The organism is Rhodococcus sp. T7 (assembly GCF_009872365.1).
GTDB lineage: Bacteria > Actinomycetota > Actinomycetes > Mycobacteriales > Mycobacteriaceae > Rhodococcus_F.
In genome coordinates, this window is the sequence record NZ_WXYH01000044.1 from 1 (window position 1) to 55,243 (window position 55,243).

Here is a 55,243-nt window from a genome sequence, read left to right on the forward strand (position 1 = left end):
GACGGTGGAGTGGACGGTGTCGATGGCCCAGGTTCCGGCGGTGAGGTTGGGGAGGGTGGCGGTGGCGGTGGTCATGAGAACTCCTCGGATCGTCGACACAAGTAATTGAATGTTCAAGTTCTTGCTGATTCAACTACTGCCGGCGGGGATTTCTTCCACCTTTGGCGTGTGGCCTCCGTCACACCCTGCAGGTGAGTAGCAAAGCGTGTCCGGGGACGCCTTCTCACTCACGTGGGGGAGGCAGGCGCGCGCGGCGGCGAGAACGGTGGCCCCGGCCGCGTCGAGCGGTTCGGTGCTGCGGAGCGCGCGGGCGAGGACGAACGCGCCCTCCAGGCTGGTGACGAACCCCAGGATCAGGCGCCTCGCATCGGCGTCGCCGAACCCGCGGGACCGTAGCAGCGCGCTGCCGGAGTCGATCCAGCTCGTGAACACGTCCGCCGTGGCGACGCGGAGCACCTCGTTGGTGCTCGCGACCTCGAGTGCGACCGTGGCGATGGGGCAGGCGTCCGCGTAATCGGTGGTCACCAGGGTCTCGCCCGCCAGCCGGAACGCGACCTCGATCCCCTCGAGAATGTCGGGATGCGCGTCGAGGATGGAGAACACCAGTCGCGCGTACTCCTCGCCCGACGTGCGGATGACCTCCTCGCCGAGCTGCTGCTTTCCGCCCGGGAAGAAGTGGTAGATCGACCCGAACGGGGCACGGGCCTCCGTCGCGACCTGCTTGAGTCCGGTCCCGGTGTAGCCGTTGCGGCGGAAGAGGTCGCTGCTGGTGCCGAGGATCCGGGCCTTGGTGTCGTTCACTTTTCGGCCTCCGACCGTTGTGCTCGGTGCGCACCTCATCGTAACGTGATTCTCAGTAGAACGATCTATCAAATGGAGTGAGCGCCATGAAGCAGATCGAACTCTCCGCAGGCACCGTCGAGTACGACGACACCGGAGGCGACGGCCCTGTTCTCGTGTTCATCTCCGGCCTGACGATCGACGGCACGGTGTGGCGGCACGTGGTGGAGCGACTCGTCCCGGACTTCCGCTGTGTTCTCCCCACCCTCCCGCTCGGCGCGCACCGCATCCCGATGCGCGCCGACGCCGACCTCTCGTTGCGCGGCCTCGGACTGCTCATCGGCGAGTTCCTCGAGAAACTCGACCTGACCGACGTCACGCTCGTGCAGAACGACTGGGGCGGCGCGCAGGTGCTGATCGCGCTCGGCGACACCAGCCGCGTCGGGGCCCTCGTCCTCACCCCGTGCGAGGCGTTCGACAACTATCCGCCGGGGATTCCCGGCCGTGCGATCGGCCTCGCGGCGGCGGTCCCCGGTGGCCTCGCCCTGACCATGCAGGCGCTGCGATTCCAGGTGATGCGCCGCGCTCCCGCGGCGTGGGGCTGGATGAGCAAGCGGCCCGTGCCGAAAGCGGTGATGGACGGCTGGTTCCGTCCCGCCACCACCGATCGCCGCATACGCCGGGACCTGCGCAAGTACACGACGTCGCTGCCGCCCAAGTCGACGCTGCTGGAATGGGCGGAAGCGAACCGGAACTTCGACCGGCCGGTCCTCGTGCTGTGGGCGGTCGAGGACAAGGTGATGCCCCGCGACCACGGTCGGCGGCTGGCCGAGCTGTACCCGAACGCCCGACTGCGGGAGGTCGAGGACAGCTACACGTTGATGCCCGAGGACCGGCCGGACGTGGTGGTCGAGGCTTTGCGGCTCCGCCACCCGTGAGTACTTGTTAACCGCCGGACGTTAATAAGTACTCACGGGCGCGCCAGCGCAACTAGTTCATGGATATACTAAAAGCGGAGGTGGCAGGCGCTGGGCCCGCCACCGGCTCGCGATAGGGTTCCCTCATGACCGATGACGTAGCGCCGGTGCCTGTCGAGGTGCCCGACAGCCTCGACTTCTGGTCGTTCATCGAACTGGCGAACAGGCGTCTGAGCACCGAATACGGTTCGACGCACGAACTCGCCACGCAGGTGCTCCTGACGTTGAACCGCGCGTCGAACGTGGTGACGTACGACCTGGAGTCGTCGATCCACCGGCCGCGCGGGTTGTCGTGGTCTGCGTTCCGGCTGATGTTCGTGACGTGGCTGGCGGGGCCGGTCGAGTCGAAGACCGCCGCCAAGCTCACCGGTATGAGCCGGGCCGCCGTGTCGAATCTGACGAAAACGCTGGTCAGCGGTGGTCTGATGGAGCGGGCTCCGGACGAGCGGGACGGCCGGTCGGTCCAGTTGTCGCTCACGGAGAAAGGGCGCAGCGAGATCGGTGAGATCTACCGCGAGCAGAACGAGCGCGAACACGCGTGGGCGAGTGTCCTCACCGAGCCGGAGCAGCGCATTCTCGTCATGCTGCTCGACAAGCTGATCACCAACCGCAGCCAGTTCGACGTCCGCGGCCGTAACTGACCCTGCTGTGCCTCCTCGAAAAACCTGTGCTTGCCATCACGCCCCCAATTTAGTTAATGTATTTACTACTACGGACACGCACTTCTAGGGAGGCCGGTCATGGCGTTCTATCGGCACGTGGGCAACATTCCGCCCAAGCGGCACACGCAGCACCGTGACGACAACGGTCAGCTCTACTTCGAGGAGTTGATGGGCGAAGAGGGCTTCTCCTCGGACTCCTCGCTGCTCTATCACCGCCACATCCCGTCGGCGATCGTCGACGCCACGGTGTGGGAGCTGCCCGATCAGAGCACCACCCCCAATCACCCGCTCAAGCCGCGCCACCTGAAGCTGCACGACCTCTTCCCGGAGACGGTCTGGGCCGACACCGACGTGGTCACCGGACGCCGGCTGATCCTCGGCAACGCCGACGTCCGCATCTCCTACGTGGTTGCAGCCAAGGAGTCGCCGCTGTACCGCAACGCGATCGGCGACGAGATGGTGTACGTCGAATCCGGTGCCGCCACCGTCGAAACCGTGTTCGGTGCCCTCGAAGCGAAGCAGGGCGACTACGTCCTGATTCCGATGTCGACCACGCACCGCTGGATTCCGCGGGGCCCGGAACCGTTGCGCGCCTACGCGATGGAAGCCAACAGTCACATCGTCCCGCCGAAGCGCTACCTGTCCCGGTTCGGCCAGCTGCTCGAGAATGCGCCCTACTGCGAGCGCGACCTGCACGGACCGTCCGACACGCTGCAGTCCGAGGCTACGGACGTCGAGGTGCTCGTCAAGCACCGGACGTCGCACGGCATCGTCGGCACGCGAATGGTGTACCCGCAGCATCCCTTCGATGTCGTGGGGTGGGACGGCTGCCTGTACCCGTATACGTTCAACATCTCCGACTACGAACCCATCACCGGGCGCGTGCACCAGCCGCCGCCGGCGCATCAGGCGTTCGAGGGCAACAACTTCGTCATCTGCAACTTCGTGCCCCGCAAGGTCGACTACCACCCGCTGTCGATTCCGGTGCCGTACTACCACTCGAACGTCGATTCCGACGAGATCATGTTCTACTGCGGCGGAGACTACGAGGCGCGCAAGGGTTCCGGCATCGGCCAGGGGTCCATCTCGATCCACCCCGGCGGCCACGCGCACGGACCGCAGCCGGGTGCGTACGAACGCAGCATCGGCGCCGAGTTCTTCGACGAACTGGCCGTCATGGTCGACACGTTCCGTCCGCTCGAACTCGGCGAGGGCGCACTCGCGTGCGAGGACTCGGGCTACGCCTGGACCTGGGCGGGACGGGGGCCGAAGCAGTGATCCCCGCTCTCTTCTCCGGTCTCTGCGACGACGCCGCCCTGTTTCCGCCCGGAAACACGCCGCTCCCCGACGCTCTGCCCGCGCACGCCAGGCATCTGTCGGCGACGTACGGGGATCTCGTCGGACCCTTCGTGTTCCCCGTCGCCCGGCTGGACGAACTGACAGCCGGTGCGATCGAGTTGAGCCTGACGCTGCCCGGTGGCCCGGCCACTCTCGAACCCGCACTCGACCGCCTCGCGCAGATCGACGGTGCCACCGCGGTGGCGCTCGAGATCGCGGCGCCCGTCGAACAGACGGCCGCGGAGTTCTTTGCCGCATTGGAGGCCGCGGCGGACCTGACCTCCGGTTGTGAGGTGTTCGTCGAGGTCCCGCGTGGCGAGCGCCGGGCCGGCTTCCTCGCCGCACTCGTCGGCGGCCCGTTCGCGGCGAAGTTCCGCACGGGAGGCGTTGTCGCCGAGGCCTACCCGGACGAGAGTGAACTCGCGTCCGCTGTGCGCGCCGCCGTCACGACACGCGTCCCGTTCAAGGCCACCGCCGGACTGCACCACGCCGTCCGCAACACCGATCCGCACACCGGTTTCGAGCAGCACGGATTCCTCAACGTGCTTCTCGCCACCCGGCACGCACTCGACGGCGCCGACACCGACCGGGTGGCCGCGACCCTCGCGGAGCGTGACGGCACCCGGATCGCCCGCGAACTGAGCGACCTCCCCGCCGACGTCGTCGGCGCCGTCCGCACCGCCTTCCGATCCTTCGGCACGTGCAGCATCCTCGAGCCCCTCGAAGATCTCGTCGCACTGCACCTCGTGCCGACGTCCGCCCTCGCCGATGAACACGCTTCCGCCGATGAAGGAGCCCACGCATGACCGTCCTCGACATTCCCGCCGATTCCCTGTTCGGGTTGGAGAACCTGCCGTACGGCGTGTTCTCGACCGCGGACTCGGCCCCCCGGGTCGGTGTGCGGGTGGGAGATTCCGTCGTGGATCTCGCCGCCACCCTGGGCGACGACGTCTTCGCGCAGCCCACCCTCAACGCATTCATGGCGCAGGGCCCGGACCGCTGGAGCGAGGTTCGCCGGCAGATCACCGAACTCGTCCGGGGCGACGTCGCCGACACCGCGGTGTTCGCGGTCGAGGACGTGACGATGCACCTGCCGGTGGCCGTCGCCGACTACGTCGACTTCTACGCGTCCGAGAATCACGCCACCAACCTCGGACGACTGTTCCGCCCCGACTCCGACCCGCTGATGCCCAACTGGAAGCACCTGCCGGTCGGGTACCACGGGCGCTCGAGCACCGTCATCGTGTCGGGCGTCGACGTGATCCGGCCGTGCGGGCAGCGGAAGGCCCCGAATCAGGACGCCCCCGACTTCGGGCCGTCCCGCCGCCTCGACATCGAGGCCGAGATGGGCTTCCTCGTCGGCGTCCCGACGAAGCTGGGGGAGACCATCACCCCGGATCGGTTCGCGGACCACGTGTTCGGCGCGGTCGTCGTGAACGACTGGTCGGCCCGCGACATCCAGGCCTGGGAGTACGTTCCGCTCGGCCCGTTCCTCGGGAAGAGTTTCGCGACGTCCATCTCCCCGTGGGTGGTGCCGCTGGCGGCCCTCGAGGCGGCCCGCATCGACACCCCGACGCAGGATCCGCAGCCGCTGCCGTACCTGCGCGGCGAAGAGAAGTGGGGTCTGGACATCGACCTGGCCGTCGAATGGAACGGGCACGTCGTGTCGCGGCCGCCGTACGCGCAGATGTACTGGTCGCCGGCGCAGATGCTCGCGCACACCACGGTCAACGGCGCCGCCGCCAGCACGGGTGATCTGTTCGCGTCGGGCACCATCTCCGGACCTGAGAAGGACCAGCGCGGGGCTTTCATCGAACTGACCTGGGGTGGGCAGGATCCGGTCGTCGTGGGGGACGAGAAGCGCACGTTCCTCGAGGACGGCGACGAGATCGCCATCTCCGCCACCGCACCGGGCCCGAACGGCACCCGCATCGGCTTCGGTGAGGTGCGGGCCCGCATTGCTCCCCCTGTGAGTACTTGTTAACCGCCGGCGGTTAACAAGTACTCACAGGTGGTAGGCAGTAGTCATGACCGAGAACTTCGTCGAGACCACTGCCTTGCCGGACACCGGCGTCGCGTTCCTCACCCTGAACCGCCCGGACCAGCGCAATCCGCTGTCGTCCGAGGCCATGCGGGATGTCACCGCAGCGCTTCGGAAGCTGGGCGACGACGACACCACCCGCGTCGTCGTCATCAGGGCTGCAGGACCGGTGTTCTCCGCGGGTCACGACCTGAAGGAGATGATCGGCCGCACACTCGAGGACGAGCAGGCCATCTTCGACACCTGCGTCGAGATGATGCAGGCCGTGCAGGATATTCCGCAGCCGGTCATCGCGTCCGTGCAGGGCGCGGCGGTCGCGGCGGGCTGTCAGCTCGCGGCGTCGTGCGACCTCGTGGTGGCGTCGTCGAACGCCGTGTTCGGAACGCCGGGAGTGAAGATCGGCCTGTTCTGCTCCACCCCGATGGTGGCGCTCAGCCGCGCGATCGGACGTAAGCGCGCACTGCAGATGCTGCTCACCGGCGAGACGATCGATGCCGAGACCGCGGCCGACTGGGGTCTGGTGAACCTGGTGGTCGCGCCGGAGGACCTCGACGCACAGACCCGGGCGCTCGCCGCGAAGATCACGAAGGCCAGCCCGCTCACCGTGAAGATCGGCAAGCAGGCGTTCTACCGCCAGATCGACCTGCCCCAGGACGAGGCGTACCGGGCGATGGCCGAGACGATGGCCACCAACGCCGTCACCTGCGACGCGCAGGAAGGCATGCAGGCGTTCGTCGAGAAGCGCACCCCGCAGTGGCAGGGAAAATAGCTCTCCGTGACAGGCCCTGCCTGCATTGCGTGGTGTAGCGAACCGGCGAAAGATCAGGGGTGCAGTGGCTGCGGCCGCGGGCCGTCGGCGCCCGCCGACGGTGGACCGCGACAGGCCGGCCACCGAGAATGTTCTCACTGCGGGGCGACTGTTCCGCGGGAGGTGACATCGATGTTCATTCAGATCATTCAAGGAAAGGTGTCGGACGAGGCCGGCCTCGTCCGGTGCATGGACCGCTGGACCGAGGACATCCGCCCGGGGGCGACGGGCTTCCTCGGATGCACCCAGGGATTGTGCGACGACGGAACGTTCATCGCACTGGCGCGATTCGAATCGGCCGAGGCGGCCCGGCTCAACAGTGAGCGTCCCGAGCAGGGCGCTTGGTGGGCGGAGACCGAGAGATGCTTCGACGGCCCGGTGTCCTTCATGGACTGCCCCGACGTGGCCGAGTGGATGGGTGGCGGTTCGGACGACGCGACGTTCGTGCAGGTCATGGAGGGTCACACGACGGACGCGCACCGGATGCGGGAGTTGCTGGACGAGTCCGCCGACCGGGTGCACGAGCTGCGACCGGAGATCCTCGGTGGGACGCTGTGCACGTACGGCGACGGGGGGTACGTCGAGGCGGTGTACTTCACGTCCGAAGCGGAGGCCCGTTCCCACGAGAAGTTGGAGATACCGGACGACCTGAGGTCGTTGTTCGAGGAGGAGGGCCGGCTGACCGACGACGTGACATACTACGACATGCATTCGCCGATGCTGGTGTCGGCTGGGCGGTAGCGAACCTCTAGCGAGGTAGTTGGACGTCCTATAACCTTCGTGCATGAGTCTGGATGCGCGCACCGATACCGTCGACGGAGTGCTGCGGCGCTCGGCCGCCAAGTTCCCCGACCGCAGGGCGCTGACGTTCGAGGACCGCACGTGGACGTACCGGGAACTCGACGACGCGGTCAGCCGCGCCGCCGCCTACCTGCAGTCGCTGGGACTGTCGGCCGGTGAGCGCGTCGCCGCGTACGGCACCAACTCGGACGCGTACACGATCGGGTTCCTGGCCTGCGCGCGTGCGGGTCTCGTGCACGTCCCCGTCAATTATGCGCTCAAGGGCGAAGAGCTGACCTACCTGGTCTCGCAGTCCGGGAGCGCCGCGGTGCTGGTCGATCCGGCGCTGCGGGGCCACCTCGACTCGATTCGGGACGGGCTGGACCTGCGCCACGTGGTGCCGTTGCGCGATGCCGAGGGTTCCCTGCTCGCCCACAGCGGCTCCGGCGACGTGCCCGCCGTGGCCGTGCCGGTCGCGTCCACCGACCTGGCGCAACTGCTGTACACGTCGGGGACGACGTCGAAGCCGAAGGGCGCCATGATGACTCACGGCGGACTCGTGCACGAGTACGTGTCCTCCGTGATCGCCCTCGCGTTGAGCGAGGGGGACAATCCGCTGATCTGCATGCCGCTGTACCACTCGGCGGGCATGCACGTGTTCATGCTGCCGTACCTGTCGGTGGGCGCCTCGGTGAATCTGATGCAGACCCCCGACATTCCGGAGATCCTGCGGCGCATCGAAACCGATCGCATCGGCTCGCTGTTCCTGGCCCCGACCGTGTGGGTACCGCTCGCCGGACATCCCGACCTCGAGACCCGCGACCTGTCGTCGCTGAAGAAGGCGCAGTACGGTGCGTCGATCATGCCGGTGACGGTGCTGAACCGGCTGCGCGAACGCTACCCCGACCTCGGCTTCTACAACTGTTTCGGACAGTCCGAGATCGGGCCGCTCGCCACGGTGCTGCAGCCCGCCGAGCACGAGGCGCGGCCGTCGTCGTGCGGCAAGGCCGTGTTCTTCGTCGAGACCCGGGTGGTGGATCCGGACGGCAACGACGTTCCGGACGGCACACCGGGCGAGGTGCTCTACCGTTCGCCTCAACTGTGCCTGGGGTACTGGGACAACCCCGGCGCCACCGCGGAGGCGTTCCGCGACGGCTGGTTCCACTCGGGAGATCTGGTGACTCGGGACCCGGAGGGGTACATCACCGTCGTCGACCGCATCAAGGACGTCATCAACACCGGCGGCATCCTGGTGGCATCGCGGGAGGTCGAGGACGCCGTCTACACGCACCCGGACGTCGCCGAGGTCGCCGTCATCGGGACGCCGGACGACAAGTGGATCGAGGCGATCACCGCGGTGGTGGTGCTGCGGGAGGACGCGTCCGACGTGACCCCGGACGCGTTGATCGCCCACGTCAAGGAGCGCATCGCGCCGTTCAAGGTGCCCAAGCAGGTGGTGTTCGTGGACGAATTGCCCCGCAACCAGAGCGGCAAGCTGCTCAAACGCGAACTGCGCGCCAAGCTCTGACTATTTCCGTGTCGACGCTCGCTCGATCAGTTCGACCGGAAGTTTCACCGATTCGACGTCGTTGCCGGCGATGATCGACAGGAGATGACGCACACCCGTCGCGCCGATCAGGCGGGCGGGTGACCGGACGGTGGTCAGCGGCACCGGAAGCTGGGCGACCACCGGAATGTCGTTGTACCCGACCAGTGCGAGGTCGTCGGGGATGCGCAGTCCGAGGTCGCGGGCGACGCCGAGGACGCCGATCGCAATGGTGTCGCTGACGGTGAAGATCGCCTCGGGGCGCGAATCCGACTCCAGGAGAACGGTGGCCGCGGCGACGCCGCCGGACACGTCGAAGTCGGAGCGGACGACGCGGTCCGCTCCCAGCTCGATGCCGTTCTCGGCCAGCGCGTCCCGGAATCCGGCGAGCCGGTCTCGGGAGGTGCTCGCGTGGTCGGGGCCGGCGATGGCGGCGATCTCGGTGAATCCGCGGTCGAGGAGGTGGCGTCCGGCGAGGTAGCCGCCCCGGTGGTCGTCGCCGGATACGAACGGCAGACCGACGTCGGCGTGCCGGTTGAGTTGCAGCATCGGCAGCGACCCCACCGACAGCGAGTCGACGAATTCGCGGCCGGGGCTGTGGAGGCTGCTGAGCAGGAGGCCGTCGACCTGCCTGCTGACGAGGAATTCGATGGCGCGGCGCTGGGCGTCGAGGTCGTCGGGTGGGCTCGACAGCAGCACCGAGTAGCCGGCCTGCGTGGCCGTCTCCTCGATGCCCAGGAACATGGTCGCGACGACCCCGTCGGTGAGTCGCGGCATGACGACGCCGAGGGTGGTGGTCTTGCGGGTACGAAGGCTCGCGGCCCACAGGTTCGGCTGGTAGCCGAGTTCCACCGCCACCTCGCGCACCCGTAGTGCGGCCTCGGACCAGCCGTCGGCGGGCTCGGGCTGCCGGAGCACCCGGGACGCCGTCGACACGTGGACACCGGCGCGTTCGGCGATCTCGCGGAGGGTCGGCGGACGCCCGGAGGTGCGGGTCGGGCGGTCCGGCAGGTTCACGGGCAATCCTCGCGCTCGGGGTCGGGGACCCGGCGGCCTCGTGGTTGACGTCCGCCGGAACGCGCCCTAGTCTACGTGACGAAATCGTTCGTGCAATCGTTCTCGCGAACGTTTGCACACCAGCCCCACCGGCCCCGTGGAGGAACAATGTCCGACTCGCAGTCCCTGTCCCAGCTGTTCGCCCTCGACTCGCTGCTCGACACCGAGGAGATCGCGATCCGCGACACCGTGCGCCGCTTCGCCGACGAGAAGATCCGGCCCCACATCGGCGAATGGTTCGAGGCGGCGGCACTGCCCGTGCGCGAACTCGCGGAGGGGCTGGGCGAACTCGGCGTCCTCGGCATGCACCTCGACGGCTACGGCTGCGCCGGCATGAGCGCCACGGCCTACGGCCTGGCCTGCCTGGAACTCGAGGCCGTCGACTCCGGAATCCGCAGCCTCGTGTCGGTGCAGGGCTCGCTGGCCATGTTCGCGATCCACCACTACGGCAGCGAGGACCAGAAGCAGGAGTGGCTGCCCCGCATGGCGGCAGGCAAGGCGATCGGCTGCTTCGGTCTGACCGAGCCCGACTTCGGCTCCAACCCCGCGGGCATGCGCACGGGCGCCAAGAGGGACGGCGACGACTGGATCCTCAACGGCACGAAGATGTGGATCACCAACGGATCCGTCGCCGACGTCGCCGTCGTGTGGGCGCGCACCGACGACGGCATCCGCGGATTCGTCGTGCCCACCGACACCCCCGGCTTCTCGGCGCCCGAGATCAAGCACAAGATGTCGCTGCGCGCGTCCGTCACCTCGGAACTCGTGCTCGAGGACGTCCGGCTGCCCGAATCCGCGATGCTGCCCGAGGCCAAGGGGCTGGGCGGCCCGCTGGGCTGCCTCAACGAGGCCCGGTTCGGCATCATCTTCGGTGCGATGGGCGCCGCCCGCGACTGCCTCGAGTCCGCGATCTCCTACGCGCAGGACCGTCAGGTGTTCGACAAGTCGCTCGCCGCCTACCAGATCACTCAGGTCAAGATCGCCGACATGGCCCTCGAGGTCGGCAAGGGGCACCTCCTCGCCTACCACCTCGGACGTCTGAAGGATCGCGGCGAGGCACGCCCCGAGCAGGTCAGCACGGGCAAGCTGAACAACGTGCGCGAGGCCATCGCCATCGCCCGCGAGTGCCGCACGATTCTCGGCGCCAACGGAATCACGTTGGAATACCCCGTGATCCGGCACGCCAACAACCTCGAGTCGGTGCTCACCTACGAGGGAACGTCCGAGGTGCACCAGCTGGTGATCGGCCGCGCGCTGACGGGCGAGGCAGCGTTCCGGTGACTGCTTCGCTGGAGGGCCTGCTGATCGCCGACTTCGGGCGGGTGCTCGCCGGGCCGTACGCCACGATGCTGCTCGCCGATCTCGGCGCCGAGGTCGTGAAGATCGAGCGCGCCGGCGTCGGCGACGACACGCGGCAGTGGGGTCCACCGTGGGTGGGCGACGAGTCCACCTATTTCCAGTCCGTCAACCGCAACAAGCGGTCCTTCGCCTGGGACCTGCGTGACCCCGTCGACCTGGACCAGGCGCGGGAACTGGCCGCCCGGGCCGACGTGGTGGTGGAGAACTTCCTGCCCGGCACGATGGACCGGCTCGGGCTCGGCTACGACGCCGTGCGGGAGATCAATCCGGACGTCGTCTACTGCTCGGTGACGGGTTTCGGCGGCCAGAACAACCTGCCCGGATACGACCTGCTCATCCAGGCCGTCGGCGGGTTGATGAGCATCACCGGTCCCGAACCCGGCGTCCCGACGAAGGTCGGGGTGGCCGTCGTCGACGTCATCACCGGACTGCACGCCGCGGTCGGGATACTGGCGGCGCTGCGGCACCGCGACCGGAGCGGGGAGGGGCAGCGCGTCGAGGTGAACCTGCTGTCGTCGCTGCTGTCCGCCCTCGCGAACCAGACGTCGGGGTACGTGGGCGCCGGTGTCGTCCCGCAGGCGATGGGCAACCGGCATCCCAGCATCGCGCCGTACGAGGTGTTCCGGACCGGCGACCGTCCGCTGGTGCTGGCGGTGGGGAACAACCGTCAGTTCGCCTCTCTCGTCGAGGTTCTCGGTGTGCCGGAACTCGCCGGCGACGAGCGGTACGCGACCAACACGCAACGGGTCGCGCACCGCGAGCAACTGGTCCGGGACATCACCGACGCACTGTCCGCGGACTCCGCGGACGTGTGGTTCGAGAAGCTGACCGAGCAGGGTGTCCCGTGCGGGCCGCTCAACGACATCGCCGACGCGGTGGCGCTCGCCGAGCGGCTCGGGCTGAACCCGGTGGTCGAGATCGACGATCCGCGCAGGGACCGGCCGGTGCGGCAGGTGGCGAACCCGATCCGGCTCAGCGCCACCCCGGCGAGTTATCGCAGCGCCCCGCCGCGGCTGGGCGAGGACACCCCAGCCGTGAGTACTTGTTAACGTCCCGCGGTTAACAAGTACTCACAGGGGGCTCTTTCCTAAGGGAGTGTTAGGAAGGCTCCGCGGCCCTTCCGAATCGATGTGACGTGACCCACTGTGGTGTGAACGCAGAGATCCAGGGCATCGAGAGGAGTCCCGCGTGAGCATCACATCGACGGGTGAGCGCCGAGTCATCGGCAATGTTTTGAAGGGTTCGGTCGGCAACCTGATCGAATGGTACGACTGGTACGTCTACGCGGCGTTCAGCGTGTACTTCGCGAAGGAGTTCTTCCCCGAGGGCGACACCACCGCGCAGTTGCTGTCCACGGCAGCCGTTTTCGCGGTCGGGTTCCTCATGCGGCCGATCGGCGGCTGGATCATGGGCCGGTACGCCGACCGCCGCGGTCGCCGGTCGGCGCTCACCCTGTCGGTGACGGTGATGGCGGCGGGTTCGCTCGTCATCGCCCTCACGCCGTCCTACGCGAGCATCGGGATCGTGGCACCGGTGCTGCTGGTGATCGCCCGGATGCTGCAGGGACTGTCGGTCGGCGGCGAGTACGCCACCAGCGCCACGTACCTGGCCGAGGTCGCGTCGCCCGGCCGGCGTGGGTTCTACTCGAGCTTCCAGTACGTCACGCTCGTCGCCGGCCAGCTGATCGCGCTGGGTGTGCAGATCGTCCTGCAGTTGACGCTGCCCGCGGAGGCCATGCAGTCGTGGGGCTGGCGGATCCCGTTCCTCATCGGCGCGGCCGGTGCCGTCGCGGTGATGTGGCTGCGTCGCACGATGGACGAGTCGGAGGCGTTCACCGAAGAGGTGGAGGCCAAGCGTGACGACGACGCGCCGGCGAATGGGCCGAAGGAGGGTTCGCTGCGAATGCTGCTGCAGTACCCCCGCGAATGCCTGCTGGTGTGCGCCCTGACGCTGGGTGGGTGCGTGGCGTTCTACACGTACACCACGTACATGCAGAAGTACATGATCAACACCTCCGGCATCTCCAAGGACACGGTGGCGTGGATCAACTTCGCGGCCCTGCTGGTGTTCATCGTGTTGCAGCCGATCGGCGGCGCACTGTCCGACCGCATCGGCCGCCGCAAGCTGCTCATCTTCTTCGGCGTGGGCGGAACCGTCCTGACCGTGCCGCTGATGACCGTGCTCGGGAAGACGACGAACCCGCTGGTCGCGTTCGCGCTGATGATGCTGGGACTGATCGTCGTCACCGGCTACACGTCGGTGAACGCGATCGTGAAGACGGAGCTGTTCCCGACGAAGGTCCGCGCGCTCGGCGTCGGGTTGCCGTACGCCCTCACGCTGGCGATCTTCGGCGGAACCGTCGAGACCGTCGCCCTCGCCCTGAAGCGGGCAGGCCACGAATCGCTATTCTTCTACTACGTGACCGGGTGTATCGCCATCTCGCTCGTCGTCTACGTCTTCATGCGTGAGACTTCGAACGGCTCGCCCCTCGACCGGCCGTCCGGCCGGGAGGACACCCCGGACGACGACGTCGAGCTGGTCGACTCGCGGAGCTGATCGAAGGGAAGTGACGTGCAGATCGCGGTGGTAGTAGACGACGACGGAGTCGGCGACGCACTCGTGGAGGCGCTGGGAACCCACGGCCACGAGGCGGTGCGCATGCGCCGCGGCTCCGATCTCCTTCTCGGCCATCGCGGTATGGACGCGGTGATCCTCGACCTCGGTCTCCCCGACGCGGACGGTCTGCAGGTGCTCCGGCAGCTGCGGGCCGTCAGCGACGTTCCGGTGGTGATCCTCACGGCCCGCGACGACGAACGGTCGGTGGTGCGTGGACTGCGCGGCGGGGCGGACGACTACCTCGTGAAACCGGCGCGGCTCGCGGAACTGCTGGCCAGACTCGACGTCGTGACCCAGCGCAGGCGCGCGACCGGACCTTCGGCCGGGCAGACGGTCACCGAGGGCGATGTGGTGGTCGATCTGGCGGCGCGTGAGGTGGAAGTCGGCGGTGCACCGGTTGCGTTGACGGCCAAAGAGTTCGAGCTTCTCGAGGTGCTGGTCACCCGTCCCGGCGCCGCGGTGAGCCGCCAGCAGTTGATGGACGCCGTCTGGGGCGACGCGTATGTGGCGATCTCCCGCACCCTCGACGTGCACATGACGGGGTTGCGCGCGAAACTGGGCCGTCCCGGGCTGATTTCGACCATCCGCGGGTACGGCTACCGCTGGGGCGCGTGACGTGCGCCGCCGGGTGCTCGCCGTCCTGCTGGTGTTCGCGGCCGTCGCGGTGGTGGCGTTCGCGGTCCCGCTGGCGCTGGCGACCAGTGCCGGGCGGACCCAGGCACTGCGGCTCAGCCGGGAGGCGGACGCGACGCATTTCGCGAGCCTCGCCGGGCAGACCCAGGCCCCCGGAAGTACCGCGCTGCTGCGCGAAGAGGTGGCCCGCTACCACGAGTTGTACGGCGAGGGCGTCCTCATCGTCGACGCCAGGGGCAACGTCCGCGCCGGGGCGGGACTGTCGCCGGACGACTCCGACGTCGCCGCGGCGATCACGGCGGGACTGCGCAACCAGAAGCAGGGCATCAGCGGTTCGCTCACCCCGTGGTCGGCGAACCGGGTGCTGTCGGCCGTGCCCGTCGGCACCGGGGCGCAGGTGGACGGCGCTGTCGTGCTGGACGTGTCCACTCGCGCCGCACGGGAATCCATCCGGACGTCGTGGCTGGTGATCGTCGCGGGGGCGCTCGGCGCGCTGGCAGCGGTCACGGCCGTCGCGATAGCGCTGTCCCGGTGGACGGTTCGCCCGCTCGGGGCGCTCACCGCCAGGGTCGGTGCCCTCACCGAGGCGGTCCCGTCCCCGCGTCCGCGGGCGGGTCGCACCTCCGGGGGGCCGTCCGGCCGGTACAGCGGACCGCCGGAGGTGCAGGAACTCGCGAAGGCGTTCGACACCATGTCGGGCGCCGTCCAGGCGTCGGGTCAGGCGCAGCGCCAGCTGATCGCCGACACCGCCCACCAGCTCCGAAACCCCCTCGCGGCCCTGCACATCCGGCTCGATTCCCTCGGCCCGCACGTCGCCGAGGCCGGTGCCGAAACCTACCGCCGGACGGGGATGGAGGTCGATCGGCTCGGCGGAATCCTGGACGGACTGCTGGCGCTCGCCGTCGCCGAATCACCCGCCGACACCGGTGAGGACGAGTCCGCGCGCGGCGGCTGCGACATCGGTGCCGTCCTCGCGGACCGTGCCGACGCCTGGACGGAGGCCCTCGGGGAATCGGGGATGACCCTCGCGTTCCGGCCACCGGCGGAGCCGCTGGTCGCCGACTTCCGGGACAGTCACCTGGCCCAGATCCTGGACGTCCTGCTCAGCAACGCCCACGCGTACGCCGGCCGCGGGTCGACGGTCCGGATCGACACCGGAAAGTCCGTCTCGGGAATCGAGATCCGGGTCAGCGACGACGGTGTCGGGGTGAGCGAGGACGAGATCGGCAAACTGTCTGCGCGGTTCTTCCGCGGGTCCGGGGCGGCGCAGCAGGGCACCGGCCTCGGACTGTCCATCGCGACCGCACTGGTCGAGGGCGGCGGCGGAACGCTGACGGTCGCTGCGGCCCGGCCGCACGGGCTGCAGGTCACGCTGACGCTTCCGGAACCGGCGGTGCCGGCGTGATCACGCGACGAACACTGCTGCGCGGCGTCCTCGCGGCGGGCGCGACCGCGGCCACGGGTGCGGTTCTCGCCGCATGCTCGGACAGCGGTGCCGATCCGCTGCGACTCGCCGCCGGTGAGGAGGGCGGATTCTTCTGGGAGTTCGCCCAGTTGACGGCCGCGGCCGCCGAACGTGCCGCACTGCCGGTGCGGATCGTCCCCGTCCGGACCGCCGGGTCGATGGAGAATCTGGCGGCGCTGGCGTCCGGCGACGCGGAACTGGCCCTGAGCCTCGCCGACGCCGCCGTGTCGGCGATGGAGGCCGGCGCCGCATTCACCGCCCTCGGCAAGGTGTACGAGAACTACATGCAACTCGCGGTGCGCGCCGATTCCGGGATCACGGACACCGCGCAGCTGCGGGGCGCCCGAATCAGTCTGGGCGCCACAGGCTCCGGTGCGGAATTGACGGGCGAACGCATCCTCGACGTCCTGGGCCTGGCGGGTCCGGGAGACGTGACGCGACTGCACCTGTCGATGACCGATGCGGGGCACGCCCTGCGGGACGGCACCGTCGATGCGGTGCTGTGGGCGGGCGGGGTGCCGACGCCGTCGTTCGCGGATCTCGGGATCCCGCTACGACTGCTCGACCTGTCCGCCGAACTGGAACTACTGCGGGTGCGGTTCGGCGCGCGCTACGAACCGGTGCTGATTCCGCCCGGCACCTACGGACAGCAGACGTCGGTCGCGACGATCGGTCTCGCGAACCTGCTCCTCGCCGACCCGGCCGTGTCCGACGACGCCGCGGGCGCGATCGTCGAGGTGCTCATCGACCACGCGGCGGAACTGGTGCCGGATCAGGCGACCGGCAGCCAGTTCCTGGACCGGCAGTCGCTGATCGTCACCGCCGGCGTGCCGCTGCACCCCGGAGCGGCCGCGGCGTACCGCAGGCACCACGGCTGACCGGTGTCTACGGCACTTGGGCGACGACAAAGATGCGCCGGAACGGGAAGAACGTGCTCCCGTCCGGTCGCCGGGGATACGCCTCGTCGAGGAGGGGGACGAGTTCCTCCCGGAAGCGGTCCCAGTCCGGCGCCGAGAGGGCATCCTTGACCGGGCGGAGCGCCGTTCCGGTGATCCACTCCAGCACCGGGTTCTCTCCGGTCAGCTGCTGGACGTACGTGGTTTCCCAGGCGTCGACGATGCACCCGGCGTCCGCGAGCAGGCCTGCGTACCCGACGGGATCGTCGACGACGTTGTCCGCCCGGAACGGCACGTCCGTCAACCACCGGGACCACCGCTCGGTCCCGGCGAGGTCCCGGACGATCGCGTGCGAGGGCGCGTCGAAGTTGCCGGGGACCTGCACCGCGATCCACGCCCCCGACGGCAGTTGTGCCGGCCAGCGGCGCAGCAACTCCCGGTGCTCGGGCACCCACTGCAGGGCGGCGTTGGAGACGACGACGTCGGTGTCGGGCTGCGGCGTCCAGTCGCGCACGTCCAGCCGGGCGGCGTCGAGTCCGCGGTCACGCGCGGCCCGGACCATCTCGGCTGAGCTGTCGGACGCCTCCAGGACGGCGTCCGGCCACCGCTGGGCGAGGCTGACGGTCAAATTTCCCGGGCCGCAGCCGAGGTCGACGACGCGGCGGGGTGACCGCGTGTCGACGCGCGACAGCAACTCGTAGAACGGGCGCCCGCGATGGTCCGCGAAGGCGAGGTACTTGTCCGGATCCCAGATGTCGTCCACGCCTCCAAACGGTACGCCCATACTGTTGGTGTGTGGGGTCAGAGGCCGAGATCCTTCGCGATGATCGTCTTCATGACCTCGCTCGTCCCGCCGTAGATGCGGGACACCCGGGTGTCCGCGTACAGGCGTGCGATGGGGTATTCGAGGATGTAGCCGTAACCGCCGTGCAGTTGCAGGCACTTGTCGATGACCCGGCCCGCGGCCTCGGTGCAGAACAGTTTCGCCTTCGCGGCGTCGGCGACCGTCAGTTCGCCCGCGTCGTGCAGTTCGAGTGCGCGGTCGGCCATCAGCTGGATCGCCTCGACCTCGGTGGCGCACTCGGCGAGCACGAACTTGGTGTTCTGGAACGCCGCGACGGGCTTGCCGAACACCTTGCGCTCCTTGACGTACGCGATCGCGTGCTGCAACGCCGCGGCCGAAGTCGCCGACCCGCCGAGCGCGATGGACAGACGCTCCTGCGCGAGGTTGTGGGTGAGGTAGCTGAACCCGGCCCCCTCCTCGCCGAGGCGGTCCGCCACCGGCACCTGCACGTCGGTGAAGGACAGTTCGGCGGTGTCCGACGCCTTCAGGCCGATCTTCTCGATCTTGCGGCCCACCGCGAAACCCTCGGCTGTGGTGTCGACGACGAGGATGGTCAGACCGGCCCGGCGGTCCTCCGGGGTGCTGGGCGCGGTGCGGCACACCACGAGGATCCGGTCGGCGAGCGCGCCGCCGGTGATGAACGTCTTCGCGCCGTTCAGGACGTAGTGCGACCCGTCCGCCGACAGCTTCGCCGACGTCGCGATGCTTGCCAGGTCGGAACCGGTGCCCGGCTCGGTCATCGCAATGGCGAACATGATGTCGCCGGAGGCGAATCCGGGGAGCCACCGCTGCTTCTGCTCGTCGCTGGCGTACTCGAGCAGGTACGGCAGGATCAGGTTGGTGTGCACGGAGTAGCTGCCGAACGTGACGCCTGCGGCCGCCGTCTCCTCGCCGACCACCGCGGCGAACTTGAAGCTCTTCTCACCGGCGCCGCCGAACTCCTCCGGCACCTGGATCCCGAGCACACCGAGCTCACCGAGGCGGCGGTAGAAGTCGCGCGGCGGATGCCCTTCGCCCTCCCAGTCGTGGTGGACGGGCGCGACTTCCTTGGCGATGAAATCGCGGATCGTCTTCCGGAACGCGTCGTGATCTTCGTTGAACACCGTACGCTGCACGGGTTGTCTCCTTCGGATTACAGTGCGTAACTGCGCAGTACGCCCTTGCTGATGATCATCTTCTGAATCTCGCTGGTGCCCTCGCCGATGAGGAGGAACGGTGCCTCGCGCATCAGGCGCTCGATCTCGTATTCCTTCGAGTAGCCGTAGCCGCCGTGGATGCGGAAGCTGGCCTGGGTCACCTCGGAGCAGTACTCGCTGGTGAGGTATTTGGCCATGCCCGCGGCGACGTCGTTGCGTTCCCCGGAGTCCTTCAGTCGGGCGGCGTTGACCATCATCAGATGCGCGGCTTCCACTTTCGTCGCCATCTCGGCGAGGCTGAACGCGACCGCCTGGTGTTCCGCGATCGGTTTGCCGAACGTGCTGCGTTGCTGCGCGTACCGGGCGGCGAGCTCGAACGCCCGGATCGCGACCCCGCACGCGCGGGCGGAGACGTTGACCCGGCCGACCTCGACGCCGTCCATCATCTGGGAGAACCCGCGGCCCGGGGTTCCGCCGAGGACGTCGCCGGCGGCCGCGTGGTAGTTGTCGAACAGCAACTCGGTGGTGTCGATGCCCTTGTAGCCCATCTTGTCGATCTTCCTCGGGATGGTGAGTCCGGGGAGGACCTCACCGAACCCGGCGGGCTTCTCGATCAGGAAGGTGGTCAGGTTGTCGTGCGGCTTGGCGGCACCCTCCTCGGTGCGCACCAGTGCGGCGACGAGCGTCGAGCTGCCACCGTTGGTGAGCCACATCTTCTGGCCGTTGATCACGTAGTTGCCGTCGGCGTCGCGCTTGGCCTTGGTGCGGATCGCGGCGACGTCGGAACCCAGCTCGGGCTCGGACATCGAGAACGCGCCGCGCACCTCACCGGTCGCCATCCGCGGCAGGTAGTAGTTCTCTGGGCGTCGGTGCCGTGCTGACGGATCATGTACGCGACGATGAAGTGGGTGTTGATCACACCCGACACGCTCATCCAGCCGCGGGCGAGTTCCTCCACGCACAGCGCGTACGTGAGCAGGGATTCGCCCAGCCCGCCGTACTCCTCGGGGATCATCAGCCCGAACAGGCCCATGTCGCGCATCTTGTCGACGATGGCCTGGGGGTAGGTGTCGGAGTGTTCGAGTTGCTGTGCGGCCGGGATGATGTCGCGATCGACGAAAGTGCGCACGGTGTCGACGATCTCGATCTGGAACTCGGTCAGACCGAGAGTGTGGGCGAGGCGGCTCATAGAACTCAGAATGCCCGATCTGCGGGTGCCCTTCTAGAGGTGTTCGGGCTATCTGTCGGATAGCGCAGTCCAATGCACCCGCAGCCCGGCGACCCATAGGCTGACGTAGCCGGTGCCTTCGCCGAGTACGTATTGATCGACGGCTTCCCGGTCCGTTCAATGAATCGAGACACTGTGACCCACGCCACGACATACTTCGAAGGGATCACCACGTGACCCGCTCCTCTGACACCCTCGACCGGGCCGTCGCCATCGGTTCCGAGTCCCGCAGCCGCGCTTGGGGCCTGACCGCGCTCCTCGTGCTGCTCTACGTCGTCAACTACGCCGACAAGGCCGTCCTCGGCATCATCGCCCAGCCCCTCGCCCACGAACTGGGGCTGAGCGCCTCGCAGATCGGGCTGGTGGGCAGCCTCTTCTTCCTGACCTTCACCGTCGGCGGCTTCTTCGCCGGCGCCCTGAACCGCTGGATGTCGCTGCGATGGGCGCTGCTGCTGCTCGCGATCGCCTGGTCCGTCGCGATTCTTCCGCTCGTGGTCGTCGCGAGTTTCGCGGTGCTGCTGGTCAGTCGCCTGCTGCTCGGGCTCGCGGAGGGCCCGAGTTCTGCTCTGCTCCACACGGGGGCGTACTCGTGGCACGCACCCGCCAAGCGCGGACTGCCGAGCGCACTGCTCGCCGGCGCCGCATCGATCGCGAAGATCGCCGTCGCGCCTGCTCTCGCGTTCGTGACCGTCACGTTCGGGTGGCGCTATGCACTGGTCGCGCTGGCCGCCATCGGAGTGCTGTGGTGCGTCGTCTGGCTGACCGTCTGGAGCGAAGGCCCGTACATCCGCAGCGGCAAGGGCGCCGATTCCGCGGTTGCCGGTGACGCCGGGGAACCGGCGGTGCCGTGGGGTCGCATCTTCCGGACCCGCACGTTCATCAGCGGTGCGCTTCTCGTCATGAGCGTGTACGCCCTGGTCGCCGTGGTTCTGACGTGGCTGCCGTCGTACTTCGAGGTGGGCCTCGGGTACAGCCGCTTGCAGGCCGGCTCCATGTTCGCGTTCCCGAGCATCGCCGGGCTGATCCTGATGCTGCTGTCGTCCGTGATCGGCGACCGTCTGCTCGCACGCGGCTCGACGTCCCGCGTCGTCCGCGTCGTCGTCCCCGCCGTCGGGGTGCTGATCTGCGGTGCGATCCTGCTGGCCCTCCCGTCCATCACGGCACCCGCGGTGGCCGTCCTCGTCGTCTCCGTCGGCTACGGCTTCGCCGCGTCGGTGTTCCCGCTGCTCAACGCGGCGATCTCGGAGATCTGCCCGCCCCGCCAGACCGCGGGCACCCTGGGTGTCTTCCTCGCCGTCATGGCGATCGGCGGACTCGTCGCCCCCTACGCGACGGGTCTGATCGTCGACGCGGCCGCCTCGCCCGCCGAGGGGTACGCCACCGCGTTCCAGGCCCTCGGACTCGTCGCCGCCGTGTGCGCCGTCGGTGCGCTGCTCTTCGCGAACCCCGAGCGCGACAAGAAGCTGGTCCGGGGCGACGCTGCGGTCATAGGCACGAACTAACGCTGTGATCGGCCGAAAGTCGTTGTGCTGACGACTTCGCCCGTGATTGATTCGAGTCACCCCCTCAGATCGAAGGAACACACCATGCGCGATGCAGTGATCGTCGACGCCGTCCGCACGCCCATCGGGCGGCGTGGCGGGTCCCTGTCCGGAATCCACCCCGCAAATCTGTCGGCGCACGTCCTCGAGGCCCTCGCGGCGCGCACCGGCGTCTCCCCGGATCAGGTCGGCGACGTCGTCTGGGGCTGCGTCAGCCAGGTGGGGGAGCAGGCGGGCAACGTCGCCCGCACCGCCGTGCTCGCCGCCGGCTGGCCCGAATCAGTGCCGGGCACCACCCTCACCCGGGCGTGCGGGTCGAGCCAGCAGGCCGTGAGCTTCGCCGCCGCCACCGTCATCGCGGGCCACGAGGACATCGTCGTCGCCGGTGGCGTGGAGTCGATGAGCCGGGTCCCCATGGGCAGCGCGAGCACGAACGGTGAGCACTTCCCGGCGGCCGTCCTCGACCGGTACGGCGTCGGCGGGTTCAGCCAGGGCACCGGCGCCGAGATGATGGCCGAGAAGTGGGGGCTCTCCCGACAGGCGCTCGACGAGTACGCACTGCGATCGCACGCACTCGCGGCCGCCGCCGCGGACCGGGGCGCATTCGACGGGCAACTCGCACCGCTGTCCGACGTCCTCGCCGGGGACGAGGGGATCCGCCGGGGCGGCACCCTCGAATCCCTCGGCAAGCTGAAGACCGTGTTCAAGGAGGACGGCGTGATCCACGCCGGCAACTCCTCGCAGATCTCCGACGGCGCCGGTGCGCTGCTCGTCACGACGAGCGAGAAGGCCGCCCAACTGGGCCTGACCCCGATGGCCCGCATCCACACGTGCGCCGTCGCGGGCGACGACCCGGTGATCATGCTGACCGGACCCATCGCCGCAACGGAGAAGGCACTGTCCCGCTCCGGACTGAAGATCGACGACATCGGCGCCTTCGAGGTGAACGAGGCGTTCGCCCCCGTCCCGATGGCGTGGCAGGCGGAGACCGGCGCCGCGACGGACCGGCTCAATCCGCTCGGCGGCGCCATCGCGGTCGGGCACCCGCTCGGCGGTTCCGGGGCGATCCTCACGACCAGGCTCGTCCACCACATGCGGGACAACGGCATTCGGTACGGACTGCAGACGATGTGTGAGGCGGGTGGCCTCGCCAACGCCACCATTCTCGAACTTCTCTGATCCGGCAACATCTTTCGAAGGGAACACACGCACGATGGAACTCAAGGGAATCTCGACCGCGGTCACGGGCGGCGCGTCCGGTCTCGGGCTGGCGACGGCCCGCCGGCTCGTCGACGCGGGCGCCCAGGTCACGCTCATCGACCTGCCGAACTCCGACGGTGAGGCGGCGGCGAAGGAATTGGGCAGCGCCGCCCGGTTCGCCCCCGCCGACGTGACCGATTCCGAGCAGTTCGCGGCCGCACTCGACGTCGCCGACGAGCGTGGCGGACTGCGCGGCCTCGTGCACTGCGCCGGTGCCGGACGCCGCATGCGCATCCTCGACTCCGACGGCAAGGCGGGCTCCGTCGAGGACTTCGAGTTCGTGATCCGGCTCAACCTGGTCGGCTCGTTCAACGCCCTGCGCCTGGGGGCGGAGCGGATGGCGCGGCAGGAGGAGATCGACGGCGAGCGCGGCGCGGTCGTGCTGACGGCGTCCGTCGCCGCATTCGAAGGTCAGATCGGCCAGATCAACTACACCGCGTCGAAGGCCGGCATCGTGGGCATGACGGTCACCGCGGCCCGGGACCTCGCCAGCCGCAACATCCGGGTGTGCACCATCGCCCCGGGGATCATGGACACCCCGCTCCTCGCCCGGCTGCGCGACGACGTGCGGGCGTCGCTGGAGAAGTCGGTGCCGAACCCGTCGCGTCTGGGCAAGCCGAGCGAGTTCGGGCAGCTCGCCTGCCAGATCCTCGAGAACGGCTACCTCAACGGCGAAACCATCCGCCTGGACGGTGCCATCCGCATGGCACCCCGCTGACGAGTAGGGGACCGAACGTGAACAATCCCGCACCGGCACTGCACTATCCGGAACTGACGATGGCGGCGTTCCCGTCGAGCATGGCACTCCTCTACGGCGACCGGCCCGCGGTGGTCGACGGCGACGCCGTGTGCACCTACCGCGAACTCGACCAGCGGTCGGGAGCGTTCGCCGCCGCGCTGCGCGATGCGGGGGTGACCGAGCGCGACGTGGTGCTTTTGCACCTCGGCAACTGCATCGAGTTCGTCGTGGCCTACTACGGCGCATTGCGGGCGGGCGCGACCGTCACCCTGGTCAACCCGCTGCAACCCGGACCCGGCCTGCGCTCGCAGATCCTCGACACCGCAGCGGTCGCCGCCGTCACCCAGCCAGGGCAGCTGGACACGCTCACTGAGGCGGCGCGGGGCACCACCGTCCGCACCATCGTGGTGGCCGGCCTCCCGGCGGGCGTCGGGCGCGGTCAATTCGGGTTCGAGGAGTTCGTCCGCGGGTATGCCACCGCGCCGTTCACCCCGGCGGTGTCCGGGGACGACGTCGCCCACCTTGCCTATACGGGCGGCACCACCGGGTTGTCCAAGGGGGTGCGGGTGCTGCACCGCAACGTTCTCGCCAACGTGACCCAGATGATCGCGTGGCGCGCGGGCCACGAGGTGCGGGCCACCGCCGACGGCGGTATCGAACTGCGTCCCATCGAGAGTCTCGGCGACCGCGGTGTGGTGCCCGGCGCCGGCGCGACCGTCGTCGTGTCGCCGCTGTTCCACGCGCACGCGCTGATCAACATGTCGTTCCTGCTGCTGTGCGGGGCGACGCAGGTGTTCGCCGGGCGCTTCGAGCCCGGCCGGATGCTGGAGTTGATCGAGACGAACCGCGCCACGTACATCACCGGGAGCCCGGCGATGTGGCACGCCGTCGCCACGCATCCCGACGCCGCCACCCGGGACACCGACTCGGTGCGGGTGGTCTCCTCGGGTGCCGCACCGATCGACCACGTGACCCTCGAGGCGCTGGGGCGGGCGTTCCCGTCGGCGAGCGTGGTCGAGGGATACGGGCTGACGGAGGGAACCTGCCTGGTCGCGTCCGCACCGCTGACCGGGGCCGTCGCCTACAAGCTCGGCAGCGTGGGGTTGCCGGTCTTCGACACCGAGGTGCAGATCCGCGCCCAGGACGACTCCGGTGCCGTACTGGAGGCCGGCGCCCGCGGCAAGCTGTGGGTCCGGGGACCGCAGGTCACGGACGGCTACCTGAACCATCCGGAGATCACGGCGCAGCAGTTCGTCGACGGCTGGCTCGACACCGGCGACATCGCCTACCTCGACGCGGACGGGTACCTGTTCATCTGCGATCGCACCAAGGACATGCTGATCTTCAAGGGCTACAACGTGTATCCGCGTGAGCTCGAGGAGATCCTGGTCTCGCACCCGGACGTGTCCTCCGCCGCCGTCGTCGGCCGGGAGGCAGGCAGCGTCGGCCAGGAGCCGGTGGCGTTCGTGGTGCCGATGCCCGGTGTGACGATCGACGGGGATGCGGTGTCCGCGTTCGTCGCCGAGCGGGTGCTGCCGTACAAGAAGGTACGCGACGTGGTGGTGGTCGAGCAGTTGCCGACCTCGGCGGCCGGGAAGATCCTCAAGACGAAGCTGCGCGAGCAACTCGCGACCGCGGCGACGTAGCTCCCGCTGGGTGGACGCAACCCTGTGACGCGCTCCCTCCGTCCCCTACCGTCCTGGTAGCGGGAAGGAGGGAGCGCTGATGGTTGAGGCGGAACCGGTCGTGTACATCGTCGACGAGATGGTGGTGACGCCCGGCCGGGCGCGCGCGTTTCTCGCCGCGTACCTGGAACGCTATGCGCCCGGCGCGATTGCGCGCGGCCTGACCCTCGACCGCGTGCTGGTCTCCCCGCCGGTATGGCTCGAGGACCAGTCCAACACCGTCAGTGTCAGCTGGACCCTGCGCGGCGCTCGCGCCTGGTGGCACCAGAGTCTTCTCGCACGCCACGACGCGGACGTGCTGCGCTGGTGGGAGGACGCCGACGAGCTCCTCACCACCCGGCGACGCACCATCGCCTGCTCGCCCGCGGACGTGGAGGTCGCGACCGATGTTTAAGGTGACCAAGCTGATTCACCTCGGCGCCGACTCCGACGGCACCACCGCTGCGTCGCTGGCAGGCAGGCTGCAGGACGTCGCGGCTCCCCGGGCCCGGCGCGTTCTCGTGGCACCGACCCTGCCCGGGGGCATCAACGGCGGCGATGTGATCGCGCACCTCCACTTCGACGACGAATCCGACTGGTGCGCCGTCGAACCCGACATCACCGCGCAGCTGTCCGCCCACGGGATCGGGCACGTCGACAGCGTCGGCTACGCAGGCGTGCCCACTCCCGCCCCGCGTGCTCTCGAACCGGCCGTGTACCGGACGCTCCTCGTCTCGGTCGAAAATTCGGCCGACCCGGCGGTGGTGGAGCAGTTCGAATCCGAGACGCGGGCGATGCCGAACTATATCCGCACCATCGGGGCGTCGCAGCTCAGCCGGGTGCACGAGTCGGCCGGTTCGGCTCGGTGGACCCACGTCTGGGAGCAGGAATACGCCGACCTCGACGGACTGTCCGGGCCGTACATGACGCACCCCTACCACTGGGCGCACATCGATCGGTGGTTCGATCCCGAACGCGGGCCGCGGATCGTCACCCGGCTCTGCCACAGCTTCTGCGTGATCGACGGGGCGATCATCTAGCTACGACGGTTGCGGGACTTGCCATTCCCCGCTGAAGGCGGGGGGACGCTTCTCCACGAAGGCGCGCAATGCCGCCGGTGCGTCGGTCGCGAAGTTGACCGCTTGCGAACGAGCCTCGTTCTCGAGTGCGTCCCGCAGCGACGACGTCGTACCATCCTCGATCAGTCGGGCCGACTGCATGACCGCCACGGTCGGCGACGCGGCGAGGCCGGCGGCGAACCGGGCGACCGTGGCGTCCAGTTCTTCCGGTTCGGCGACTTCGCTGACCAGTCCCAGCGCGTCCGCCTGCTCGGCGTCGATCATCTCGGCGAGCATGACCAAGCGTTTCGCGCGATGCAGTCCCACCATGCGCGGCAGGAGCCAGGAGCCGCCGAAGTCCACGGACAGGCCGCGTTTGGCGAAGATCTGGCTGAACTGCGCGTCGCGCGAGGCGATGAGCAGGTCGCACAGCAGCGCCAGGTTCCAGCCGGCTCCGACGGCGTAGCCGCGCACCTTCGCGATCAGCGGCTTGGGGAACTCCGCGACCGCCAGCGCTGTCGCGTTGATCTGCCGCATTCGGGTCAGCGGGTGCATCGGCGCGCGTTTGTCGAGGTCTGCGCCGGTGCAGAAGTCGCTGCCCGCACCGGTGAGGACCACGACGCGGGTGGCGTCGTCGAGAGCGAGTTCGGCGAGTGCCTCGCGCAACGCGATCCACGAGTCGAGGGTCATCGCATTACGCCGCGCGGGCCGGTTCAGCGTGATCGTCGCGACCGCGTCGTCCCGACTGATCAGGACGTCGGATTCTGCGGATGCGGCCCCTGCGGTGGAGGGGAGGGATTCGATGCTCATGCGCGGCTCCAGACGTGGGCGCGGTTCTCGGCGACACCCCGGGTGGCTGGCGCCGTGCCGCTCCCAGTCAGTCGATCACCCGGAGACGTGCCGCCGCAATGTCATTCTGGGACACACAGGATGAGGCGAAACCTATGAACTGTGTTCAGTGTTCGAGGTGTGCGCCCGCACCAGTTCGACGAACGCGTGCCCGACCGGGGAGAGCATGTCGGGGTCGAACGCGATCCCGAATGTGCGGGCGAACGTCGGCTCCGCCCGGCGGACCACGGCGCGATCCTGGGCCGCCTCCGCGATCGACCGTTCCAGCAGGGTTCCGCCGATCCCCGCGAGTACCAGGGGAAGTCGCGCCTCGCGATGGTCGGACAGCGCCGCGAGGTGCGGGCGGGCTCCGGCGTGACGGATCGATTCCTCGATCTCGTCCGCGACGGAATGACCGCGGGGAACGAACACCATCGGGACGTCGGGGAGGTCGGCGAGCGGAACGGGTCCCTCCGGCAGGTCGGTGCCCGGCGGGTATACGAGCCAGTACTCCTGTTCGCCGAGTTCGAGGACGTCCAGCCCGGCGTCGTCGAGCGGGAGGTGGGCAACCACGAATTCGCAGTGCCCGTCCTCGATCAGCGACCCGGCCTGGGCCTCGTCTTTCAATTCGCCCAAGCGCACCAGCACATTCGGGTGGGTCCGCCGGAATTCGGTGACGAGGTCGACGAGGGGCCCGATTGCCAGCGCCGGAAACGCCATGACGTCGAGTCGGCCGGCGAGGGCCCCGTCGGAGGTGGCGAGGAGGTCTTCGACGGCGGTGACGTCGCGCAGGATCTGCCTGCTCGGCCCGACCAGGCTGCGGCCTGCGGCGCTGAGCACCATGCCGCGGCCGATGCGGTGGAACAGTTGCACGCCCAGTTCCCGCTCGAGCCCGCGCAGTGCCTGCGAGATGGTGGGTTGTGCGACGCCGAGCGACGCCGCGGCCCCGTTGATGCCCTCGTGTTCCACAACGGCGAGAAAGTACTCGACCTGACGCAACTCCATGTGGTCAGTTCCCCTCTCGAGTTGCCGTGGCCTGCGCGATCGACACGAACGCCGAGGCCGCGGGCGATCCCGGGCCGGACCGCTGGACGAGACCGACGGGGCGGGTCAGTTTCGGCGTCATCGACCGGATCGCGACCCCGCGCAACTGTTCCTCGGCGACCAGTCGGGGCAGGACGGTGGCTCCCGCGCCGCGCATCACCAGTTCCCACGTGGCGCCAGGGTGGGTGCAGTCGACGACGACGTTCGTGGGATCGCCCACCAGTTCCGTGATCAGGGCCGCGTCGCTCTTGTTCCCGAGATCCTGGATCAGGGAAATGTCCCGCACTGCCGAGCGGGGCACCGGATCGGGGAGGGTGTCGGCGAGCGCGTTCGGCAGGGCCAGCACCAGTTCCTGATCGCCGATGGGGACCGAGTGCAGCGCACTGTGGTCGACGGACAGATCGATCACCCCGAGTTCGGCCTCGCCGCGGCGCAGGGCACCGAGGACGCCGGTGGGGCCGTCGGCGTCGATGACGCGGACCGTCACCCGGGGGTACTGCTCGCGGAACCGGCGCACCAGGTCGACGATCGGATCGATCGAGAACGCCGCGTACGTGACGACGTCGACGCGGCCGGACACGAGTTCGCGCACCGCGGCGACCTTGGCCTTGGCCCGCTCGACGTCGGCGAGGATGCGCCGGGCGGCGACGTCGAGCGTGCGGCCGTCCTCGGTCAGTTCGAGACGTCGCCCGGTGCGGTCGAACAGGGTGACACCGAGGCGGCGTTCGAGTGTGCGGATCGCCTGCGAAAGGGACGGTTGCGAGATGTAGAGGGACTGCGCGGCCCTGGTGATCCCGCCGTGATCGACTACCGCGACGAAGTAGGTGACGAGATGCAGGTCCACGCCGTCATCGTACGGAAGCTGTGACGCGGGCCGTGCCGGGCATGCGGCTATCGGCCACGCCACACCGGCGGGCGCTTCTCCGCGAACGCACGCGCACCCTCCTGGGCGTCCTCGGAGGCGAACACCGGATCGAGGAAGCGGACTTGCCCGGCGAACGCGTCGGGGTCGGTGTAGGCGGCCGACATCGCGACGACCTGTTTCGTGGCCCGGACGGCGAGCGGACCGTTGGCGGCGACCCGGGCCGCCAGTTCGCGCGCGGCGGCGAGGGCCTGCCCGGGCTCGGTGAGCCGGTTGACGAGTCCGTGCGCGTGTGCGACCTCGGCGGTGAGCGGATCGCCGGTGATCGCCATCTCCATCGCGATCGGGTACGGCAGCACCTTCGGCAGCCGCAGCAGACCGCCCGCGGCCGCGGCGAGTCCCCGCTTGACCTCGGGGATGCCGAATTTGGCGTCGCGGGCCGCGACTATCAGGTCGGCCGACAGCGCCAACTCGCAGCCGCCGGCGAGCGCCCATCCTTCGACTGCGGCGATCAGCGGCTTCGTCGGCGGTGCCTCGGTGAGTCCACCGAATCCGCGGCCGGGCAGCGACGGCCGTTCGCCGCGGCTGAACGCCTTCAGGTCCATGCCGGCGCAGAACGTTCCCCCGGCGCCGGTGAGGATCGCGATCGTCAGGTCGGGCCGTGCCTCGAATTCGTCGATCGCGGCGGCGAGCGCCTTCGCGACCTCGAGGTCGACGGCGTTCTTCGCCTCCGGGCGGTTCAGGGTGATGACGGCGACGCCGTCGGCGAATTCGGTGAGAACCACACTCATGGGGTGTCTTCCTTACGGGAGGTAGGGGTCCAGCGTTCGGGGTGGCCCCCGAGCGAGCGGATGCTTCCGCGGTCGGCGAGAACGAGCAGGTGGGCGTGGGTTTCGCGGACCGCGAGGCGGAGCAGGCGGTCGGACATGGAGTCGAACGGACGCGACCACGAAATGTGTTGCGAGATCTCCCACGCCGTCGATTCGGGGCGCACCTCCAGAGCGGCGACGATCTCGGTGAAGCGTTCCTCGTGATGACCCATCAGCTGCCGGGCGCGGTCGGCGATACCCCGGAACCGGTACTCGTGCGCAGGTAGCACCTCGCCGTCGGGCATCGAGGTGGTGGCGTGCAGCGACAGCAGGTACCGGTGCAGCGGATTTTCCAGTTCGCCGGGGACCGTCGAGATGTTGGGACTGATGCGCGGCAGCATGTGGTCGCCGCTGAACATGAGACCGTGGGTGCCGTCGACGAACGTCAGATGACCGGGCGTGTGCCCGGGTGTCCAGACCGCCCGCAGATCCCAGCCGGGCAGGTCCAGGGGAGTGCCGTCGCCGAGTACGACGTCCAGGGATTCGCTCGGCCCGAGCCGGACGAGGTCGACGCGGGCGGCGGCGAGGATGCCGGTGGGTGCCCCCAATTGGGCGAGTTGGGTGTTCCACGTGCGTTCGTCGGCTGCGGTGTCCGCCGGCGAATGGTGGCCGAGCAGTGCGGCATCCGCGCCGTGCATCGCGAGCGCCGCCCCGCTGACCTCCCGCAGCCGGGGTGCGAGACCGAAATGGTCGGGATGCAGGTGGGTGACGGCGGCGTACCGGACGTCGGTGACGTGGTGCCCGGTCTGCGCGATCCCGTCGACGAGCGCCCGCCACGACTCCTCGGAATCCCAGCCGACGTCGATCAGCGCGAGACCGTCGGGAATCGCGAGTGCGTAGATCAGGACGTACCGCAACGGGTTTCGCGGCATAGGAACCGGGATCGACCACAATCCGGGGCGCACCTGCTCGACGGGTGGCAGCACGCCGCGGGCCCAGGCCTCACGCTGGACGGTACCGACGTCTTCGGTGACGATCACGACGACACCTCCGTGTCGCGGAGTTCTTCGCGCAGGGCGCGTTTGAGGACCTTGCCGCTCGCTCCCCGCGGAAGTTCGGCGACGTAGACGATCTCGCGCGGCTTCTTGTACGACGCGAGCCGGTCGGCGGTGAACGCGATCAGGTCCTGCTCGTCCGGTGCGTTTGACGGATCGGCGAGCCGGACGACCGCGGTCACGGTTTCGCCCCAGGTCCGGTGCGGCACACCGATCACCGCGACCTCGGCCACCGCCGGATGCTCGGCGAGCACCGTTTCGACCTCGATCGGGTACACGTTCTCGCCTCCCGTGATGATAATGTCCTTCACCCGGTCGGTGACGAACAGATAGCCCTCCGCGTCGATGTGCCCGGCGTCGCCGGTGCGCAGGAAACCGTCGTGGGTGAGAAGGTTCGCCGTCTCGTCCGGCCGGTTCCAGTAGCCCGCGACGTTGTTGCGTGAGCGGCACACGATTTCGCCGGATTCGCCCACCGGTAGCCGGGCGCCGGTCACCACCTCCCGGATCTCGACCTCGACACCGGGCATGGGCCTGCCTGCGGACCGCAGCAGATGCGCGCGGTCCCCGGACGGGTCGTGGTCCCGGGCGGCGAGGGCGGTGACCGAGCCCGTCGTCTCCGTCATGCCGTAGCGCTGCACGAATCCGCAGCCGAGGCGATCGATCGCCCGCCGGAGCAGCGTGGTGGTGATCGGCGCCGAACCGTACGCGACCAACTCGAGGCTCGACACGTCGTAGCGTTCGAGGCCGGGCACGTCGAGGAACATCTGAATTGTCGAGGGAACCAGGAAGGCGTGGGTGATCCGGTGCCGTTCGATCAGTTCGGCGACCTGCCGGGCGTCGAACGCGCCGAGCAGCACCACGTGGACGCCCGCGGACAGGCAGGTGCTCAGCCAGCCGGCGCCCGCGATGTGGAACAGCGGCAAGGCGTCGAGTGCCACCGAGTCGGGTTTCCAGTGGTAGATCAGCAGGCCGTCGGGTTCGTTGTGCAGGTTACGATGCGTCGCGACCACACCCTTCGGACGCCCGGTCGTGCCCGAGGTGTAGAGCTGCAGCACCTCGGCGGCGGGGTCGTCCCCGAGCCCCGGGTCGGTGGCGGTGCCCGACGTGACCAGTCGTTCCCACGTCCAGGCGCCGGGCGGAAGGGGGTCGCCTTCGGCCGCATCGACGACCACCACGACCACCCGCGGGAGTGCATCGCGGACGGCGTCGGCGGTGGCCGCGAACTCGGATTCGACGATCAGCACCCCGAGCCCGGCATCGACCGCGACCGCGGCGGCCTCGGCTGCGGGGAGCCGCCAGTTCAGTGGGACGAACACGAGCCCCGACTTGGCGGCGGCCACGAACGTCTCGACGCCCTCGGTGCGCATCCGCAGCAGTGCCCCGACCCGGCCGCCCCGGGATGTCAACGCCGACAGCGCCGTTGCGATCCGGTTGGTCCGCCAGTCGAGCTCCGCGTACGTCAGTATGGTGTCACCGCACGTCACAGCGGGTGCTCCGGGCCGTTCCGCGGCATGGTGCCGCACGCGCTGGGGAAGATGCAGACCACTCACATCAGGCTCCTCGATCAGTCGTCGACGCCGCCGGTGGACCGGGTGACGTGTGGTGCCAGTCGACCACCGGTGTGAGTGCGGAAACAAAGTCACAGAGCCGAACGGACAGTGAGGAATCGCCTATGGATGCCCGGCCGGACGGGCGCACGGCGTTTGTAGACTGGCGTGATGGCCGCCACCCCCGCCCTGAACCCCGAGGACGTTCGGCGTGCGGCGGCGGCACTGCACACCCCCGACATCGACGGCTGGGCGGGCCGCTTCGAACTGCTGTCGGACGGCAACCGCCTCCGGCTGCTGCTGTGCCTGCACCACGCCCCCGACATCTGCGTCGGCGACCTGGCGGCGGCCCTCGACATGACCGGGACCGCCGTTTCGCATGCGCTGCGGCTGCTCCGCAACCAGGGGTGGGTGTCGGCGACGCGGGACGGCCGTTCGATGCGGTACCGGCTCACCGATGACACCGTGCACGAACTGCTGCACACCATCGGGGCCACGCACTATCACAATCACACGGGAGCCGAAGAAGAAAGGTGAATCCCGATATGGAGAACGACCCCGGACTGCTGCCGCTCGACGGCATCACCGTCGTGGCACTCGAGCAGGCCGTGGCCGCTCCGCTCGCCACCCGCCATCTCGCGGACATGGGCGCGCGGGTCATCAAGATCGAACGCGTGGGGGAGGGTGACTTCGCCCGCAACTACGACGACGCGGTGTTCGGGCAGGCCTCGCATTTCGTGTGGCTGAACCGGTCGAAGGAATCGATCGGCGTCGACCTGAAGTCCGAGGTCGGGCGGGACACCGTCGCGAAGCTGATCGCGAAGGCCGACGTCTTCATCCAGAATCTCGCACCCGACGCCGCCGACCGCCTCGGGTTCGGCGCCGACGCACTGCGCGCCGAGCATCCGGCACTGATCGTCGTGAACATGTCGGGCTACGGGTCGGCCGGGCCGCGGCGCGAACGCAAGGCGTACGACATGCTGGTCCAGGCGGAAACGGGCATGATCTCGGTGACCGGCACCCCGGACACCGCGACCAAGACGGGTGTCCCGGTGTCCGACATCGCCGCGGGAATGTATGCGATGACGTCGGTCCTCGGTGCCCTGTTCCGGCGGCAGCGCACCGGTGTGGGAGCGCGGATCGACGTGTCGATGTTCGACGCGACCGCCGAATGGCTGGGCCATCCGATGTACATGAAGATGTACGCCGACACGCAGATCCCGCGCGTCGGGCTCGGGCACGCGGCGATCGTCCCGTACGACTCGTATCCCACCCTGGACGGGCAGATCCTCATCGGCGTCCAGAACGACCGCGGCTGGCGGCAACTGGTGACGGACGTGTTCAAACGGCCCGACCTCGCCGACCATCCCCGGTTCGCGACCAACATGCTGCGGGTGCAGCACCGGGCGGAGGTGGACGCGCTGGTGGCCGAGGAGACGCAACGTTTCACCAGCGCCGCCCTCGACCAGGCGCTCGCGGACTCCGGGATCCCGGCGGCGGAACTGAACGACCTGGGCGGGCTGATCGAGCACCCGCAACTCGATCAGCGCGACCGCTGGCGTGACGTCGGCACCGAGGCCGGCCCGATCCGGGCGATGCTGCCGCCGATGACGTTCTCCGACGTGGAGATGCGGATGGGGGACGTGCCCGCCCTCGGCGCGCACACCGATCTGATCCTCGGTGAGCTGGGCTGGTCGGCGGAGGACATCGCGAACCGGCGCGCAGAGGGTGTCGTCGGCTGACCCCAGCAGTTCAGTGAGCGCATCAACTGGCCATGCCTCGATCAGTCGTGGGCGGACACGCCGCAGCCCCGGCCCGAGTGAGGCCGGGGCTGCAGCCCGCTCTTCGCTCAGGGTGTGGCGAAGAACTTCTCTACGGCAGGCTGGGCATTGGGGTTGCCCACACCGATACCGATGACGGCGCCGGCGATGGTGCCGACCACGGTGCCGACGATGCAGCCTGCGATGAAGTTGGGGAAGATCGACACGCACCCGATGGCCATGCCCACGTTGGAACCGATCGCCATGCCCTGCAGGCCCGCGTTGTTCCAGCCGGTATTGATCTCGTTGGTCATTGTGTCGAAGGCGTCCTGCTTGGTCTCGTTCTCCGGGAAGAACTGCTCGGCCACCTGGCTGCTACCGCCGTCGGCGGCCGGGGTCATGAGCGGCTGCGACCAGTCGATTCCCTGCGGTGCCGGATCGGCGTACGCCGTTCCCGCCCCGACGGCCATCGCGGACACGACGAATATGGACAATGCCAGAGTTCTCAAGAGTTTCATGGAAATTCCCACCATGTCGTAGGACGAACACGATCCCCACCTGAGTGCACCGAACATCGTTGTGCGTGGACCATATTCGCTGGAAAACCGGAACGGCTACATGCATATGTGGGTGCGCGGTGATGCTCCCCGTGTGCGAGCTAACCCATAATCCTCCCGAAATCGTCGCTCGAGGTCGGAACGGAAGCCCCGCTACAGGGTTCCGAGGAATTCGTAAACCGCCGGTGTCGCAGCGGGGTTCGCGTTGCTGATCCCGGTGACGGCGCCGATCGCTGCGCCTACCGCGGCACCGGGAAGACACCCGCCGAGGATGAGGAAGATGCACCCGGCGACGAATCCGATGCCCGCGCCGATCGCGGTCGCGGTCCCGCCGCCGTTCACCCAGCCGATCTCGAGCTGCGTCATCATGTTGGCGTACGCGGAATCCCTGTCGACCGGGGTGAGCGCGAGTGTTCCCGCGACGGGGGTCGTCGTGGGTGTCAGGCTCAGGAACCGGCCGCCGTCGGTGACGAGCGGATCGATCGCGAACTGCACACCGGCGATCGAGTAGCGCAGCGGGATCGTGCCCACCGGAGTTCCCGAATCGTTGACGATGTCGACGGCGGCGGCCGTCCGCGACAGCGTGAATTGTCCCGCGTCGAGTGCAGTGCCGACCGATCGGCCGTCGGCACTGAGACTGGTGTGCGAGATGACGGCCTGGTCGGCGGGAGTGGGGGCGGCGTACGCGGTACCCATTCCGACGCACAGGGTGGCGATCAGCAGCGCTGCGGGCGCTGTCACTCTATGCAGTTTCATGGTGTTTCCCATGCGTAGTAGCGGATGACAAACGACAAATCTGGTTCGACCTGGCGCTTCACAGTTGCCCCGACCGGCGAAAGCGTCCGTAACCTGCCTACTGCAAACATCTTCCCCCTTCGGACGCCCCAGTTTTCGGCCTTTCCGCAAAATACGTACGTATCGGGCTGCCGGTGCGAGGATTACACCGTCAGCCGGTAGAACCGGAAGAACCCGAAATCCTCGATCGGCAGGACGTCCATGGTGCCGAAACCGGCGGCCTCGGCGTAGCCGCGCAATGTGCTCGGGCGCATGACCGTTCCGGTGCCCACGCTCGGAGAATGGTTCATGCCGTCGGGCAGGCACACGGTGAGACTGAAGCCGTACATCAGCCGCTCGACGTCGCTTCCCGGCGCGGAGAATTCGTCCTCGACGGCCTCGTCCATCACGATCATCGCACCGCCGGGGGCCAGCGCCCTGCGGACCGCGGCCAGCACCTCGACCGGAGCGGGCATGTCGTGGATGCACTCGAACGCGAAGGCCGCGGTGCAACTACCCTCGGGAATTCCCGCGGCGTCCGATTCGGTGATCGTGATCCGATCGGCGACATCCGGCCGCTCACGGACGTTGGACCTCGCGAGTTCGACGGTCGCGGTGTCGATGTCGTAGCCGTGGAGCGTGGCGTCCGGGTAGGCGCCCGCGAGTGCGATCGTGGACCAGGCGCCGCCGCATCCGACGTCGGCGATGGTGGCGCCGGGCGTCCGGAGCAGCGCGTCCACGTCGGGGACCGATGCCAGCGCACCGGGAAGAACCTGCTCGTACCACGGCCGATTCATATCGGCCTGCGACTCACGGGCATCCGCACCGTACTGGGACCACCCCACCCCGCCGCCGGTCCGATACGCCTCGAGCAGTGCGGGCATCTGCGTGGTCGCCGCGACGAAGATCCGCGCGAGCGGTGCCAGATAGTTGAGACTCTGCTCGTCGGTGAGTACTTCGGCGGCGCCGGCCGGGAGCGTGAACCTCGGCGGGTCCGCGGCGTCCACCGTGAGCAGTCCCGACACGGCCTGCTGTTCGAGCCACTCACGCGCGTACCGCGGATGAGTGGACGTGCGTTCCGCCAGTTCGTCCGCCGTCGCCGGGCCTTCCGACGCGAGACTGCGGTACCAGCCGAGGCGATCTCCCAGGTGGACGGCCAGCAGGTCGATGGCCCCGAGCGACGCGTCGAAAATGCGCTGGGACACCGTCGCGGCATCGGCTTCGGGTGCGGACATCGCTGACCTCCGGTCGGAGTGCGGGCGAAGCTTCGTCACCCCATCGTGGGCTACCCGGTCGGCGGTGTCACGGATCGTTCGCCGGGCGAATGAGGCCCGGTCGTGGGAAGCCGGAAACCCCACGGCAACTCGAGGCGATGCCGGGCGAGCAACTCGGCGTCGCCGAGCAACTCCAGGATCGGACCGTCGGCCACCAGGCGCCCCTCGTCGAGGATCACGGCGCGCGTGCACAACTGGGCGGCGTACGGGAGGTCGTGCGTGACGAGCAGGTGCGTGGTGTCGATACCCAGCAGAACCTCGGCCAGTTCGCGCCGGGCGACGGGGTCGAGATTGCTCGACGGCTCGTCCAGCACGAGGACGTTCGGGGCACACGCAAGGACGGCCGCCAGCGCCACCCGGCGCCGCTGGCCCACCGAGAGGCGCGCGGGGTTGCGGCCGGAATGCGCCGTCATGTCCACGGCCGCCAGCGCGTCGCGCACCCGCTCGTCGAGCGCGGTCCCGGTGACCCCGAAATTGACCGGGCCGAACGCGACGTCCTGCGCGACGGTGGGCATGAACAACTGGTCGTCGGGATCCTGGAAGACGATGCCGACCCGACGCCGGACCTCGCGCAACGTGTCCCGCGACGCACCCCGCGCAAGAGCCAGCCCGCCCACCGTGACGCTGCCTTCGGTGGCTGTCAGAATGCCGTTGAGGTGCAGCATCAGCGTGGTCTTGCCCGCGCCGTTCGGACCGAGGACGGCCACCCGCTCGCCGGATTCCACGGTGAGGTCGATCCGGTGCAGCGCGGCCCGGCCGTCCGGATACGCGAACGAGACGCCCTCGAGGTGCACGGCCGCGGTCATCGGAGCACCCACGCCGTGAGACAGATCCCCACCGCGCACACCGCGGGCACGAGCCCCGCCCGCCACGCCGCAGCGGTCGCCGGGGGCGCTCCGATCGTGGGAACCGAACCCGTGAACCCGCGCGACAGCATCGCCAGGTGGACGCGCTCGCCGCGCTCGTAGGAACGCACGAACAACCCACCGACGCCCCGGGCGGTGGCTCCGATCTGCCGGAACGTGCGGGGGTCGTCGCCGCGGGACAGCCGGGCGGTGCGCATCCGCTCGACCTCGGCGGTGAGCAGGTCGAGGTAGCGCAGCATCAGAACGACGATCGTGGTGAGCATCGCGGGCACGCGTAGCCGCGCCAGACCCGGCGGCAGGTCGCGGGCGGGTGTCGTCGCGGCGAGTGTCAGCGAGACGAGGACGCCGAGAGTGCCCTTCACGAGAATGCCCCAGGCCGCGTAGAGGCCCGCGACGGACAGCGACAGTCCGGCGACGGTGACGCGGGCGCCGCCCTCGGCGAACGGCAACAGCACCGCGAGCGTCACGAACGGCAACTCGATCAGCATCCTCGGCCCGATCCACGTGAGCGCGATGCCGGCGATCCGCCAGATCACGATCAGGACGGCGAGATACCCGGCGAACGCCCAGAACGCTTCGCGTGGCGTCGCGACCACCGCGAAGACGAAGACCACGGCGTAGACGATCTTGACCTCGGCGGGCAGTCGGTGCAGGGGGGAGGCGCCGTCGAGGTAGAGCGGATGGGCGTGACCGGCACCCACGGTCAGGGGCTCGTTCGGTTGCGCCGCGCGCGGACGAGCAGCCAGAACAGGCCACCGGCGACGACGAACGTCGCGGTCGCGCCGATGACGCCCGCGACCCCGGTGAGATGCGCCCGGCCCGCCACCGTGTAGCCGGCGAGCGGCGAGTCCGACAGGTGATGCGCGGACGCGTTCCGGGCGATGCAGTCACCCACGAGCGCCTCCCCGGTGTCGGTCTCCACCGTCTCGCACCCGCGCATCGTCGCGGCATCGAGACCATCCGGACTCGAACTGGCGAGGTAGGAGACCGCGCCGGCGACGAGCAGCGCCACCAGCGCGAAGCCGATCAGGAAGCGGCGGAGGGAGATCACGCGCGCACCTCCACTCGCCGGGGTGCCGTCCGCAGCAGGTACACGAGGTCGGGGCGCGCCTTCGCGACGGCCGTCACCGTGACGGCGGTGATGATGCCCTCGCCGATGCCGATCAGCACGTGCGCCCCGAGCATGTAGGCGGCCACCGCGCCCAGCGACGTCGACTCCCCGGACGTGACGTGTCCGCCGATCGCGTACTCGAGCACGAAGCCCATCGACGCCGCCACCGTTCCGCACAGGGCCGCGGCGAACGAAATCCCGCCGAGGACGCGGAATCGCAGTCGCTCCTGCCGCACGACGAGCGGACGCAACGCCACCGCGACGCCGTAGCCGACGACCACCCCGATGATCGCCATGTTGGTGATGTTCGCTCCCAGTGCTGTCAGCCCACCGTCGGCGAACAGCAGGGCCTGCACGATCAGCACGATCGAGATGCAGAGCATGCCGGTGTACGGGCCGACCAGGATGGCGGCGAGCGCGCCGCCGAGGAGGTGGCCGCTCACACCGGGAAGGATCGGGAAGTTGACCATCTGGACCGCGAAGATGAATGCCGCGACGAGACCGGCCATCGGTGCCGTGCGTTCGTCGAGTTCCGAGCGCGCACGCCAGGCGGCGATCGACAGTCCCAGTGCGGCGACGACGACGAACAGCAGGGAGGTCGGTGCGTTGATCAGGCCGTCGCTCATGTGCATTGCCACGGTTTCCACGGCGTCTCCTCCGGCCGGCAGCTGATCCTTCGAAGTCTAGTTGTTCGTATGAACACTTGAACAGGTGTTCACAGGTAACGGAATACCGGTAGGTGGAGTGTGCGAATGACGGTCAGTGCCAGCTGTGGTCGACGAGCGCCGTACGGGGCCCGAACTTGGGTTTGACGGCCTGCCCGCTCACCTCGAGCAGTCGCACGGCGCGTTGGCGGTGCGGCTGCAGCGGGGCCAGATACTCCACCATCCCGGCGTCGTCGAGGGGCTTCCCGAGCAGCGACCACCCGACCATCGCGGCCAGGTGATAGTCGCCGACCGAGAGGGCATCCGGATCGCCGAGCGCGCGTTGTGACACCTCGGCCGCCGTCCAGATCCCGACGCCGGGAATGGACATCAGCCGGCGGTTCGCCTCCTCGCGGGGCAGGTCGACGATCTTCTCGAGCCGGTCGGCGACCTGCGCGCAGCGGACGATCGTGCGTGATCGGGCGGGGTCGACGTTGGCCCGGTGGAATTCCCACGACGGCACCCGCCGCCACACGTCCGCGGTCGGGGGAAGCCGCATCCCGTCCGGGGCCGGACCGGGGGCCGGCGCGCCGAACTTCCACACGAGACGCCGCCACGACGCGAATGCGGCGATACCGTGCACCCTCTGCTCGAGGATCGCGGGCACGAGGGCCTCCAGCACCCGGTCCGTCCGGCCGAGGCGCAGGTGCGGGAAACGCCGATGGGCCTCGACGAGGATCGGATGGTCGGGGGCGAAATCCGCGCACTCGTCGTGCTCGCCGACGAGGCGGCCAAGTCCCGCGGCCAGCTCGTGGGCACCCGCACCCCACGCCTGGCAGCGCACCGAGTGACGGTCGATCTGGGTGAGGCGATAGGTGACCGGGCCCGACTTCTGCACCGACGTCCGCCAGATCGCGCCGTCGGCAGTCCGGCGGTGGCAGGGGTCGCCCTTCCCGCGCTGCAGCGGCCGCAACGACATGGCGACGTCCAGGGGACGCCGCGCGGTCACGGTGGTCTCGACCACCTCCAGCGAAGCCGTCATCGAATGCAGCGTATCCACTGTGAAGGCGACCGCTACCGGCGGCTGTCGGAGCGCGCACGTAAAGTCCCAGCCATGATCATCGTGAGTACCGACGGATCCTGCCTCCGCAACCCCGGTGGGGCGATCGGCTGGGCATGGGTCAATCACGAGGGTCCCAGCCAATCGGGTGGCGAACCCTCCGGGACCAACCAGATCGCCGAGCTGCGGGCGCTGCTCGAAGCGATCACCGCGCATCCCGGCGCCGATCCGCTGCTGATCGAATCCGACTCCCAGTACGCCATCAAGTGCGCGTCGGAATGGCTGCCCGGGTGGAAACGCAAGGGCTGGAAGACGGCGGGCGGTGCTCCCGTCAAGAACCTCGGGCTGGTGCAGTCCATCGACAGGGCCATCAGCGAACGCCCCGGGCCGGTCCGTTTCCGCTGGGTCCGCGGCCACGTAGGCAACCACTACAACGAGATGGCCGACGTCCTCGCCGGCGAGGCGGCCCGTGCCGTCGCATCCGGCGCGGTCGCACCGGCGCCGGTCGCTGCCCCCGCACCGGCCCCTGCCCCTGCCCCTGCACCGGCGCCTGTCGCAGCCACCCCCGAGGCCGAGGACGCGTTCACGCTGTTCTGAGTCGGCCCCCGTTCCGATCCGCCGGGGTTCCGTGATCCGGCACTGTGTCGAGGAGAAGAGTGTTGTCCGAGGATCTGCGGGTGCAGGAGTTCTGGCGTGCGCTGGGGCTGCCCGGCATCATCGACGTCCACACCCACTTCATGCCCGCGAACGTGATGGAGAAGGTGTGGGGCTACTTCGACGCCGTCGGTCCCCTCACCGGACGTGAGTGGCCCATCCACTACCGGCACGAGGAGGACGTCCGCGTCGAGCACCTCCGCGGGTTCGGCGTGCGGCGGTTCACGTCGATGATCTACCCGCACAAGCCGGAGATGGCCGCGTGGCTGAACCAGTGGTCGGCCGAGTTCGCCGCGCAGACCCCCGACTGCCTGCGGACGTCCACGTTCTACCCGGAGGAGTCCGCGGCCGCGTATGTCGCGGAGGCGATCGAGTCGGGCACGCGCGTGTTCAAGTCCCACATCCAGGTGGGCGACTACTCGCCGAACGATCCGCTGCTCGACTCCGTGTGGGGTCTGCTGCAGGAGGCGGGTGTCCCCGTGGTCACCCATTGCGGGTCGGGGCCGGCGCCCGGCACCCACACGGGCCCGGGCCCGATCGCCGAGTTGCTGTCGCGGTACCCGCGGCTGCACCTGATCATCGCCCACATGGGGCTGCCGGAGTACCGGGAATTCCTGGACCTGGCCGATCAGTACTCCAACGTGTATCTCGATACCACGATGACGTTCACGGACTACACCGAAGCGGCCACACCGTTTCCGCGCGACCAGGTGCACCGTTTGTCGGATCTGCAGGAACGAATCGTGTTCGGCAGCGACTTCCCCAACATCCCGTACCCCTACCTCGACGCGCTCGAGGGCCTCACCCGATTCGACCTCGGCGAGCCGTGGCTGCGGGCGGTGTGCCACGACAACGCGGCGCGGCTCTTCGCGATCGACTGACCCCGTCGTGCGGTGCCGCGGCTATCGGATTCCGCGTCACCGTCATTCGCCGTCGGTGCCGACCCTGAGGTAGATACGGAGTCCGTGTCATGTCGGTCGGTGCGTCTACGCTGCGATTCCCACGCGACGAAGGCGGCCCCGATGGATGACTACCTCAACGACGGCGAGACGTTCGACGACTACATCATTCGGACTCAGCGGGAGATCGAGATCCACAAGCTGAACATGGACTATCACCTCTCTGGGATGGACCATGTCAGGCGGCAGGGCGGGAAGTTCCTGTATCTCCAGTTCGCCTTGGGTGCCCTCGCCCTGATCTGCCTGGCGCTCGGCTACACGCACGGCGGACACTGGTTACTGGCGTCAATTCCCTTCTCTCTCGGCTCGCTCAGCCCTGCTTTCGTGTACTGCACGTACATGAAGGAGTTCAGGGTCGAATCCCGGGCATTCGACGCGCTCGAGCTTCCGGCAGTCCTGAAGCAGACGCGGTACGAGATGGAGAAGGCAGAGAAGTCGAAGCGGAAGGATCGGTGGTGGCGGCGCCTTCGCCGAACCCGCTGACCGAGGTGCCTTGCGCTAGAAGGGGTTCCACCAGTTGATAAATGCAATGTACAGATTGGTCGGGAAGAAGAACTCCCAGTCCAATCCTATATACGGCAGGTCGGGCAGTACACCGATCATGGTTACTCCTAAAACTGATTCCACCAGGTTGCGAACGAGTTCCACCACGTCCACGGCCAGAACGTCACGTCCCCGATTTGATTCGGCAGGTCGAACAGAATTCCGGTCATGATCGCGTCCCGCCGTTCGTCAGGGCTGCCAACATATGTCGCAGATTTGCGATCGGAGGCGGGAAAATGTCTATGTCTACCCAGTGCATCAGGCTCTCCTCGGGTCGTCCCGACCTGCCCGAAATATCGGCCGCGACCTGACCCGCGTTACCGCGAGGTGGAGAAAGTGCCCTCGGCAGGATTCGAACCTGCGACCTACCCTTTAGGAGAGGGTTGCTCTATCCCCTGAGCTACGAAGGCGCGGTGCACGCTCGGGGCGCACACCGAGGTGAGTGTAGCGGGAATGGTGGTGCGCTCGCGATGGGGAGGGCATGGTTGTCGCAGATGTTCTGGAAGGGACGACGGAACGGGAGACGTACATGTCCGAGATCGACTTGACCGACCTCGCTGCGCGGCACGACGGTTCGCTGAACTTGCACGGCTATCTGGCGAGGCCGTCGGGGGAGGGGCCGTGGCCGGGTGTCGTGATGGTGCACGAGGCGTTCGGATTGGACGACGTGATGCGGCGTCAGGCGGACAGGCTGGCGTCGGCGGGGTTTCTGACTCTGGCGCCGGATCTGTTCAGTGCGGGCGGTGCGCGACGCTGCCTGGTGTCGACGATGCGGGCGATGCTCTCGGGGAAGGGCCGGGCGTACGGGGACATCGAGGCGGCACGTCAGTGGCTGGCCGGGTCTTCGGACTGCACGGGGAAGATCGGGGTCATCGGATTCTGTATGGGCGGCGGGTTCGCTCTGATGACGCTGCGCACCGGGTTCGACGCGGCGGCCCCGAACTACGGGGTCCTGCCGCGTGACCTGGACGCGGCGGTTGCGGGGGCGTGCCCGGTGGTCGCCAGTTACGGCGGGAAGGACTTCGCCCTGCCGAAAGCGGCAGCCAAGTTGGAGTCGGCGCTGACCCGGGCCGGTGTGGTCCACGATGTGAAGGAGTATCCGACGGCCGGCCATACGTTCCTGAACGACACACTGGCCGGACCGAAGGTGATGCGTCCCCTGATGAAGGTCACGGGGATGGTGCCCGACCCGGAAGCCGCCGCCGATGCGTGGACGAGGATTGACGGTTTCTTCGGGGAGCACCTGGGTTGATCAGATGTACTGGCGGGCGCTGGACGTGGCGTGCCGGTAGTCGAGTCCGCACGCCCGGACGACCTGGCCGAGGCTGAGGTATCCCTCGATGCTGGTGGCCTTCGCGAATTTGCCGTCGGCCCGTACCGTGACCGTGACGCTGGACGCGACCGAATCGACCCGAGCGAGTTCGTACTCGTCGACGCCGCCGGCGGCCTGAGCCACGCAGGTGACAGCGCCCTGGGCGTACGCGATTTCGATCAGGTCCTCGATCATGTGCAGGCTCCTTGCCTCGAAGTAACGAACTGAGGTTAGCCTTAGCTACTCGGCCTCTGTCAAGTCCCCGGCGTAACGTGACCCACGTTTTCGGACGGTGACGGCAAGGACTGAGAAGGGTTGCAGGTGTTCCATGGCTGACCGCACTTCCTCGACGGACTCGATCGGATCGGGCGGCGACCCGGGGACGGGGGCGGCGGGCGAACCGCATCTCTCCCGGCAACTCTCCAACCGGCACATCCAGCTGATCGCGATCGGCGGGGCAATCGGCACGGGCCTGTTCATGGGGTCCGGGAAGACGATCTCGCTGGCCGGACCGTCGGTGATCTTCGTCTACATGATCATCGGCTTCATGCTGTTCTTCGTGATGCGGGCGATGGGGGAGTTGCTGCTCTCCAACCTGCATTACAAGTCGTTCTCCGACTTCACGGCCGACCTGCTCGGCCCCTGGGCCGGGTTCTTCACGGGGTGGACGTACTGGTTCTGCTGGATTGTCACGGGTATCGCCGACATCATCGCGATCTCCGGTTACGTGCGGTACTGGTGGCCCGACCTCCAGCTGTGGATCCCGGCGCTGGTCGCCATCGCGGCGCTCCTGCTGCTGAATTTGCCGACCGTGCGGACATTCGGCGAGACCGAGTTCTGGTTCGCGCTGATCAAGATCATCGCCATCCTCAGCCTCATCGTCGTCGGACTCGTGATGGTGTTCACCCACTTCACGTCGCCGAACGGCTCGGAGGCCGGATTCGACAACCTGTGGAACGACGGCGGCATGTTCCCGACCGGCGCGATGGGCTTCGTGGCCGGATTCCAGATCGCGGTCTTCGCGTTCGTCGGTATCGAACTCGTCGGGACCACGGCGGCCGAGGCGAAGGATCCGGAGAAGAACCTGCCGAAGGCCATCAACTCCATCCCGATCCGCATCCTGCTGTTCTATGTGGTGTCGCTGATCGTGATCATCTCGGTCACGCCGTGGCGTGAGGTGGTTCCCGGGGTGAGCCCCTTCACTGCGATGTTCACGCTCGCCGGTCTGGGGATTGCGGCGGGAGTCATCCAGTTCGTGGTGCTGACGTCCGCGGCGTCCTCGGCCAACTCGGGGATCTATTCGACGTCCCGGATGGTCTACGGCCTCGCGCAGGAGGGTGACGCACCGTCCAGGCTCGGCAGGCTCAGTTCCCGCAAGGTTCCGGCCAACGCGCTGATGTTCTCGTGTGCCTTCCTGCTGTCGGCGATCGCGCTGCTGTTCTCCGGCGACTCGGTGATCGAGGCGTTCACGACTGTGACGACAATCTCTTCGGTGCTGTTCATCTTCGTGTGGACGATGATCCTGGCCAGTTACATCGTGTATCGGAAGCGCCGCCCCGAACTGCACGAGGCGTCGAAGTTCAAGATGCCCGGCGGGGTCGTGATGTGCTGGGTCGTCCTGGCCTTTTTCGTCTTCCTCATCTGGGCGCTGACACAGGAGGACGACACCCTCGAGGCGCTTCTCGTCACCCCGGTATGGTTCATCGTGCTCGGGATCGCGTGGGCGGTGATTCGCCGGCGTGCCCCGCACCGCGCTCGTTATGCCGCCTTCAAGGCGGAACTCGAGGAGCGCCGAACATAAACATTCGGTAACGGTGGCGCGGGCCTATATCGTTTTGTTACATTCGTCGCCAGACAGAGGAGCCCACCCCGGATGGGGAGAGCTGCAATCCGACGACTGACGAGGTATTTACTGTGGGTTCCCACCACCGGGCGAGCGGGTCTTCGATTCGCTTCGAGATCGATCCGGACGCGGCGCGCGGGCGCCATCGCAACCAGCAGGCCGGAGCGGGTGTGGGCATCAAGGCCGCGACTGTCGCGGCCGCCACCGGAGCCATCGTGGTCGGTGCAGCCCAGCTGGGTGCGGGAAACGCCGCTGCGGCTCCCGTCGACTCGCATGAGACGAGCGGCGCACAGACCCTGCCGGGCCTGCCGTTCGAGATCCCGGCTGGTGTCCTCCCCGCCGGATTCGAACTGCCCGCAGACCTCGGCACCGCCGCCCAGAATCTCGGCGGCCCGGACCTCGGCGCCCAGGCTCAGCAGTGGCTGTCCGCCGTCAACCCGGTCAAGCCCCACACGGTTCAGCCGGTGTCGGGCAAGCTGACCTCCGACTTCGGTTCCCGCTGGGGAGCCCACCACGGCGGCATCGACATCGCGGCGCCCATCGGCACCTCGGTGCTCGCGGCCGCCGACGGCCAGGTCATCGACGCCGGCGCGGCGTCCGGCTTCGGACTGTGGGTGCGTCTGCTGCACGACGACGGCACCGTCACCGTCTACGGACACGTCAACGACTACACCGTGAGCGTGGGGCAGCGCGTCACCGCAGGGCAGGAAATCGCCCACGTCGGCAACCGCGGCCAGTCCACCGGACCGCACCTGCACTTCGAGGTGCACGACGCGAGCGGAAACAAGATCGATCCCGGGCGCTGGCTGCAGGAGCGCGGCGTGTCCGTCACCTGGGGCAACGCGGGCGCCAACGCGTAAGGGCCTACTCGGGCTCGAGATCGTCGTCGTTGCGGAACACGAGTGGTCCGCTGTCGAGGGCGATCGCCCAGCGGCGTGACACGGCCCAGTCCCGGCCGTACGAATCGTTGCTGATGTCCTGGACGCCGGCGAAATCGTCGACGATGACGCCGGCCTCCAGGGGCCACTTCTTCTCGGCCAGTTCGTGATCGGCCGAGTGCCGCGTTTTCACGCGCGTGCCCACGGAGAACTCTGGTTTCTTCTTGGAGTCGGTGTCAGGCGTCATCTCCGGTCCTTCCGCTCACCAGCGTCTGGTTCGAGGTTAGCCCGCCATCCCTCATTCGCGCGGGCCGAACGGATATGCTCCCCCGTGAGCGCAGTTCGACGCGCAGTTGGGGAGTGGTATGGGTCGCGAAGTGACGTCTCGGACATTCACCCGAGAAGACCGGCGCCTGTTCCGGCAGAAGGTGCTCATGTGCGTCGACGCGCTCGAGAGGATGCTGCGGGAGGGAGCGTTCGTCGACGACGTCTCCCCGCCGCGGCCCATGCTGGGCATGGAGATCGAGTTCAATCTCGTCCACGCCGACATGACGCCCGCGATGTCGAATCTCGCGGTCCTCGAGTCGATCGACGACGACGCCGTGTTCCAGACCGAGCTCGGCCAGTTCAACGTCGAGATGAACGTCCGGCCGGGTCCCCTGATCGGTGAGGGCATGTTCGAGCTCGAACGCACCCTGCGGGCGTCGCTGCACGTCGCCGACGCCCGGATCCACGGGCACGACGCCCAGCTGGTGATGGTCGGCATGCTGCCGACGCTGGAACTCGAGCATCTCGGCCGCGAGTGGATCACCGCGAACCCCCGCTACGAGCAGCTCAACGACCAGATCTTTGCCGCCCGCGGTGAGGACATCGAACTCGACCTCGAGGGTGTGCCGCTCGAGGGGCGGGCCGCCGAACAGCTGAAGGTGGACGCCAATTCGGTGCTCCCGGAAGCCGCATGCACGTCGCTGCAACTGCACCTGCGCGTCGCGCCGGACGAATTCGCCGCTCACTGGAACGCCGCGCAGTGCCTGGCCGGTGCCCAGGTGGCGCTCGCGGCGAACGCACCGTTCATGGCGGGTAAGGCGTTGTGGCACGAGTCCCGCATCCCGATCTTCGCGCAGGCCACCGACACGCGTCCCCTGGAGTTGAAGAACCAGGGTGTGCGGCCCCGCGTGTGGTTCGGCGAGCGATGGATCACGTCGGTATTCGACCTGTTCGAGGAGAACTCCCGGTACTTCCCGGCGCTGCTGCCGGAGGTGTCCGACGTCGACCCGTCGGCCGAACTCGACGCGGGCCGGGTGCCGGACCTCAACGAACTGCAGATGCACAACGGCACCATCTACCGGTGGAACCGACCCGTGTACGACAGCGACGACGGCAAACCGCACCTGCGGATCGAGAACCGGGTGCTGCCCGCGGGCCCGACGGTGCTCGACACGATGGCGAACGCCGCGTTCTACTATGGTGCGCTGCGCGGGCTCGTCGAATCGGATCGGCCGGTCTGGTCGCGGATGTCGTTCAACGCGGCCGAGGAGAACCTGCACGCCGGCGCGAAGTTCGGTATGGATGCCGGGTTGTACTGGCCCGGTGTCGGGTTCGCGGGCGCCGACGAACTGGTCCTGCGGCGGCTGCTGCCGATCGCCGACGAAGGACTCGCCGCGTTCGGGTTGTCGGCGAAGGCCCGCGACCGGTACCTCAGCGTCATCGAGGGCCGGTGCGTCACCCGGCAGACGGGGGCGTCGTGGCAGCGTGCGCAGGTGGTCCGGCACGAGAACACCGGGCTGAGTCGCCGGGAAGCCCTGGCCGCCATGTTGCGTCAGTACGTGGAGAACATGCGGGAGGGCAGCCCCGTCCACACCTGGCCGGTGTGAACGGGGCCGCGCCCGTCTCACACGGTGGCCGACCAGCTGTCGGGGCCGAACACCTCGTAGTGGATGTTCTCGGCGGGCACGTCCTTGGCGAGGAGCGCCTCGCGTATTCCGAGCATGAACGGCAGCGGGCCGCACAGGTAGGCGCGGGTGCCGGGCGCGATCGTGACCTCGCCCAGGTCGGCCCGTCCCTCCCGCAGGCCACCCTCGGGACGTCGGGTGCCCAGGTCCTCGTACCAGCGGTGCATCACCGCGAACGGCAGTCGTTCCACCAGTTCGGTGAGCTCCGCGCGGTGCGCGTGACTGCTGGCGGACCGATCGGCGTGGAGCACCGAGATCGGGCGGCTGTCGTCGGTGTCGGCGAGGTGGCTGAGCATCCCGATCATCGGGGTGCACCCGATGCCCGCGGACACCAGGAGCAGCGGTGCGTCGTCGTCCTGCAGGACGAGATCGCCGAACGGCGTCGACACCGTCAGGACGTCGTCTTCGAAGACGTTGTGGTACAGGAAGTTCGACACCTCACCGGCGCGTTTCACCGAGATCCTCCAGTCGCCGCGCGACGGAGCTGACGACAAGCTGTACTGACGGATCTGGCGTGCCCCGTCCGGCAGGCGAACCGCGACGGAGAGGTACTGCCCCGGAGCGAACGACGGGAGCGGTGCGCCGTCGACGGAGGTGAGCACGAACGACACCGTGTCTGCGGACTCGTGCCTGCGCTCGCGGACCCGCACGTCGCGCCAAACTTCCCCGGCGGCCACACCCGCCGACGCGTACAGGCCGGCCTCCATCGCGATCAGGGTCTCCGCCATCAGCCAGTACACCTCGTCCCAGGCGGCCGCGACCTCGGGAGTCACGGCGTCGCCGAGGACCTCGACGATGGCTGCGAACAGGTGGGTGTGCACGATCGCGTACTGCGACGGTTCGATCCCCAGCGACGCGTGCTTGTTGGCGATCCGCGACAGGATGAGGTCGACGCGCGCCTGATCGGGTTCGAGTTGGAGAGCGGCGAACGCGGCGATGGCGCCGGCCAGCGCCTTCTGCTGTTCGCCCTGCTTCTGGTTCCCGCGGTTGAACAGGTCTCGTTCGAGTTCGGGATGAGCGTCGAACATCTTGCGGTAGAACAGCGTCGTGATGTCCGAGATCGCGGCACCGACCACGGGCAGGGTGGCGCGGATGACGTCCGTCGAGGTGGGCGAGAGCATGTCATTCTCCGATCGTTCGAGAAAATTGGGAAGTTGAGGTGGCCACCCGGGGGAGGGCGAGCAGCACGGTTCCGGTGGGTGACCCGGTGAGGTCTTCGACGGTGAGGCCGTCCAGCGACTCGAAGAACGCGTTCTGTGCGCGCCGGAGCGCCGACCGCAGCAGGCACCCCGATCGCAGCGGGCACGGCTGGGCGCCGTCGCAGTCGACGACCTCCGCATTCCCCTCGAGTCGGCGGGCGAGCCAACCGACGGACGCGGTGCGGCCGAGTTCGGTGATGGCCAGACCGCCGGAACGTCCGCGGCGTGCGTCGACGATGCCGAGTTCGCCGAGACGGGTGATCACCTTGGCGGCGTGGGTGTACGACACCGACAGTTCCTCGGCGATCGCCCGGCTACCCGGCCGTTCGCCCTCCCCGGCCACGGCCAGTCGCATGACCACCCGCAGTCCGAGGTCGGTGAACTGTGTGAGTTGCATGACCCGAACGTACTTTAATTCTCATCCCAGATACCAAATTTGTGACCGACATCGCTCGGGATTTTTTCTGGGTCGAAATAGGTAGTGGCACAGTCGTATTCAATCGAGGCGCACCACTCCACTTCTCATCATCGCCTAATCCGGCCGTTGCGGCTACGGCCGGAGAGCCCGAATCGGTGGGGACTTAAGTCCCCACGTCGAAACGTGAAGGGCGGCAGACGCGAAAAGCAGGCCGGGGATAGTGTGAAGCCATGAGCACACGGGACCGCAACAGCGTCGTCGTCGGCGTCGACGGATCGGACAGCTCGAAGTCCGCCGTCCGGATGGCTGCCGAACTCGCCACCGAGCGTGGACTGAACCTCAAGATCATCCACGCACTCGACTTCGCTCCGTACGGGTTCGGCGGCCCGTACATGGATTCGGGCGGCGTGTACGAGTGGGTGGAGGCGAGCGGCAAGGCGATTCTCGCCGAGGCGCAGGAGCAGGCGTTCGCGGTCAATCCCATCATCGAGGTCTGCACCGAACTGTCGATCGGGAGCAGCGCCCAGTGGCTCGTCGACCTGTCCGAGAACGCCCGGATCGTGGTGGTCGGCGCGTCCGGGTCCGGGGCGGCGGCCACCGCGCTGCTCGGAAACACGGCGATCAACGTCACCAGCCACGCGCACTGCCCGGTCGTCGTGGTCCGCGGTGACGCTCACGCGGGCGGGCCCGTCGTGGTCGGCGTCGACGGCAGCGCCACCAGTGAGCGAGCGATCTCGGTGGCCTTCCAGGAGGCATCGATGCGGAATGCTCCGCTCGTCGCCGTCCACGTGTGGAGCGACCTCGGGTCGAAGGCGTTCGAGGACCCGCGGGCCGCGGCGCTCGTTCCGCAGGGACTCGAGGAGGACGAACGCGCCGTCCTCGCCGAGAGCCTCGCCGGCTGGCAGGAGAAATACCCCGACGTGCAGGTCACCCGCGAGGTGTACATCGACAATCCGCGGGCACGGTTGCTCGACTGGTCGAAGAAGGCGCAACTGCTGGTCGTCGGCAGCCGGGGGCGCGGAGGATTCAAGGGGATGCTGCTCGGTTCGACCAGCAACAGCCTGGTCGGCGGGGCACAGTGCCCGGTAGTCGTGGTGAGGCCTGCACGCCCCTGAGGCCGTTGCGCGCAGTAGTGTTCTGGAACGAAGCAGGAACAGGTTGCAGGTAACGCCAGGATTGGGGAACGACGTGCGCATAGGTATGGGCTTGAACTACAGCGGCGGTTTCGCCGAGACGGTCGACGAGGTCGCCGACCTGGAGAAAGCCGGGCTCGACATCGCGTTCGTGCCCGAGGCCTACTCGTTCGACGCGGTTAGCCAGATCGGCTACCTCGCCGCCAAGACCACCACCCTGGAACTCGCTTCGGGCATCTTCCAGATCTACACCCGCACCCCGAGCCTGACGGCGATGACGGCCGCCGGCCTCGATTTCGTGTCGGACGGACGCTTCGTGATGGGCCTCGGCGCGTCCGGCCCGCAGGTGATCGAGGGTTTCCACGGCGTCAAGTACGACGCCCCGCTGGGACGCACCCGCGAGGTCGTCGAGATCTGCCGCAAGGTGTGGCGCCGCGAGAAGGTCGAGTTCCAGGGCAAGTACTACCAGATTCCGCTGCCCGCCGAGAAGGGCACCGGGCTGGGCAAGCCGCTGAAGATCATCAACCACCCTGTGCGTGATCGCATCCCGATCGTCATCGCCTCGCTCGGACCGAAGAACGTGGAGTTGACCGCCGAGATCGCCGAAGGCTGGGAACCCATCTTCTACCACCCGGAGAAGGCCGCGAGCGTGTGGGGCGAGCCGCTGGCCAAGGGCAAGGCGAAGCGCGACCCGAGCCTCGGCGACCTGCAGGTCTTCGCGTCGCCCGCCCTGGCCATCGGCGACGACGTCGACCACATGCTCGACTGGGTCCGCCCCGGTCTCGCCCTCTACATCGGCGGCATGGGTGCGAAGGGCAAGAACTTCTACAACGACCTCGCGGTCCGGTACGGCTACGAGAAGGAAGCCGAGACCATCCAGGACCTCTACCTGTCGGGTAAGAAGGACGAAGCCGCCGCCGCCGTGCCGGACGACCTGGTGCGGGCCGTGTCGCTGATCGGTCCGGAGAGCTATGTCGCGGAGCGGGTGGCCGCGTTCGCCGAATCCGGGGTCACCACGCTCACCGTCACACCGCTCGCCGCGGATCGTGCGGGACGTGTCGCGTTGGTCGAGAAGCTCCGCAACATCTGCGGGTAGCACCGCACACCTCAGCAGTGCACAGCCGGAAGAATCAGGAAAGGTGACCATGACCGGAATCAAACCGATCGTCGTGGGTGTGGACGGATCCGAGTCGGCATCGGCCGCCGTGGCGTGGGCCGCTCGGGCCGCCGCCGCACTGTCGCTCCCGCTGCACATCGTGACAGTGGTCCACATTCCTGCCTTCTATTACACCGAGCCGTATCTGGCCGAGAGCTTCAAGGAAGAACTCGAGGACACGGCGAAGGCCCGGCTGGGCAGTGCACGGGTGCACGCCAAGCAGACGGTGGACGCGCCGATCGACATCACCACCGAACAGTTCGAGGCCAAGGTGAGTCAGACCCTCATCGACCTGTCCGCGAACGCGCACATGGTGGTGCTCGGTTCGCGCGGGCACGGTGAGTTCACCGGCCTGCTGATCGGTTCCACGACGTCCGCGGTCGCCGCGCACGGCCACTGCCCGCTGGTGGTCGTGCGGGGGCGCACCATGGACGGGCAGCCGCCGACCGAGGGGCCGATCGTGGTCGGTGTCGACGGTTCGGAGAGCAGCAGGGCCGCGTTGGAAGTGGCGTTCGAGCAGGCCGCCGCGCGCGGTGCGAGCCTGGTCGCGGTCAACGTGTGGAGCGATGTGAGTGTGCAGCCGTCGCTCGGCGCCAGCCCGGACGACCCGCTGTGGAGCAGCATCCAGACGGGCGAGGAAGTGGTGCTGTCGGAGCGCCTCGCCGGGTACCAGGAGCGGTATCCGGACGTGACGGTCGAACGCGTCGTCGCGCGCGATCGCCCGGTGCGCGTGCTCAGCGAATTCGCCGAGAAGGCGCAGCTGATCGTCGTGGGCAGCCGCGGACGCGGTGGTTTCACGGGAATGCTGCTGGGCTCCACCAGCAACGCGTTGCTCCACACCGCGGACTGCCCGGTGATGATCGTCCGGCCGGAGAGCTAGCGCGAACTGTCAGTCGCTTGGAGGTGCACACATGACCACGCGAGTGTTCCTGGTCGACGACCACGAGATCGTGCGACGAGGCTTGGTCGATCTACTGGGCAGCGCGCCCGACCTCGAGGTGGTCGGGGAGGCCGCGTCGGTCGGTGAGGCGATGGCGCGGGTCCCGGGCAGTGGCGCCGACGTCGCCGTCCTCGACGTCCGGTTGCCGGACGGCAACGGCGTCGAACTGTGCCGGGACCTGCGCGCCGCGCTGCCCGGACTGCGGTGCCTGATGCTGACGTCGTTTTCCGACGACGAGGCGCTGTTCGACGCCATCATGGCCGGGGCGTCCGGATTCGTCCTCAAACAGATCCTCGGCACCGACCTCGTGGCGGCCGTGCGGACGGTGGGGGAGGGCGGTTCGCTCCTCGACAGCAGGGCGACGTCGGCGCTGATGAACCGGATCAGGTCGGCCCGCCGGGACGACCCGCTGGCGCAACTGTCCGAGCAGGAACGCGCCGTGTTCGACTTGATCGGCGAGGGGCTCACCAACCGGGAGATCGCCGAGCGGCTCTTCCTCGCCGAGAAGACGATCAAGAACTACGTGTCGAGGCTGTTGTCCAAACTGGGGATGCAGCGGCGCACGCAGGCGGCGGTGCTGGCCACCGAGTTACGCAAACAGCGCTGAAAGTTTCGTCACGCCAACGGGACCTGCCAGGTGACGACGGTCCCCCCGCCCCCGGAATGGACGGTGCAGGTGCCGCCGCAGTGCTCGGCGCGCCGATCGAGGTTGTCCAGTCCGCTGCGCCGGGCGCCGTCGGCGATCCCGATGCCGTCGTCCGCGACGGTGACGACGAGGTCGTCCCCGGCGGCCACCGAGATGTCGATGGTGGTGGCCCGCGCGTGCCGCAGCGCATTGCTCAGGGCCTCGCGCAACACCGCCTCCGCGTGCGGGTGGATGCGGCTGGGCACGAGAGTGTCGATGGCGCCGGTGAACTGGACGTTCGGCGCGACCGGCGAATGGGAGGTCAGGTCGCCGATCACGTCGAGCAGGCGGCGCCGCAGGCTGGTTGCCGACGCGATGCCGGTGGCCTGCAGATCGAAGATGGTGGTGCGGATCTCGCGCACCGTCCGGTCGAGTTGCTCGACCGCGGTGGCGACGATGGTGCGTACGCCGTCCGGAACGTCCCCGACCGCGTGAGTGCTCTGCAGGCTCATGCCGGTGGCGAACAATCGCTGAATCACGTTGTCGTGCAGGTCGCGCGCAATTCGGTCGCGGTCGGCGAGCACCGACAGCAGGCGTTGCTTGCTCTGCTGGTCGGCGAACTCCACCGCGACGGCAGCGAGGTCGGCCACCGATTCGAGTCGAGCCACCTCGTCCGGATCCCACGGAGTTGTGCCACGCGCGGTGACCACCAGAACCCCGCCGACCCCCGACGCCGTCGACAGCGGCAGTACCGCGGCCCGCCCCGCCTCGGCGGAGAACGGTGCGAGACCGTCGATGCCCGTCAGCAGTGCGGGGGTGCGGGAGCGCAGCACTTCGGCGAACGGCTCGGCCTGGGTGGCGGTTCGGAAGTTGGTGCGCAGCGGCCGCACCGCGCTGTCCGCCCCGACCACCGCGCCCTCGCCGAGCGTGACGACGATGAAGACCTCGTCGCCGCTGGACAGTTCGCGTACCTCGGCGGCGAGGGTGTGCAGCGTTTCGTCGAGTGATCCGCC

Annotated in this window: 57 protein-coding genes, 1 tRNA gene and 2 pseudogenes (1 of these 60 cut by a window edge); 33 read left to right on the forward strand and 27 right to left on the reverse strand. The window is 68.4% G+C overall.

Annotation, left to right across the window (positions count from 1 at the left end; genetic code table 11):
- Both MLGJGCBP_RS54210 and MLGJGCBP_RS06345 read right to left on the reverse strand, forming a co-directional pair.
- Window positions 1–75, reverse strand: a pseudogene (locus tag MLGJGCBP_RS54210) (YceI family protein); the annotation flags it as partial.
- A 54-nt stretch (window positions 76–129) separates the two neighbouring features.
- A complete protein-coding gene (locus MLGJGCBP_RS06345; protein WP_236580948.1) occupies window positions 130–801 on the reverse strand; it encodes a TetR/AcrR family transcriptional regulator in 672 nt (223 codons plus the stop codon).
- A gap of 86 nt (window positions 802–887) precedes the next feature.
- On the opposite strand from MLGJGCBP_RS06345, the gene MLGJGCBP_RS06350 reads away from it, so the two are divergent.
- The 8 genes from MLGJGCBP_RS06350 to MLGJGCBP_RS06385 all read left to right on the forward strand — a co-directional run bounded on the left by MLGJGCBP_RS06350 (window position 888) and on the right by MLGJGCBP_RS06385 (window position 8,914).
- On the forward strand, window positions 888–1,718 hold the full coding sequence (locus tag MLGJGCBP_RS06350) for an alpha/beta fold hydrolase (RefSeq protein ID WP_160094466.1): 831 nt from the start codon (window positions 888–890) through the stop codon (window positions 1,716–1,718).
- Between the two features lie 125 nt (window positions 1,719–1,843).
- A complete protein-coding gene (locus MLGJGCBP_RS06355) occupies window positions 1,844–2,398 on the forward strand; it encodes a MarR family winged helix-turn-helix transcriptional regulator (RefSeq protein WP_160094467.1) in 555 nt (184 codons plus the stop codon).
- A 99-nt stretch (window positions 2,399–2,497) separates the two neighbouring features.
- The gene (locus tag MLGJGCBP_RS06360; protein ID WP_160094468.1) at window positions 2,498–3,697 is read left to right on the forward strand and encodes a homogentisate 1,2-dioxygenase; all 1,200 of its coding nucleotides are present in this window, start codon (window positions 2,498–2,500) and stop codon (window positions 3,695–3,697) included.
- Window positions 3,694–4,563 carry a hypothetical protein gene (locus MLGJGCBP_RS06365; protein WP_160094469.1) on the forward strand — a complete coding sequence of 290 codons (870 nt, stop codon included), beginning with the start codon at window positions 3,694–3,696 and terminating at the stop codon, window positions 4,561–4,563. The genes MLGJGCBP_RS06360 and MLGJGCBP_RS06365 overlap by 4 nt, the downstream gene beginning before the upstream one ends.
- On the forward strand, window positions 4,560–5,741 hold the full coding sequence (gene fahA, locus MLGJGCBP_RS06370) for a fumarylacetoacetase (RefSeq protein WP_160094470.1): 1,182 nt from the start codon (window positions 4,560–4,562) through the stop codon (window positions 5,739–5,741). Before MLGJGCBP_RS06365 ends, fahA begins: the two co-directional genes overlap by 4 nt.
- A 43-nt stretch (window positions 5,742–5,784) precedes the next feature.
- Window positions 5,785–6,567 carry an enoyl-CoA hydratase gene (locus tag MLGJGCBP_RS06375; RefSeq protein ID WP_160094471.1) on the forward strand — a complete coding sequence of 261 codons (783 nt, stop codon included), beginning with the start codon at window positions 5,785–5,787 and terminating at the stop codon, window positions 6,565–6,567.
- A gap of 171 nt (window positions 6,568–6,738) precedes the next feature.
- Complete coding sequence (locus MLGJGCBP_RS06380; protein WP_087559104.1) at window positions 6,739–7,347, forward strand: hypothetical protein; 609 nt, start codon at window positions 6,739–6,741, stop codon at window positions 7,345–7,347.
- Window positions 7,348–7,390: 43 nt separating this feature from the next.
- On the forward strand, window positions 7,391–8,914 hold the full coding sequence (locus MLGJGCBP_RS06385) for an acyl-CoA synthetase (protein WP_160094472.1): 1,524 nt from the start codon (window positions 7,391–7,393) through the stop codon (window positions 8,912–8,914).
- Here MLGJGCBP_RS06385 and MLGJGCBP_RS06390 read toward each other — a convergent pair whose 3' ends face one another.
- On the reverse strand, window positions 8,915–9,949 hold the full coding sequence (locus MLGJGCBP_RS06390; protein ID WP_160094473.1) for a LacI family DNA-binding transcriptional regulator: 1,035 nt from the start codon (window positions 9,947–9,949) through the stop codon (window positions 8,915–8,917).
- A gap of 147 nt (window positions 9,950–10,096) precedes the next feature.
- Between MLGJGCBP_RS06390 and MLGJGCBP_RS06395 the strand changes: the two genes are divergently transcribed.
- The 6 genes from MLGJGCBP_RS06395 to MLGJGCBP_RS06420 all read left to right on the forward strand — a co-directional run bounded on the left by MLGJGCBP_RS06395 (window position 10,097) and on the right by MLGJGCBP_RS06420 (window position 16,939).
- Complete coding sequence (locus MLGJGCBP_RS06395) at window positions 10,097–11,269, forward strand: acyl-CoA dehydrogenase family protein (protein ID WP_087559101.1); 1,173 nt, start codon at window positions 10,097–10,099, stop codon at window positions 11,267–11,269.
- Window positions 11,266–12,396: a CaiB/BaiF CoA transferase family protein gene (locus MLGJGCBP_RS06400; protein WP_160094474.1), complete on the forward strand. Its 1,131-nt coding sequence runs from the start codon at window positions 11,266–11,268 to the stop codon at window positions 12,394–12,396. Before MLGJGCBP_RS06395 ends, MLGJGCBP_RS06400 begins: the two co-directional genes overlap by 4 nt.
- Window positions 12,397–12,535: 139 nt before the next feature.
- A complete protein-coding gene (locus MLGJGCBP_RS06405) occupies window positions 12,536–13,903 on the forward strand; it encodes an MFS transporter (RefSeq protein WP_160094475.1) in 1,368 nt (455 codons plus the stop codon).
- A 15-nt stretch (window positions 13,904–13,918) separates the two neighbouring features.
- Window positions 13,919–14,578: a response regulator transcription factor gene (locus tag MLGJGCBP_RS06410; protein WP_160094476.1), complete on the forward strand. Its 660-nt coding sequence runs from the start codon at window positions 13,919–13,921 to the stop codon at window positions 14,576–14,578.
- A 1-nt stretch (window position 14,579) separates the two neighbouring features.
- Entirely contained in the window at window positions 14,580–16,001 is a 1,422-nt protein-coding gene (locus MLGJGCBP_RS06415) for a sensor histidine kinase (protein WP_160094477.1), read from the forward strand.
- Window positions 15,998–16,939, forward strand: a complete 942-nt coding sequence (locus MLGJGCBP_RS06420; RefSeq protein ID WP_160094478.1) for a TAXI family TRAP transporter solute-binding subunit — start codon at window positions 15,998–16,000, stop codon at window positions 16,937–16,939. The genes MLGJGCBP_RS06415 and MLGJGCBP_RS06420 overlap by 4 nt, the downstream gene beginning before the upstream one ends.
- A gap of 7 nt (window positions 16,940–16,946) precedes the next feature.
- On the opposite strand, the gene MLGJGCBP_RS06425 is transcribed toward MLGJGCBP_RS06420, so the two are convergent.
- The 3 genes and pseudogenes from MLGJGCBP_RS06425 to MLGJGCBP_RS06435 form a co-directional block, all read right to left on the reverse strand.
- Window positions 16,947–17,711: a trans-aconitate 2-methyltransferase gene (locus MLGJGCBP_RS06425; RefSeq protein WP_160094547.1), complete on the reverse strand. Its 765-nt coding sequence runs from the start codon at window positions 17,709–17,711 to the stop codon at window positions 16,947–16,949.
- Between the two features lie 47 nt (window positions 17,712–17,758).
- Window positions 17,759–18,916 (reverse strand): acyl-CoA dehydrogenase family protein, encoded by a 1,158-nt coding sequence (locus MLGJGCBP_RS06430; protein ID WP_160094479.1) that lies wholly within the window; start codon window positions 18,914–18,916, stop codon window positions 17,759–17,761.
- 17 nt (window positions 18,917–18,933) lie between these two features.
- A pseudogene (locus MLGJGCBP_RS06435) lies at window positions 18,934–20,126 on the reverse strand (acyl-CoA dehydrogenase family protein).
- A 212-nt stretch (window positions 20,127–20,338) separates the two neighbouring features.
- On the opposite strand from MLGJGCBP_RS06435, the gene MLGJGCBP_RS06440 reads away from it, so the two are divergent.
- The 6 genes from MLGJGCBP_RS06440 (at window position 20,339) to MLGJGCBP_RS06465 (ending at window position 26,409) form a co-directional block, all read left to right on the forward strand.
- Window positions 20,339–21,667, forward strand: a complete 1,329-nt coding sequence (locus MLGJGCBP_RS06440; protein WP_160094480.1) for an MFS transporter — start codon at window positions 20,339–20,341, stop codon at window positions 21,665–21,667.
- A gap of 84 nt (window positions 21,668–21,751) precedes the next feature.
- A complete protein-coding gene (locus MLGJGCBP_RS06445) occupies window positions 21,752–22,885 on the forward strand; it encodes a thiolase family protein (protein ID WP_160094481.1) in 1,134 nt (377 codons plus the stop codon).
- Window positions 22,886–22,919: 34 nt separating this feature from the next.
- On the forward strand, window positions 22,920–23,684 hold the full coding sequence (locus MLGJGCBP_RS06450; RefSeq protein ID WP_160094482.1) for an SDR family NAD(P)-dependent oxidoreductase: 765 nt from the start codon (window positions 22,920–22,922) through the stop codon (window positions 23,682–23,684).
- A gap of 17 nt (window positions 23,685–23,701) precedes the next feature.
- Complete coding sequence (locus MLGJGCBP_RS06455) at window positions 23,702–25,351, forward strand: class I adenylate-forming enzyme family protein (RefSeq protein WP_160094483.1); 1,650 nt, start codon at window positions 23,702–23,704, stop codon at window positions 25,349–25,351.
- Window positions 25,352–25,430: 79 nt separating this feature from the next.
- The gene (locus MLGJGCBP_RS06460) at window positions 25,431–25,784 is read left to right on the forward strand and encodes a hypothetical protein (RefSeq protein ID WP_160094484.1); all 354 of its coding nucleotides are present in this window, start codon (window positions 25,431–25,433) and stop codon (window positions 25,782–25,784) included.
- On the forward strand, window positions 25,777–26,409 hold the full coding sequence (locus MLGJGCBP_RS06465; RefSeq protein ID WP_201452976.1) for a Dabb family protein: 633 nt from the start codon (window positions 25,777–25,779) through the stop codon (window positions 26,407–26,409). Before MLGJGCBP_RS06460 ends, MLGJGCBP_RS06465 begins: the two co-directional genes overlap by 8 nt.
- On the opposite strand, the gene MLGJGCBP_RS06470 is transcribed toward MLGJGCBP_RS06465, so the two are convergent.
- The 6 genes from MLGJGCBP_RS06470 to MLGJGCBP_RS06495 form a co-directional block, all read right to left on the reverse strand.
- The gene (locus tag MLGJGCBP_RS06470; protein WP_160094486.1) at window positions 26,410–27,237 is read right to left on the reverse strand and encodes an enoyl-CoA hydratase/isomerase family protein; all 828 of its coding nucleotides are present in this window, start codon (window positions 27,235–27,237) and stop codon (window positions 26,410–26,412) included.
- Between the two features lie 132 nt (window positions 27,238–27,369).
- Entirely contained in the window at window positions 27,370–28,260 is an 891-nt protein-coding gene (locus tag MLGJGCBP_RS06475; RefSeq protein WP_160094487.1) for a LysR family transcriptional regulator, read from the reverse strand.
- A gap of 4 nt (window positions 28,261–28,264) precedes the next feature.
- Window positions 28,265–29,143, reverse strand: coding sequence for a LysR family transcriptional regulator (locus MLGJGCBP_RS06480; protein ID WP_160094488.1), 879 nt, complete (start codon window positions 29,141–29,143; stop codon window positions 28,265–28,267).
- 47 nt (window positions 29,144–29,190) lie between these two features.
- Window positions 29,191–29,952, reverse strand: coding sequence for a crotonase/enoyl-CoA hydratase family protein (locus MLGJGCBP_RS06485; RefSeq protein ID WP_160094489.1), 762 nt, complete (start codon window positions 29,950–29,952; stop codon window positions 29,191–29,193).
- Window positions 29,949–31,010, reverse strand: a complete 1,062-nt coding sequence (locus MLGJGCBP_RS06490; RefSeq protein WP_160094490.1) for an MBL fold metallo-hydrolase — start codon at window positions 31,008–31,010, stop codon at window positions 29,949–29,951. Before MLGJGCBP_RS06490 ends, MLGJGCBP_RS06485 begins: the two co-directional genes overlap by 4 nt.
- On the reverse strand, window positions 31,007–32,575 hold the full coding sequence (locus MLGJGCBP_RS06495) for a long-chain-fatty-acid--CoA ligase (RefSeq protein WP_160094491.1): 1,569 nt from the start codon (window positions 32,573–32,575) through the stop codon (window positions 31,007–31,009). The genes MLGJGCBP_RS06490 and MLGJGCBP_RS06495 overlap by 4 nt, the downstream gene beginning before the upstream one ends.
- A gap of 168 nt (window positions 32,576–32,743) precedes the next feature.
- Between MLGJGCBP_RS06495 and MLGJGCBP_RS06500 the strand changes: the two genes are divergently transcribed.
- Complete coding sequence (locus MLGJGCBP_RS06500; protein ID WP_087559073.1) at window positions 32,744–33,109, forward strand: ArsR/SmtB family transcription factor; 366 nt, start codon at window positions 32,744–32,746, stop codon at window positions 33,107–33,109.
- Between the two features lie 8 nt (window positions 33,110–33,117).
- Window positions 33,118–34,314 (forward strand): CaiB/BaiF CoA transferase family protein, encoded by a 1,197-nt coding sequence (locus MLGJGCBP_RS06505; RefSeq protein ID WP_236580949.1) that lies wholly within the window; start codon window positions 33,118–33,120, stop codon window positions 34,312–34,314.
- Window positions 34,315–34,421: 107 nt separating this feature from the next.
- Here the strand turns inward: MLGJGCBP_RS06505 and MLGJGCBP_RS06510 are convergent, their stop codons facing one another.
- The 8 genes from MLGJGCBP_RS06510 to MLGJGCBP_RS06545 all read right to left on the reverse strand — a co-directional run bounded on the left by MLGJGCBP_RS06510 (window position 34,422) and on the right by MLGJGCBP_RS06545 (window position 40,600).
- Window positions 34,422–34,850 carry a hypothetical protein gene (locus tag MLGJGCBP_RS06510; protein WP_087559208.1) on the reverse strand — a complete coding sequence of 143 codons (429 nt, stop codon included), beginning with the start codon at window positions 34,848–34,850 and terminating at the stop codon, window positions 34,422–34,424.
- A gap of 192 nt (window positions 34,851–35,042) precedes the next feature.
- Window positions 35,043–35,645: a hypothetical protein gene (locus MLGJGCBP_RS06515; RefSeq protein ID WP_087559207.1), complete on the reverse strand. Its 603-nt coding sequence runs from the start codon at window positions 35,643–35,645 to the stop codon at window positions 35,043–35,045.
- Between the two features lie 182 nt (window positions 35,646–35,827).
- Window positions 35,828–36,898 carry a class I SAM-dependent methyltransferase gene (locus tag MLGJGCBP_RS06520; protein WP_160094493.1) on the reverse strand — a complete coding sequence of 357 codons (1,071 nt, stop codon included), beginning with the start codon at window positions 36,896–36,898 and terminating at the stop codon, window positions 35,828–35,830.
- A gap of 50 nt (window positions 36,899–36,948) precedes the next feature.
- On the reverse strand, window positions 36,949–37,743 hold the full coding sequence (locus MLGJGCBP_RS06525; RefSeq protein WP_160094494.1) for an energy-coupling factor ABC transporter ATP-binding protein: 795 nt from the start codon (window positions 37,741–37,743) through the stop codon (window positions 36,949–36,951).
- Window positions 37,740–38,504, reverse strand: coding sequence for a cobalt ECF transporter T component CbiQ (gene cbiQ, locus MLGJGCBP_RS06530; RefSeq protein WP_160094495.1), 765 nt, complete (start codon window positions 38,502–38,504; stop codon window positions 37,740–37,742). The genes MLGJGCBP_RS06525 and cbiQ overlap by 4 nt, the downstream gene beginning before the upstream one ends.
- 2 nt (window positions 38,505–38,506) lie before the next feature.
- The gene (locus tag MLGJGCBP_RS06535) at window positions 38,507–38,854 is read right to left on the reverse strand and encodes a PDGLE domain-containing protein (protein WP_201452977.1); all 348 of its coding nucleotides are present in this window, start codon (window positions 38,852–38,854) and stop codon (window positions 38,507–38,509) included.
- The gene (locus MLGJGCBP_RS06540) at window positions 38,851–39,546 is read right to left on the reverse strand and encodes an energy-coupling factor ABC transporter permease (protein ID WP_160094548.1); all 696 of its coding nucleotides are present in this window, start codon (window positions 39,544–39,546) and stop codon (window positions 38,851–38,853) included. The genes MLGJGCBP_RS06535 and MLGJGCBP_RS06540 overlap by 4 nt, the downstream gene beginning before the upstream one ends.
- Window positions 39,547–39,673: 127 nt before the next feature.
- A complete protein-coding gene (locus tag MLGJGCBP_RS06545) occupies window positions 39,674–40,600 on the reverse strand; it encodes a DNA-3-methyladenine glycosylase family protein (RefSeq protein ID WP_160094496.1) in 927 nt (308 codons plus the stop codon).
- Between the two features lie 72 nt (window positions 40,601–40,672).
- On the opposite strand from MLGJGCBP_RS06545, the gene MLGJGCBP_RS06550 reads away from it, so the two are divergent.
- The 3 genes from MLGJGCBP_RS06550 (at window position 40,673) to MLGJGCBP_RS06560 (ending at window position 42,714) form a co-directional block, all read left to right on the forward strand.
- The gene (locus MLGJGCBP_RS06550) at window positions 40,673–41,215 is read left to right on the forward strand and encodes a ribonuclease H family protein (RefSeq protein ID WP_160094497.1); all 543 of its coding nucleotides are present in this window, start codon (window positions 40,673–40,675) and stop codon (window positions 41,213–41,215) included.
- 62 nt (window positions 41,216–41,277) lie between these two features.
- Window positions 41,278–42,153: an amidohydrolase family protein gene (locus MLGJGCBP_RS06555; RefSeq protein ID WP_160094498.1), complete on the forward strand. Its 876-nt coding sequence runs from the start codon at window positions 41,278–41,280 to the stop codon at window positions 42,151–42,153.
- 141 nt (window positions 42,154–42,294) lie between these two features.
- Window positions 42,295–42,714, forward strand: a complete 420-nt coding sequence (locus tag MLGJGCBP_RS06560; RefSeq protein WP_160094499.1) for a hypothetical protein — start codon at window positions 42,295–42,297, stop codon at window positions 42,712–42,714.
- Window positions 42,715–42,729: 15 nt separating this feature from the next.
- Here MLGJGCBP_RS06560 and MLGJGCBP_RS06565 read toward each other — a convergent pair whose 3' ends face one another.
- Window positions 42,730–42,888, reverse strand: a complete 159-nt coding sequence (locus MLGJGCBP_RS06565; RefSeq protein WP_160094500.1) for a hypothetical protein — start codon at window positions 42,886–42,888, stop codon at window positions 42,730–42,732.
- Window positions 42,889–43,111: 223 nt separating this feature from the next.
- A tRNA-Arg gene (locus tag MLGJGCBP_RS06570) sits at window positions 43,112–43,184 on the reverse strand.
- Window positions 43,185–43,255: 71 nt separating this feature from the next.
- On the opposite strand from MLGJGCBP_RS06570, the gene MLGJGCBP_RS06575 reads away from it, so the two are divergent.
- The gene (locus MLGJGCBP_RS06575) at window positions 43,256–44,026 is read left to right on the forward strand and encodes a dienelactone hydrolase family protein (protein ID WP_160094501.1); all 771 of its coding nucleotides are present in this window, start codon (window positions 43,256–43,258) and stop codon (window positions 44,024–44,026) included.
- Here MLGJGCBP_RS06575 and MLGJGCBP_RS06580 read toward each other — a convergent pair whose 3' ends face one another.
- Window positions 44,027–44,281 carry a hypothetical protein gene (locus MLGJGCBP_RS06580; protein ID WP_160094502.1) on the reverse strand — a complete coding sequence of 85 codons (255 nt, stop codon included), beginning with the start codon at window positions 44,279–44,281 and terminating at the stop codon, window positions 44,027–44,029.
- A 133-nt stretch (window positions 44,282–44,414) separates the two neighbouring features.
- On the opposite strand from MLGJGCBP_RS06580, the gene cycA reads away from it, so the two are divergent.
- Complete coding sequence (gene cycA / locus MLGJGCBP_RS06585; protein ID WP_201452978.1) at window positions 44,415–45,887, forward strand: D-serine/D-alanine/glycine transporter; 1,473 nt, start codon at window positions 44,415–44,417, stop codon at window positions 45,885–45,887.
- Between the two features lie 113 nt (window positions 45,888–46,000).
- Window positions 46,001–46,789: a M23 family metallopeptidase gene (locus tag MLGJGCBP_RS06590; RefSeq protein WP_160094503.1), complete on the forward strand. Its 789-nt coding sequence runs from the start codon at window positions 46,001–46,003 to the stop codon at window positions 46,787–46,789.
- A gap of 4 nt (window positions 46,790–46,793) precedes the next feature.
- Here MLGJGCBP_RS06590 and MLGJGCBP_RS06595 read toward each other — a convergent pair whose 3' ends face one another.
- Window positions 46,794–47,054, reverse strand: coding sequence for a hypothetical protein (locus tag MLGJGCBP_RS06595; protein WP_005251602.1), 261 nt, complete (start codon window positions 47,052–47,054; stop codon window positions 46,794–46,796).
- A 118-nt stretch (window positions 47,055–47,172) separates the two neighbouring features.
- Here MLGJGCBP_RS06595 and MLGJGCBP_RS06600 point away from each other — a divergent pair, with 118 nt between their 5' ends.
- Complete coding sequence (locus MLGJGCBP_RS06600; RefSeq protein WP_160094504.1) at window positions 47,173–48,681, forward strand: glutamate--cysteine ligase; 1,509 nt, start codon at window positions 47,173–47,175, stop codon at window positions 48,679–48,681.
- A 17-nt stretch (window positions 48,682–48,698) separates the two neighbouring features.
- On the opposite strand, the gene MLGJGCBP_RS06605 is transcribed toward MLGJGCBP_RS06600, so the two are convergent.
- Both MLGJGCBP_RS06605 and MLGJGCBP_RS06610 read right to left on the reverse strand, forming a co-directional pair.
- Window positions 48,699–49,880, reverse strand: a complete 1,182-nt coding sequence (locus MLGJGCBP_RS06605; RefSeq protein ID WP_160094505.1) for a globin domain-containing protein — start codon at window positions 49,878–49,880, stop codon at window positions 48,699–48,701.
- 1 nt (window position 49,881) lies between these two features.
- Complete coding sequence (locus tag MLGJGCBP_RS06610; RefSeq protein ID WP_160094506.1) at window positions 49,882–50,355, reverse strand: RrF2 family transcriptional regulator; 474 nt, start codon at window positions 50,353–50,355, stop codon at window positions 49,882–49,884.
- Window positions 50,356–50,606: 251 nt separating this feature from the next.
- Here MLGJGCBP_RS06610 and MLGJGCBP_RS06615 point away from each other — a divergent pair, with 251 nt between their 5' ends.
- The 4 genes from MLGJGCBP_RS06615 (at window position 50,607) to MLGJGCBP_RS06630 (ending at window position 54,212) form a co-directional block, all read left to right on the forward strand.
- Complete coding sequence (locus MLGJGCBP_RS06615; protein WP_160094507.1) at window positions 50,607–51,491, forward strand: universal stress protein; 885 nt, start codon at window positions 50,607–50,609, stop codon at window positions 51,489–51,491.
- Between the two features lie 73 nt (window positions 51,492–51,564).
- On the forward strand, window positions 51,565–52,605 hold the full coding sequence (locus MLGJGCBP_RS06620; RefSeq protein WP_087559201.1) for an LLM class F420-dependent oxidoreductase: 1,041 nt from the start codon (window positions 51,565–51,567) through the stop codon (window positions 52,603–52,605).
- 49 nt (window positions 52,606–52,654) lie between these two features.
- Entirely contained in the window at window positions 52,655–53,545 is an 891-nt protein-coding gene (locus tag MLGJGCBP_RS06625; protein ID WP_087559056.1) for a universal stress protein, read from the forward strand.
- A gap of 31 nt (window positions 53,546–53,576) precedes the next feature.
- Window positions 53,577–54,212: a response regulator transcription factor gene (locus MLGJGCBP_RS06630; RefSeq protein WP_087559055.1), complete on the forward strand. Its 636-nt coding sequence runs from the start codon at window positions 53,577–53,579 to the stop codon at window positions 54,210–54,212.
- A gap of 8 nt (window positions 54,213–54,220) precedes the next feature.
- Here MLGJGCBP_RS06630 and MLGJGCBP_RS06635 read toward each other — a convergent pair whose 3' ends face one another.
- Window positions 54,221–55,243: the 3' portion of a sensor histidine kinase gene (locus MLGJGCBP_RS06635; protein WP_160094508.1), read on the reverse strand. 624 nt of this gene lie beyond the right edge of the window; 1,023 of the gene's 1,647 nt are visible here — the last part of the coding sequence; its start codon lies beyond the right edge, outside the window — the gene reads right to left on this strand; the stop codon is at window positions 54,221–54,223.

Excerpts from the sequence above, each read along its gene's own strand:
- MLGJGCBP_RS06500 (WP_087559073.1), top strand. The coding sequence starts at position 32,744 with ATGGCCGCCACCCCCGCCCTGAACCCCGAGGACGTTCGGCGTGCGGCG.
- MLGJGCBP_RS06375 (WP_160094471.1), top strand. The coding sequence starts at position 5,785 with ATGACCGAGAACTTCGTCGAGACCACTGCCTTGCCGGACACCGGCGTC.
- MLGJGCBP_RS06580 (WP_160094502.1), bottom strand. The coding sequence starts at position 44,281 with ATGATCGAGGACCTGATCGAAATCGCGTACGCCCAGGGCGCTGTCACC.
- MLGJGCBP_RS06515 (WP_087559207.1), bottom strand. The coding sequence starts at position 35,645 with ATGAAACTGCATAGAGTGACAGCGCCCGCAGCGCTGCTGATCGCCACC.
- MLGJGCBP_RS06625 (WP_087559056.1), top strand. The coding sequence starts at position 52,655 with ATGACCGGAATCAAACCGATCGTCGTGGGTGTGGACGGATCCGAGTCG.
- fahA (WP_160094470.1), top strand. The coding sequence starts at position 4,560 with ATGACCGTCCTCGACATTCCCGCCGATTCCCTGTTCGGGTTGGAGAAC.
- MLGJGCBP_RS06600 (WP_160094504.1), top strand. The coding sequence starts at position 47,173 with ATGGGTCGCGAAGTGACGTCTCGGACATTCACCCGAGAAGACCGGCGC.
- cycA (WP_201452978.1), top strand. The coding sequence starts at position 44,415 with ATGGCTGACCGCACTTCCTCGACGGACTCGATCGGATCGGGCGGCGAC.
- MLGJGCBP_RS06450 (WP_160094482.1), top strand. The coding sequence starts at position 22,920 with ATGGAACTCAAGGGAATCTCGACCGCGGTCACGGGCGGCGCGTCCGGT.
- MLGJGCBP_RS06510 (WP_087559208.1), bottom strand. The coding sequence starts at position 34,850 with ATGAAACTCTTGAGAACTCTGGCATTGTCCATATTCGTCGTGTCCGCG.
- MLGJGCBP_RS06545 (WP_160094496.1), bottom strand. The coding sequence starts at position 40,600 with ATGACGGCTTCGCTGGAGGTGGTCGAGACCACCGTGACCGCGCGGCGT.
- MLGJGCBP_RS06475 (WP_160094487.1), bottom strand. The coding sequence starts at position 28,260 with ATGGAGTTGCGTCAGGTCGAGTACTTTCTCGCCGTTGTGGAACACGAG.
- MLGJGCBP_RS06560 (WP_160094499.1), top strand. The coding sequence starts at position 42,295 with ATGGATGACTACCTCAACGACGGCGAGACGTTCGACGACTACATCATT.
- MLGJGCBP_RS06485 (WP_160094489.1), bottom strand. The coding sequence starts at position 29,952 with ATGAGTGTGGTTCTCACCGAATTCGCCGACGGCGTCGCCGTCATCACC.
- MLGJGCBP_RS06380 (WP_087559104.1), top strand. The coding sequence starts at position 6,739 with ATGTTCATTCAGATCATTCAAGGAAAGGTGTCGGACGAGGCCGGCCTC.
- MLGJGCBP_RS06470 (WP_160094486.1), bottom strand. The coding sequence starts at position 27,237 with ATGAGCATCGAATCCCTCCCCTCCACCGCAGGGGCCGCATCCGCAGAA.
- MLGJGCBP_RS06355 (WP_160094467.1), top strand. The coding sequence starts at position 1,844 with ATGACCGATGACGTAGCGCCGGTGCCTGTCGAGGTGCCCGACAGCCTC.
- MLGJGCBP_RS06615 (WP_160094507.1), top strand. The coding sequence starts at position 50,607 with ATGAGCACACGGGACCGCAACAGCGTCGTCGTCGGCGTCGACGGATCG.
- MLGJGCBP_RS06505 (WP_236580949.1), top strand. The coding sequence starts at position 33,118 with ATGGAGAACGACCCCGGACTGCTGCCGCTCGACGGCATCACCGTCGTG.
- MLGJGCBP_RS06595 (WP_005251602.1), bottom strand. The coding sequence starts at position 47,054 with ATGACGCCTGACACCGACTCCAAGAAGAAACCAGAGTTCTCCGTGGGC.
- MLGJGCBP_RS06605 (WP_160094505.1), bottom strand. The coding sequence starts at position 49,880 with ATGCTCTCGCCCACCTCGACGGACGTCATCCGCGCCACCCTGCCCGTG.
- MLGJGCBP_RS06610 (WP_160094506.1), bottom strand. The coding sequence starts at position 50,355 with ATGCAACTCACACAGTTCACCGACCTCGGACTGCGGGTGGTCATGCGA.
- MLGJGCBP_RS06460 (WP_160094484.1), top strand. The coding sequence starts at position 25,431 with ATGGTTGAGGCGGAACCGGTCGTGTACATCGTCGACGAGATGGTGGTG.
- MLGJGCBP_RS06525 (WP_160094494.1), bottom strand. The coding sequence starts at position 37,743 with ATGACCGCGGCCGTGCACCTCGAGGGCGTCTCGTTCGCGTATCCGGAC.
- MLGJGCBP_RS06385 (WP_160094472.1), top strand. The coding sequence starts at position 7,391 with ATGAGTCTGGATGCGCGCACCGATACCGTCGACGGAGTGCTGCGGCGC.
- MLGJGCBP_RS06465 (WP_201452976.1), top strand. The coding sequence starts at position 25,777 with ATGTTTAAGGTGACCAAGCTGATTCACCTCGGCGCCGACTCCGACGGC.
- MLGJGCBP_RS06540 (WP_160094548.1), bottom strand. The coding sequence starts at position 39,546 with ATGCACATGAGCGACGGCCTGATCAACGCACCGACCTCCCTGCTGTTC.
- MLGJGCBP_RS06445 (WP_160094481.1), top strand. The coding sequence starts at position 21,752 with ATGCGCGATGCAGTGATCGTCGACGCCGTCCGCACGCCCATCGGGCGG.
- MLGJGCBP_RS06350 (WP_160094466.1), top strand. The coding sequence starts at position 888 with ATGAAGCAGATCGAACTCTCCGCAGGCACCGTCGAGTACGACGACACC.
- MLGJGCBP_RS06550 (WP_160094497.1), top strand. The coding sequence starts at position 40,673 with ATGATCATCGTGAGTACCGACGGATCCTGCCTCCGCAACCCCGGTGGG.
- MLGJGCBP_RS06360 (WP_160094468.1), top strand. The coding sequence starts at position 2,498 with ATGGCGTTCTATCGGCACGTGGGCAACATTCCGCCCAAGCGGCACACG.
- MLGJGCBP_RS06575 (WP_160094501.1), top strand. The coding sequence starts at position 43,256 with ATGGTTGTCGCAGATGTTCTGGAAGGGACGACGGAACGGGAGACGTAC.
- MLGJGCBP_RS06520 (WP_160094493.1), bottom strand. The coding sequence starts at position 36,898 with ATGTCCGCACCCGAAGCCGATGCCGCGACGGTGTCCCAGCGCATTTTC.
- MLGJGCBP_RS06630 (WP_087559055.1), top strand. The coding sequence starts at position 53,577 with ATGACCACGCGAGTGTTCCTGGTCGACGACCACGAGATCGTGCGACGA.
- MLGJGCBP_RS06395 (WP_087559101.1), top strand. The coding sequence starts at position 10,097 with ATGTCCGACTCGCAGTCCCTGTCCCAGCTGTTCGCCCTCGACTCGCTG.